The organism is Roseateles amylovorans, from assembly GCF_025398155.2.
Lineage (GTDB): Bacteria > Pseudomonadota > Gammaproteobacteria > Burkholderiales > Burkholderiaceae_C > Roseateles > Roseateles amylovorans.
This window is the reverse complement of sequence record NZ_CP104562.2, coordinates 5,173,578-5,231,248: the sequence shown is the minus strand read 5'-3', so window position 1 is coordinate 5,231,248 and position 57,671 is coordinate 5,173,578. Positions and strand designations below refer to the sequence as shown.

Here is a 57,671-nt window from a genome sequence, read left to right as displayed (position 1 = left end):
AGAGCGGGCAGGCCGTAATCCGGTTGATAGGTCTGGTTGGTGGCTTCGACGCTCGCCCGCAGGTGATAGCGCGCGCCGTCGCTCTTGGCCAGCCCCAGCTTCACGCCGTCCAGCCGATCCGGTACGTGGCGCCATTCGCTGGACTGCGAACGGGTGGCGGTGAGGCGTGCGGCCAGCTCGTTCTCGGACGACAGCACGCGGTTCAAGTCCACCGAGAACTCCCGCGCGTTCGCGGTGCCCGCGCCGATCAGCACCGATCCAAAGTTCTTCAACTGAGGTTGCCGCGTGGTGAGGTTGACGGTGCCGCCGGGTTCGCTGCGCACTCCCAGCGCCGCGCCAGGGCCGCGCAGCACGTCGACGCTCTCCACGAATGCCGGCGTGTAGGGATAGTTGGACAGCCGCACCCCGTCGCGGAACACGCGGTTGGAGCCGGTGCCGTTGTCCGACACCGCCCCCCGCAGCAGGAAGAACTGGGTGTGCGAGCCGTTGAAGCCGGAATCGGCCTGGGCGCCCGGCACATTGCGCAGCGCGTCCTGCAGCGAGGTGACCGCCTGGTCGCGCAGCAGGTCGGCCGGCACGCGGCTGATGGAGAAGGGCGTGTTCAGCGGGGCGGCCGTGGTGCCCAGGGCCAGACCGCTGGCGGACGCGCTGTCGCTGGTGCCGCTGATGCGGACCACCGGCAGCAAATTGGCGGAGGGCTCAGCGGTCTGCGCCTGGGCAAACGCCGGCAGCGCGGCGAGGATCAAGGTGAGCGTTATCGGTGGCATCATGTTTGGTACCGCGCGTGGCGGCCGTTGAGATCGTCAATCGGGGGTGTGCGGAGCCGCCCCTGGAGCGGTCGGCGCGCGGGGCATTCGAGCGGCGCGTCGGACACAGCGCCATCGCCACAGACCGGTGATGAACAGCACCGCCGGCAGCAGACCGCTCACCACCCACAGCGCCCGCAGACCCACGCCGCCGATGGAGCCGTCGTGTAGCGGGTGCAGCCAGTTGTTGATGACATCGGCGGTGCCGAACGCCTCGCGGTCACGGATGGCGATCAAGGCGGCGGTGTAGGGGTCGACATAGGCGTAGCTGTGCGGGAAGCGGAAGCTCGGATCGCTGGGCTGCTGCACCCGCACCAGGATCACGCCGGTGCCGGGGCCCGGCGACTCCACCCAGGCCAGTCGCGCCTGAGGAAAGGCGACACGTGCCGCGGCCAGGGCGCGCGACAGCGGCACCTGGATGCCGCTGGTGGCGGAGGCACGGACCTTCGGCGCCTGGGTCGGCATGCCGACGGTGCGGGCCAGCACCGCATTGCTCTCGTCCGGCAAGGACAGCATCACCCCGGTGACGACGAACATCAGCAGCAATGCAAGCCCGATCAGGCCCGTGAGCTTGTGGATGTCGCGCAGACGCCGCGTGCGCACCGCGTCCCGCTTGAAGTGAAGCGCCCGCGCCCAACTGCCCCGCGGCCACCAGGCCCACAGGCCGGACAGCAGCAGCACGGCCGTCACCAGACCCGCCCAGCCGTTGAAGGCGCGGCCTGCGCCACCGGCCAGGAGCTCCATGTGCAGGTCGTACAGCCACGTCATCAGGTAGCCGCCCCATTCGGCCTCACGCAGCACGGCGGTGCCATCGGGCGTCAGCCACACCATCACCCGCCGGCCATGGTGTCCGCCGCCGGGCGGTTGATAGCGCGCTGCGAGGGCACCGGGCGGTCCGCTAACCTCGAAGCGCCAGGCGCCCTGGCGGTCCGGCCACCTGGCATGCACCGTGGCGAGCGCACGGTCCCAGACTGGCGAGTCCCAGCCCGGTGCCGGACCGGTGGCGGCCACACGGATCTCCGGATGCAAGCCCGCATCCAGCCCTTCATAGAACACCAGCGCGGATCCGGTCAGGCCCAGCAGCACGAACAGCGCGCCGATGCTCAGGCCCAGCCAGAGATGGAGTTTGAGGACGAAGGCCCGCACGCGTGACATCGTCAGAACCTCGCCCGCAGCGACAGCTCGACGCTGCGCGGCGCGCCCAGGTAGACGTTGGTGGTCGGGTAGCCCGAGTACTCGCCGTAGAAGGCGTTCGTCAGATTGCGGCCACGCAACGTCAGCGTGGTGGCGCCCGACAGCGTCCAGGCCACGGCCGCGTCCAGCGTGGTGTGGCCGTCGACGTGGATCGTGTTGGCCGTGTCCGTGTAGAAGCCCGAGACGTGGTGGACGAAGCCGCTGATCGACAACGGCACCCCTGGCACCGCGTAGGTGAGGAACGCGTTGCCCGATGTGACCGGCGTGTTGATCGGCCGATTGCCGGTGCGCACGGCGCCGCCCGCTTCGATGAGCCGGTCGTACACCGCATCGACCATGCCCACGCCGGCGCCGACCGTCACGCTGCGGCTCAGGCTGGCCGCGGCGTTCAGCTCGGCGCCGCGGGACGACTGGCGGCCGCCTTGTACCGTCTGCGACGGATTGGCGGGGTCGCGGGTAAGGATGTCGTCCTGGCGGATGTCATAGACCGCACCGGTCAGCGACAGGCGGTGATCGGTGCTCGTCATCTTGAAGCCCGCTTCCGCCGAGCGACCGTGGGTGAGCTTGAAGCCGGCATTGACGATGGACTGGGTCAACATCGACGACACCGGCACCGCCCCCGATGTCACCTGCGCATAGACCGACGTGGACGTGCTCAGCGCATACGTGCTGCCCAGGCGCCACGAGAGTGGCCGATAACGCGGATGGGCGTTCTGCACCGTATGGGGCGTCGCATTGAAGTTGGTGACCCGGCGGTCCAGGTCGATGTCGTCACGGCGCAGGCCGGCCACCAGCAGCCATTGCGGCGTCAGGTTCAGGGCGTTCTCGACGAACAGCGAGCTCGTCTTCAGCTTGGAGTCGAAATTGACGTTGCCGGCGCTGTAGCTGCTGTCGGCGGTCGGAAAGCTGCCGACGACCGGCGCATATGGATCCACGGCCGCCAGCGCGCTCGCCGCCGAGGATTGGCGCAGGCTCGCAAAGTCGGTGTGGTTCACTTCCACGCCGGCGGTGAAGCGATTGCGCAGGCCGGCCAGCTCGCCGCTGCGGGACAGGGCGCCGCGCACATTCCAGAACTGGTGGTCGTGATAGAAGCGCTGCACCGTGCGGGAGAAGCTGCCGTTGGGGAAGGCGGCCGTCGGCGCGACAAAGGTCTGGGTGTCGCTCAGCACATAGGCGCGGTCGGCGGTGTAGGCCGTCAGGTCGGTGGCCAGCGCCCAGCCGTTGCCCAGTTGCCAGTCGATGCGGCCGCGCACCGTGGTCTCGTCGGCGCTGGAATAGGCGCCATCCGGGTTGTAGTTGCGATGGCGCAGCGCCTTGTCGACCACCAGGCCGTTGGCGCTGTGCACGATGCGGCTGGGATCCTTGGCCACGGCCGCCTGCACCAGCGGTACGCCCTGGTAGGTGCCGTCGTAGCGATCGGCGTAGTGGTCCACCGCCAGCAGCACGCTCAGGTCGGCGCTGGGCTTGAACAGCATGCTGCCCGTCAGTCCGCGGGATCGGGTCTGGTTGCGCTCGACGTCGTACAGGCTGTCGGATTGCAGCTGGCTGGCGTCCATCCGCAGGGCCAGCGTGTCGGACAGCTGCACATTGGCGCCGGCCGCAGCGGCGCGGGTGTTGAAGCTGCCGAGGCTGAGCAGCGCGTCGACATGGGTCCCGTCCAGCGTGGGCTTGCGGGTGACCTTGTTGATGGCGCCCGCCAGCGCGCCTTCGCCGAACAGCACCGACGCCGGACCCTTGATGACCTCGATGCGATCGAAGTGCCAGGTGTTGCTGTCGCGCTGCACGATGGTGGAGGTCGAGACCCGCACGCCGTCCTGCAGGATCGACACGGCATTGCCCGAGAAGCCCCGCATCATCACGGCCGCAGGATTGCCGGGCACGTTGCCGGCGATGGCGCCAGGGATGTCGGCAAAGGTCTCGCGCGCCGTGCGCAGGCCTCGGAACTGGAGGTCCTCCTGGGTGAGGGTCTGCACGGTGGCGGGCGTCTCACGGGCGGTCAGGCCCAGGCGGCTGGCGGCGGCGGGAGTCTCCTCCAGCTTGAGCCGATCCCGCACGCCGGAGACTTCGACGCGGTCAAGTTGGGCATTGCCAGACGACGGCTCGTCGGCGAATGCGGGGGTGCACAGCAGCATCAGCGCGGCGGTGATGGCGGTCGGGGTGAGGTTCATGGTCAACGGTCAGTCGTCGGGACGAGGTCGTGCCGGCACGCCAGCGACACCGACAGGGGCAACGGAATGGGAGGAGCCGCTGCGGCATCGGCCGCACGGCAGGTAATCAACATGGCAGTGATGACCTCGATGGCAGCGATGGCGCGCTCAGAAGCGCCAGTCCGCGCTCAGATAGGCGCTGCGGCCATCGGCGGGTGAATAGCCCGACGAGCCGCTGTCGTACCAGGCGTAGAGCGGGTGTCGGTCGGCCAGGTTCTTGATCTGCAGCTGCAGCGAGAGCTGGGGCGACACCTTGTACTGAACGCTGGTGTTGAGCACGAAGGACTGTCCCGCGCGGGGCTGGGTGTTGGTGCGCTCCAGGAAGTACGCGCCCTGGCCGTTGCCCCAGACCGAGAGCTTCACCCGATCTCCCAGTTGCTGATCCCAGCCGCCGCTGAAGAGATCGTGCGGCACGTTCTCGATCTCCTTGCCGGCGGTGAGCGGCGCGCTGGGATCCGGGGTGACGATGGTGGCCTTCTGGCGCGAGTAGGCCACCCAAGCCCGCGAGCGCGGGCCCAACTGGGCGCTGAGCTGCAGGTCCACCCCGCGGCGCAGGGTGCGGCCGACATTGCCGTTGCCACCGGCGTCGGGCAGGCCGTCCACGCCCAGCACGCGGGCCACCTCGCCGGTGGCGCGCTGCTCCCAATACGCCACGCGGCCTTCCAGCTGGCGCCAGGGTTGCCATTTCACGCCGCTTTCCCAACCGGTGTTGAGGGACGGGCGCAGGTTGCGTTCCTGGGTCTTGTAGGCATCGATGCCGCTGCCGATCTGGAAGGTGCGGCCCCAGTTGGCGTAGACGCTGGCCTCGGGGGTGAGGGCGTAGATCACGCTGAGCTTGGGCTGCTTGACCAGGCCGTAGTCATACATCTCGTAGGTCTTGCCGGCGAGCTGATCTCGAAGCTGCCCGTCCAGTCGTTCCAGGCGCAGGGCGGGGATGATGCTCAGCGCGGCGACCGGTCGAATCAGGGCTTGCAGGTAGACGCCCTGGCTGTCCTGATCGAAGTCCCAGTCGCGGAACTGTGAGCTGCGCACTCGGGCGACGGTTCGGTAGCGTTGCGACTCGTTGCGCTGCCATTGCGCTTCCACGCCGCCCTCCAGGACAAACTCATGGGCCCAGCTCACGGTGGGGCGCCAGCTGGCGCTGGCCAGCAGGCCGTGATGGCGCTCGTCGTTGTCGCGCTCCTGCTGCACGCCGGTCGCGGAGAAGCGGACGAAGCGCTGGTTCTCGAAGCGGTTGCGATAGGCCTTGAGCGTCCAGTGGCCGGCATCGCCCCAGCGGCCGTCCAGATGCAGCGCCAGTTGGGAGGTGGTGCGCTCGCTCTGGTCGGCCGCCGCATAGTCGGGCGACAGCCGCGGTGTCTGCTCGGCCTGCTCGCGGGTGAGGTAGCCGGATTCGAGCGCGTGGTTGTGGAAGTAGCGCGCACTGAGCCCGGCGCGCCAGCCCAGATCGTCGCGGGTGTAGAACCACTTGCCGGACAACGCCAGCTTGCGGGCGTCCGCGTGATTCCGATAGCCGTCCGATTCACGCCAACCGATGAAGTAGTTCTGGCTCCATTCGCCGGACTCCCAGCCCTTGGCCAGTTGGAGCTCCCGGGTGCCGTAGCTGCCCAGGGTGAGACTGGCCTGACCGTCGTTGCCGCCCTGGCGGGTCTGCACATCGGCATTGCCGGCGATGTTGTAGAGGCCGTAGCGCGCGTCGTTGGTGCCCCGCACGAGGGCGATGTGGTCCATCTCCAACGGGAAGACGGCGTCCAGGTAGGGCATGCCGCCGGCGTTGTCGTTGCTGGGGATGCCGTCGATCAGCAGCTTGACCGCGTTCACCCGGCCCTCGCCATTGAAGCCGCGAAAGCTGAAGCGGCCGGCATCCGTGCCTTGCTTGAATTGAGTGACCTGCACCCCAGGGGCACGGGTCAGCAGCTCCCAGCTGTAGTCCACATGCTGGTCCTCCAGCAGGCTGGCGCCGAGGAGGTCCACCGAGCTGAACACCCGTCGGACATCGAGCGGGCCGCTGCTGCGGCCCTCCAGGCGCACCGCGCCAAGGGTCAGGACGGCGTCCTGGGGCGGTGGGGTGTCGGTCGCCGAGGTGGGCGAGTTGGGGGTCTGAGCGTGGGCGCGGGTCAGGGGCGCGAAAGCCGCCAAGGCGGCCAAGGTGACGTGGGTCAGTGCGTGCGAGGGACGAAAGGACATGGTGATCGGAAGAGGAGGCAGGACCGGGCCGAAGATCGGGCCCAGGGGCGGACCGCGCTCAGCGGCGCGCCGGGGTGGTGGTGTCGATGCAGGGGCGAGGGCTCATGCCGGCCTCCGGAATGGACGCGGCAAGGCCATGTCGCGCGCGCAGGGCGCAGCGACAGGGACGTGCGTGCACGCACGTGGGATCGATGACATGGAGAGGCTCCTGAAGCCCGCCCGGGTGGCCGACAGTGGCCGTGGGCGATCGACGAATGCGCTGCCGACAGGCGCTCACGCGCCGTTGCGGCAGGGGTCGAGGGTCAGGCGTTCAGGGGAGGACCGCGCGGCTGGGCGGCGGCCCAGGCGAACAGGGTTCGCGGCGCAGTGAGGAAGAGCTTGGGGACCGCGTGGCCGAGCGAGAGCGCGATCACGCCGGACGACGCGGCAGGCGGCAGGCCGAGCGCGGTGGCATGCGAAGAACAGTAGGGGCAGTGCTTGACCGCATGGTCGGCGGTGCTGTCCGAATCGGACTTGCCGCTGGCCTCGGTCTTGAGGCCCAGCCCGTCATCGGCACGAATCAGCTTGGCGCCGGTGGCGGAGCAGATCTCGATCCAGCCCGCTGGGACATCGGGGCGGAAGGCGTGGGACAGCGTCGGCGCGAGCGCAGTCAGCAGGATCGCGAAACACGCGATCCAGGAGGCGAAGACGCTGAGGCGACGGCCGATGGGCATGCTCGGATTCTAGCCGTCGGTTGGTCGGGGGCCTCACGCCCCGTACTTCTCCGCTCGACCTCACTCACCGATGACAAGAACCATCTTGCCGCGGGTGCGACCGGACTCCGACCGTGCCAATGCCTCTCGGATCTCCGCCAAGGGCATGACGGACGTGACCTGAGCTTTCAGCTTTCCTGCCACCACAAGGTCTCGAATCGCTGCGAGTTGAGCGGCGTCCGACTTGCAGAACACCCGTGCCGCACGAACGCCGTACTCATCCGCCTCGTTTTTTGGAAACTCGACCGCAGTGACCAGAATGCCGCCCTTCTTCAGCGTTTGGAACGATCGTTGGAAGGTGTCTCCGCCGACCGTATCGAAGACGACATCCATGTCGTGGGCCACCTGCTCGAACGGTTGCGCGGTGTAGTCGATGAAGGCGTCGACGCCCAGGCTGCGGACATACGCCTCATTGCGCGCCGAAGCCATGGCGGTGACATGCGCGCCCTGGGCCTTGGCGATCTGCACAGCCAGGGAACCGACGCCCCCGGAACCGCTGGTCACCAGCAGGCGCTGCCCAGCCGAAAGGCCGCCAAGGTCGAACATGGCCTGCCAAGCGGTCAGCGCGCCGAGTGGGATGGCGGCTGCGTGAATGAAGTCCAGATGGGCCGGCATGCGCGCCAAGGTCGCTGTCTTGACGGCGGCGTACTCGGCGAACCCACCGCTGCCGATGATGCCGAAGACGGCGTCGCCTACGCTGAACGCCGACGTTCCGGGCCCCAGCGCCTCGATCGTCCCGGCGATCTCACCGCCGAGGCGAATCGGCAGCGACAGACCGAGCCGCTGGCCGAGTCCACCACGGATCTTCCAATCCACGGGGTTGACGCCTGCCGCATGAATCTTGACCAGCACCTCGCCGGACTGTGGTTCTGGACGATCCACGTCGGTGCAGTGCACCACCTGGTTGTCTCCGTACTCGTTGACAATGATTGCTTTCATCCTGGCGCTCCAAACCTTCGGCGACTGCCGATTTCGTGGGCTGGACGATAGCCAAGCGCAGGGAGGACGTGACGCCAGTCTGCATCGCGGAGATGCCATTCGATGCCCGAGAGTTTGTTCACCGTTCACCGAGCCATCAAGCCACGCGGCACGGAACTACCGATGCACACCCACGACGCTGGGCAACTGACCTTCGCTGCGTCCGGCATGGTGCAGGTGCATACGGACGATGGCCGATGGCTGGTGCCGCCGCAACTCGCGGTATGGGTGCCGGCGGGTGCCGCGCACCGAGTCGAAGCGCTGACCGATGCCGAACTGTGGATCGTGCATTGGCAGCAGGCTGCGGTATTGGAATGGGCGCCGCCTACGCTGCTGGATCGGCGTGCCTTCGCACTGCGCATCGGGCCGCTGTTGCGTGCCCTGCTGGAGGCCGCGTTCGCGACCGAACTCGCGCCTGACAAGACGGAGCTGGTGATCCGGCTCATGCTGCACGAGCTCACTGAAACGGCGGATGCGCCCACGTTTCTTCCGTGGCCCGTCAGTCCTGTCGGGCGACGCATGGCCGAGCTGGCCTTCGCAGACCCACGGAATCGACTGAGTTTCAGCGAGCTGGCCTCGCGCGCCGCCACCTCGGTGCGCAGCGCCAGCCGCGTGTTTCCGGCGGAGACCGGGTTGACCTTCAAGACCTGGCGGCAGCGGGCGCGCATCGTGCGCGCGATCGACCGGCTGGCCAGGGGCGAGCCGATTGCGCGGGTCTCTCAGGAATCCGGCTTCGCCAGCGCCGCCGCGTTCTCGTTTGCGTTTCGACAGGTGACGGCGATGGCGCCGACGGAGTTTCTGGCGCGGGCTGGGGCGATGGAGACAGGCTAGCGCCTCCGTCGCGTGTCAGGGCGGGCTGATGGGTCTGTTCTCCATGGCCGCTGCCCTCGGCGCCTCAGATCATCGTCGACCGATGCGCGGAGACGCCCGCCATCGCACCGTCCGCCACGGCCAGTGCCACGTTGCCGGCGGCACGCGCCGCGTCGCCACAGGCAAAGACATTGGGCACCGACGTTTGCTGCATGGAGTCCACTTGAATGAATGCCCCGGTGGGACCCTCCGCGAGTACGCAGCCCAATTGCGCCGCAATGGGACTGGCCATGTGCGTGCGCGGTTGGGTGAACAGGCCACGCATGGACATCCTTCGGCCGTCTTCCAGAATGATGTCTGCCACACCGTCGATGCGCACGATGCGCGTGGTTTCCACACGGGTTCCGCGGCGAGCGAAGTTAGCCAGATCGTCTTCGGATGGATGGAACGCGCCATTCAGGAACAGCGTGGGTGTACCCCAGTCGGACAGCATGATGGCGTGGTGGCGTGCCATCTCCGAACTTGCAATGATGCCGATCTGGCCCGCCTCCATTTCATGGCCGTGACAGTAAGGGCAATGGAAGACGCTGCGGCCCCAACGCTCCGCCAGACCCGCGACCGCAGGCAGCTCGTCGCGAACGCCGGTCGCGATCACCACGCGGTCGCTCAGCACCGTGCTGGTGCCGACACGCAGCGAGAACCGTCCGTCGTCGCACGGCCGTGCATCGTCGGCCATGCCGGACAGCCAGCGCACATTGGGATAGCGCAGCAACTGGTCGCGGGCGATGGACGCGAGTTCGCCCGGTGGGACGCCGTCTCGAGACAGGAAGCCGTGCGATGTGCCGCCCGCTTCGTCCACCCAGCGGTTTCTGCGTTGCCCCGCGTCGATCACGGTGACCTCGCGTCGAGCACGGGCCAATTGCAGGGCCGCAGACAGTCCTGCGTAGCTGCCGCCCACAACGGTGAATTCAGAGCGGATCATGATCGTCCTCGATGTGATGGGAGAAGAATGAATGCGAGCTGCCGCACGTTGGCCGGCGGCGTCCGAACTCTTTGGCCAACGCGGACAGCGTGATCTCACCCAGACGTGCCAGCAGAACGGCCTCCGCCTGCGCCATCGATTCACGCAGTGATTCGTTGACGACCTGGGCCACCAGACATTGCGGTTGGTCCTCGCGGAAGCCCAGCGAGATGAGCGCGGGTGACCCCAGCGCCATGTGCACGTCGCGCAAAGTGATGCGGTCAATCGGCGCGGACATGACCCATCCCCCGCCGTGGCCCTTCTCCGACAAGACAAACCCGGCCTCACGCAGCCCGGCCATCATGCGGCGAAGCACGACGGGGTTGGTGTCGATCGCGGAGGCCAGTGTGTCGGAGGTGAGCGGGGTGTCCACCTGCGCCAGATGCAGGAGGATGTGCAGGGCGTCGGAGAGCTGACTGCTTGGTTTCATGCAACAAGTGTAGTTGCATGAAGCGGTCAGGGTCTTTGAATTCCCCGGCGTCGGTGAGACGGCTCGGCAATGGCCGTGGTCTTCAGCTTCCGCATCCACTTCCACAGCTGCTGCCGCCACAGCTGCCACAGCTGCTTCCGCAGTCCCCGTCGACGCCTGCCGTGCCGCAGCCGCTTCCCGAGCCACCGCCGTCGCGCCCGTCGGTGCGCCGCGTCAGGTGACCGGCTTCCGTCGCTCCGATGAGGCGGAAGCCGAGCAGGGCGGCGGGTCGCAGCTCGTCGCGTGGCCATGCATGCGGATGCGGATGGCCCGCAGCATCCAGGTCGCGGTGAACAATCACCCGGTCACGACGCCGGTGATAGGCCCAGCCCTCCGGCGTTTGCAGCACGGCGTCGACACGAAAGAGGAGCGGCAGCTGGCCCTTGACCGGTGATCGCCGCTCGATGCGACAGGCACGGACCAGGCAGCGCGCCAGGGCCTCCCTGGTGTCCTCGCCGGGTGGGTGCTCGCGATGCGGGAGGATTCGACCGTATCGAGCCCGCTGCCAGTGGGCGAGGCCGAGGGCGTCGATGTCCAGCCAGAGGTGCCAAACGAGATCTGCGGCTCGAGACGGCAGTGCGCAGGGAAGGTGGCCTGCTGCCGCGCTGGCATCGAAGAACTGGACCAGCGCGTGAGCGGCGCACTGCCAGCCCTCGGTCCCGGGATGCCAGTTTGGGTGTTCCTGAGCCATGTGTCGAAGCCACGCCGCCTTGAGCTTCTCGGGAAGGGGCGGGGGCGGCATCGTCTGACTTCGTCGCGCAAGCCAGCGCAGTCGGGCTTCATGGGCGCGAAGGTGTCGCGCCCATCGGAGTCGGCGCAAGGGCCGAAGGAATCGGGTGAGAACGTCTTCGCGTTCTGTGTGGCGGCTGACGGTCGCGGAGGACGTGCCGCTCTTGTTCGTTTGATTTTCCCGGATGTTTGTCTCTTCTTGTTGTTGTGGTGCTTGGAAGTGTGTGTCGGGAATGTGACGATGCGATGACGGCACTGAGCCTCGCCAGACAACGAAGCTTGCCACTGCGGTGCCAGCTGCCGAGGCGTTTGCTGGCGTGGCGGAATCATGTGGGGAACGACGGGGGACGGGGCAACGATCGCGGACAGACACGCTCGACCCTCAACGGCCATCCTTTCAGGCTTTCGCAATGGGTATGAGACGGTCCACAGAATCAGCCGTGGCCTCTAACCGATTGCGACGTCGACCAGAAACCATTACGGCCTGGTTCGCAGCCAATGGTTGGCGAGTGGGGTGCCTGAAAGCATTCCCGCACGGTGATAGCAGTCCTGCGGAACCGTTGGGTCGACACCGAAGTCTGCGCCAAGCTTGTCATTGACGAGCCCGACAAATACGGCGGGCTGGATGTTCCAGCAATAGGCCAGCGCCGTCAGCACGGTCGGAAGTAGCGCATCCACGTCCGGATCGCTGGCACGGGCCTGCACGTGGCCGGCCGGGCCGAAGACCTGCAGCTCATCTTGACCGTCCTCTCCTCTCCAACGCATCTGCATGTGAAGCGACATGACGAGGAAGCGCACTCGACCTTCACGAGAGAGTTCTCCATACGGCCGCCCCGCCTGGTGGTCGGCTCCTGGATCGCACCATGGTTCAAAGCCCGGGATCTCCGACGCATCCATCGTGCGCGCAGGCCGGGTGGGGTAAAGGCGTTCCGGCTGCTTTCGCATGGTGACGCGTTCCGTGGAAGATGTTGCAGTCTACGAGGAACAACTGGACTTTCAGAGGCGGGCGTGGTCCGCAGTGACAGATGCTCGCATCGAGCTGGCCGCAGGAAACGGCGGACTTGCAATGGCGACACCGCGGTACCGCGAGATCGGGCGGTGGCGTGCTTCGGACATCCCTTGCTCTCGCTGAGCAATCATCTCCCGCTTCCATTCGGGGGAGGGAGCCGGTCGTCGCGCGGCGGTTCGGGCCGAGCTGAAGCCTCTCCAGGTGCAGCGGCATTCTCAGCTCTGATTCGCGAGACATCCGTGGGCCAGGGGGCGATGAGCGACGGCCTCAAAGCCACCCCGGCGCCTGGAGGTCGCGTTTACAGCGTCGAGACGGTGCCGCCATCAATGCGGTACTCGAAGCCAGCGGAGGATGCCGAGCGGGGCGACGCCAGGAACACGATCAGATCGGCAACTTCTTGAGGCGTGGCCGCCCTGCCGACTGGAATGCCTCCAAGGGCATCCATGATGATCTTCTTGCCTCCCTCGTCGTCGGTGCCGGCATCGGCGCCAACACGCCTCGCGAATACCTCGGACGCCTCGGTCATGATCCAGCCCGGCGCGACGCTCAATACGCGAACGCCCTTGGGCGTGATCTCACGTGACAGCGCCTTGCTGTATGTCGTCAGCGCCCCCTTGGCCGCAGCATATGCAGTCGTTGCATCGGGCAGCGGCAGAACACGCTGAATCGAGCTGACGTGAATGACCACGCCGGAGCCTTGCGCGAGCATCGACGGCACGAGCTCACGGTCCAGTCGCACGGCCGGTAGGAGGTTCAAACTCAGCTCGGAAAGCCAGTGGTCGTCGGTGAGTGCAGCGAAGCCGCCCGTGGGGGCATGGGACCCGCCAAGCACGTTGATCAGTAGGTCGACACCTCCCCACTTGTGGAGAACGGCGTCAGACAGGGTTTTCACGCCGTCAGCCGTTGTCAGGTCGGCCGGGATGTAGGACACACCTTCGACCGGCGCTGCCGGCGCCTTGCGAGCGGAAGTCGCCACGCGGGCGCCTGCATCCACCAGCGCACGGACAACCGCGGCGCCGAGGCCCGAGGTTCCGCCAGTGACCACGGCCCGCAGGCCGTTCAGTTGAAGATCGAAGCTCATACCGTGACCTCCATGTTTGCAATCAGACCGCGCTCAAGGCGGAAGAAGAACTTCATATCGAGCGGGCTGCCCTTGAAGTTGCCGGCCACGTGGGCCTTCACTGCGTGTACGCCTTCAATCAGCTCCAGCGAGAAGGGCTCGGTGGTGCAGGTGTACTTGGCATCGGCCGCCTTCTTCCACGCCCGGATCGCGTCGCGACCGGTGAAGACGTCGTCGTTGTCTTTCACGACGGCCTTTGGGGTGAAGCATTGCGCGACCTGGTCGGGACCCTGCCTGTCCGCCATGAAATACGCGGCGATAGGGTCAGGGAGCGTCAGTGATGAGGGCATGGTGTTCTTTCTGGTTGGGACGGATCGAAGGATGCGCCCGCATATCCATTTAGAGAATCTCTTAGAATTTGAATGGACTATGTAGAGAGGCGTACACAATGAGGGGGTCCGACTTTGCCGAGCTCAAAGCCTTCGTCGCCGTCGTGGAGAGGCATAGCTTTGCCCGCGCGGCGGAGCATCTGGGTTTGTCACCGTCTGCGTTGAGCCAGACCATCCGCCAACTGGAAAGCCGCATTGGTGCGCGCTTGTTGAATCGCACGACAAGAAGCGTCGCTCCGTCTGCCAGCGGGGAGCAGCTCTATTCGCGCGTGGCGCCGCTGTTCCGTGAAATGGAGAACGCGGTTGCCGAGGCAAGCGACGCGACCGGACAAATAAGTGGAACGTTACGGATCAACACCCTCGGAATAGCCGCAAGAACGCTCATTGCGCCAAGACTGAAGCGCTTCCATCGGGCGCACCCTGACGTGGTGCTGGATATCGTGGTGGACGACGCGCTGGCCGACATCGTGTCAGGCCGCTTCGACGCCGGGATACGGGTTGGAGGGCAGCTCAAGAAGGACATGATTGCCGTCCGTCTGTCACCAGACATGAAGATGATGGCCGTGGCTTCTCCGGACTACCTGGCCCGCCACGGCACGCCCAAAACGCCTACCGATTTGCATGACCACGCATGCATCAACTGGCGACTCCAGATGGATGGAAGGTTCTACCGGTGGGAGTTCGAAAAGCGCGGCAAGCGGCACGAGATCGCCGTCAACGGCCCTGTCGTCACCAACCATGCCGACATCGGCGTGGCGGCAGCGGTCAACGGACTAGGCATTGCCTATCACTTCGAGGTGGATCAGGTCGGCGAACTGCTCGAGCAGGGGCGCCTTGTACAGGTCCTGTCCGACTGGACGATTTCTCGTCCCGGCCTATTCCTGTATTACGCCAACCGGCAGCATCGCCCTGCGCTGCTGGGCTCGTTTATTGAATGCATGTTGGACCGGGAGCCGTTCGGCGATGCTTAATCTCCGCCGACGAAGAACGGCTAAGGGCGGCAATGTCCCGCCACTCCCATCCTGATCAAACGAAGCTTCGGCTCACCGACTGTGATCGTACCGGCCGGTGAGCAACACATCGGACAGGCCACGAATGACGACGAATGATGCACCCGCAAAGCTTGGCTTTCAGCGCTGGTGGCATGCGCCGGTCTCGAGACGGGATCGCCTGCTCGGCGTCACGGTCGGTGCAATCGGGTGTTTCTGGATTGCATGCCTTGGACGGGTCTTCATCGGCCCGTTGCCCATTGACCTCGGCGCACTTGCGGTTTGGTCGATATGGGGTGCTGCCGCAGGCGTTCTGCTTGGAACGCTCTTCCCCAAGGCTGTGAGGTGTGTCTGCCTTCCGTTTGCCATGTTCGGTGGTGGGAGCTGAGTTGGCCAACTTGGCCAACAGCCTGATGCTCGAGATCCCCAGGCACATCGGGGCGCGCATCCCTCACGGACATTTCGAGATGCAGTCCAACCCTGCCCACGCGCTGGCGGATTCGCATCGCTGAGGGGCATTGCGGCAGACAAGTCCATCGCTGACGTCAGGCTCAGACTTTGGCGAGGAACGCCGCTGCATCACCTGCTTCGCATTTCCAGTCGGCGAAGACCCCGACCAGGTTGCATTCCACGCAGCGGCAAGCAATGTAGTACCAACACACGTCATGGGTGCCTTCGTACACGGAGACGCCGGACACCAGCTCGAACACCTCGTTCTCGCACACGCACTCGTGCGCCTCAGGCACGGCATCGTCAACGTAGTCCGCACTGTCGCCCATCAGGTGATCCTGCCCGCAGTCGGTGCAGGTGCGGATGGCCACACCCGCCTCTTCATTCGTCTGCAGCGCGAAGGTCCGGCATCCGCAATCGCATTGGGACGAGGCAAACCTGAGGGCCTCATGGCGATTCGCCACGCTGTAGCTGCGCAGTTCGGCTTGGGTGTCGCCGGAAGTGGTCCCGTACCAGAACTCGCCCTTTTTCGTCAGTGCCATTGATGCTGCTCCATTCGTCAAAATGGGCTTCCCGGCAGGACTGACGCCGGCCTCGCCCCGTACGTCTGGATTCTGCCTTGCGGCCCGGAGCGTCAATCACGTGTTTCACCCCTGTGCCGCCGGCAACTGCACCGCAGCCCCTGCCTGCTCTTCGCTCCCCAGCGACCCCAGCGCGCGCCTCAACCCACTGGCGCTCGGAGACTCCAGATACAGGCACTTCTTCCCATGCCGCTTGCAGTGGTCCTTCACCCGCCAATACGCGTCATGGCTGATGCACCCCGTCTGGCAGATCACCAGATCCGCCGCGGCGAGGCTGGCGTCAAGCTTGGTGACTGCATCTTCCTCGCCGCCATCGTGATGCAGGAATCGCCCGCCGGTGCGCTCGATCAGTTGCCGGTAGATGGGCACCACGGCCGGGCGGCCACCCACGCACAGCACGGCGCGCTCATCCAGCGAGGGCAGTGATGGCTCAGCCGACGCGCTGTCCGGCGTCGGCAACTGCCGCTGCTGCGCCTCCATCGCCTCCAGCATCTGCTGCAGTTCCGCGGCCCGACGCTGCTCCCGTTCGGCCTGCTGTTGCGCGGCGAGCAATGTCCGCTCCAGCTGATGGATGCGCGCCTGCTGAGCCTCCAGATGCCGCGCCTGTTCATGCCGATGTCGCAAGCCAGGCACGCTGTCCTCCAGCTGTTGCAGTTCCTCGCGCAGTCCGGCGGCCAGCGTATCGCGGGCCAGGAGCTCGCCGCGCAATCGGAGGCATTCCGCCTGCGATTGCTCCAGTTGTTGCGCACGTTCCGCCAGCAGTCGCGTGCTGCGTGCCTGCGCTTGCGCCAGTTCGCGGCCCAGCACGGCATTCTCGTCCTGCAGCGCGTCCAGCCGCTCCAGATCGGCGCGGTTGGCGGCGCCGACCTGATGCTGCAGCATGTGGATGTCCCGCAGCACCTGTTCCTGCAGGGCGGCGTCGCATCGCGCATGGGTGAGCGCACCCCACAGCGCGCCCGCCACATCGTTGCCGTGCTGCGCCGCATCCCACCAGCGCGTCAGCGCCTCCGCCGTCTTGTGCTGCGACGCCTGACGCAAGGCCATCGCATAGCGCTGGTCCAGCTCCCGTTGCAGCATCTCGGAGATCGGCCCGCGCCGGCCGCATTCGTTGATGGCGCCGCAGTGCAGTTCGTAGTCGTTGCCCTGCGTCTGTCCGCCGAGCAGCTTGCCGAGTCGACGGCGCAGCAGCGGCATCGGCAGGCAGACGCCGATGACCGGGCACAAGGCCTGCGACGGCAGCTCCCAGAGCCGGCGGCGCCGAGAGCCTCGGGCGGTCGGCGTTTCCTCGCTGGCGGTCATGTCGCGCGTCAGCGCTTGCGCGAGCGGTCGGCCCGCGGCGGCGCGGGCGTCGTCGTCCGCGGCGTCAGCCCATCCGGCGGGCAGCGGCTGAGCGCCTTGTCCGATCTGGCCGATGGCGCCGGCCAGACCCGGCGGCGTGCCCGCATCGTCGGCCGCAGAGGGTTGCAGCAACACGTTGAACAGCGAAGTCTTGTCACACATGGCAGACGTCTCCTGACTGAGGTCGCGACGACCTATTGAAACGAAGCGGGTTGAAGCGCGAAGCGCACTGGGTACTCAACCCAGCTCGCCAGCCGCTGCTCGCCGCGGCGGGCGGGCAGGTAGGGACAGGACACCGCCACGCGGCGTGCGGCCTCGTCCAGCAGACGCCAGCCGCTGCCGTCGGCAATCAGCACTTCGGCGGCGTGGCCGTTCTCGTCCACTTTCACTCGCAGCCGCACCAGCCCTTGAATGCCGCGTTCCCGCAGCAGCGCCGGATAGTGGCGAGCCGTTTGACGCTCGCTGCACAGACGGTGTTCTGCAGTCAGCGCTGCTGGCGTGTCGACCGCGGCCGGCGAGGTCGTAATCGGCAAGTCGACCGGCGTGACGACGGCCGCAACCACGGCGACAGCGGGCGCAGAGATTGGCGTCGTCTCATGGACGCTGGGCGCAGCCGTCGACGAGTCGGTGCGAGACGGACTGGGCGGCGAGGGCGGTGCCACCGTGACCGTTTCGACGGTGACGGCGGGAATGGGCAGCGGTAGCACCGCCGGCAGTCTCGGTTGCGGCATGGGCGGCTGACCGGAGGGTGGCGTCGCCGTGGTGGAGGAGTCGGTCGCCGCCGGCAAGAGACGCGCGGTGATCGACGTGGGCGAGACCGCGTGAGGCAAGCGATCAGACCGTGCGGCGGCGATCGCCCAACCGAGCGCCAGATGCACGGCGACCGTGATCAGCCCCGCGGTCCAGCGCGAGCTCATGCGCGCAGCTCCCGTTGCGTCAACCCCATCGGCAGGACTGCGATGCCGTGCGCATCACGCAGCAAGCGCAGCCGGGTGTCGTAGAGCTGTTCCAGCAAGGGCAGGGTGGAGGGCAGTGCATCGCAATCCGCGATGAGTCGGCCGTTCTTCATCAGCCACAAGCGGTCGAAGTGGTTGAGCGCCAGATTGAGATCATGCAGAACGGCGATGAGCGCGTGGCCGCGTTGCTGAGCGAAGCGGGCCATCGCGTCCATCAGCGACAGGCTCAGGCCGGGATCCAAGGCGGCGAGCGGCTCGTCGACCAGCAGCAGTCCGTCGCGCTCATCCCAGGCCTGCGCAAAGACCCGCGCCAGTTGCACCCGCGCCTGCTCGCCGCCGGACAGGGTGTCGAATCGGCGACCGACCAGATGCGCCGCCTGCGCCTGCGCCAAGGCCTCGTGAACGATGTGATCCTGCTGAGCATCGCCTTGGCGCGCGACGCGGCCCAGCGCCACCACCAGTTCGACCGGCAGACCGAAGGCGACCCCGTGCTGCTGTGGCAGCACCGCGCGGCGGCGAGCCAGCGCCGCGGGCGTCCACTGATCCAACGGCCGATGATCCAGCGCGATGACGCCGCTGGCAGGGCGCGTCTCCCGCGCGATCAGCCGCAGCAGGCTGGACTTGCCGGCGCCGCTCGGGCCGAGCATCGCCACGCGCTCTCCGGCCGACACACGCAGCGTGATGGGACCCAGCGCCATCGTGCCCAGCGTCTGTCGAACCTCTTGCAGCAAGAGCAAGGCGGGCATCACGCGCTCCCCATCCGACGCACCGCCCCGCGCAGCAGGACCAGGAACCAGGGCGCGCCGATCAGCGCGCTGAAGACGCCGACCGGGATCTCGGCCGGCACCGCCAGGGTGCGCGCCAAGGTGTCGGCCACCAGCAGCAGCAGCGCGCCCGCGAGCATGGCGCAGGGCAGCATCCGGCGCACATCGGCGCCCACCAGTTGACGCGCCAGATGCGGCGCCATCAACCCGATGAAGCCGATGCTGCCGCACCAGGCCACCGCCAGGGCCGAGAGCAGCGCCACCACCAGCACGCTGTGCCGCCGCAGTCGGTCCACATCGATGCCGACATGCGCCGCTGCGGCCTCGCCCAGGGCGAGCGCATTCAGACGACCGGCCAGTCGCCAGGCCAGCGAACCCAGCAGCAGCAGGGCGGTGAGCATGATCACCGCCATCGTCCAGTTGGCGCCGGCCAGGGAGCCGAGGGTCCAGAAGTTGATGGCGCGCAGTTGTTCGTCATTGGCCAGGAAGCTGCACAGGCCGACGATCGCGAAGGTCATCGCCTGCAGCGCCAAGCCGCACAGCAGCAGCGCCGCGATCGAGCCCGGCGCCAGCCAGCGGGACAGACGTTGCAGCACCACGCACACGCCCAGTGCGCCGACAAATCCCACCACCGGCAGCAGCCACAGCCGCGCGGTGGGCGGCAAGGCCAGATGCAGGCCCGCGAACAGGGTGAGGGTCAAGGCCACGGCCGCGGCGGCCCCGCTGGTCACGCCGAGCAGGCTGGGCTCGGCCATCGGATTGCGGAACAGGGCCTGGCTGATGGCGCCGGCCAGACCCAGCGACGCGCCCACCGCCACCGTGAGCAGGATGCGCGGCAATCGCAGTTGCCACAGCACGTGCGCGCCGCCGGACTTCGGCGCCTCGCTCCACGGACCGTTCAGCCAATCGCTCAGGGCGATCGGCACCGCACCGAACTGCACCACCACCAGCACGGCCGCAATCAGTGCCACGCCCAGCCAGGTGGACCGTGATCCGGGAACTCGTGCGCGACCCGATGCGGGCGGCAACGCTGATCCGAGCGTGCTCATGGCGTGCCCGCGGCCGTGTGCGGCGCGCAACGGGCCATGCCGTCGCCGGCCGAACCCATGCGGTGGACGCCAGCCGCGTTCATCACGCCGTCTTGCCCGCGCCGGCGTGCAGCGCGGTGGCCAGTTTGGTGAGCGCCTGCGGGAGACGGGGCCCGAAGCCCAGCATCTCCATCGTTTCCAGGGCCACCACGCGACGCTGCCGGCCTGCGGGCGTCTGCGCCAGGCCTGGCAGGCGCAGCAGGCCGTCCGCACCACCGGAGGATTCCAGGCCCTGCGTGGTCGCCAGGATCACGTCGGGCGCGGCGGCAATGGCGGCCTCGGGCGAGAGCATCTTGTAGCCCTGCACGCCCTGCAGCGCATTCACCGCGCCGGCATACGCCAGCATGGCATCGGCGGCGGTCTCGGTGCCCGCGATGCGGGCCTGATTCGCCGCATTCGAAAGCACGAACAACACCCGCGGTGCGCGGTGAGCTGCGGCCAACCGGGTCACCGTCTGCTGACTGACCGCCCATTCCTTCTGCAGGCGCTGAATGAGCGCCGATGCCTGGGTGGGACGCCCAAGCAGCTCACCCAACCGTCGCGTGCGGTCGACGATGCCTTCGAAGCGATGATCCGCACGGAGCACATGCAGCGGCACCTTCGCCGTCTCGAGCTGGCGCAGCACCGTGGGTGGACCGGCCTCTTCGGTCGCCACGATCAGCGTCGGCGCCAGCGACAGCAAGCCCTCCGCCGCCAAGGTGCGCGCATAGCCGACATTCGGCAGTCGCGTGGCCGCGACGGGGAAGAGGGAGGTGCTGTCAACGCCGACCAGATCGGCCTCGGCGCCCAGTTCGTAGATCAACTCGGTCAGCGCGCCGCCCACGCTCACGATGCGTTGGGTTGCCGCATGTGCGCGTTGCGGGAGGCCGGCCAGCCCGAGCATCGGCAGCACGCCCGGCGCCACCGCCGAGCTCAGTGCAAGCAGGTGTCGGCGGGTCAGCATGGCACGGCCTCCGGCGTGCCCTCGACCAGGCTCTCCAGCAGGTTGCGCCAGTCGCAGCGCTCGGCCTGTCCGGGCTTGCGCTCGCCAAAGCACATCGCCAGGGTGCGGCCTTGCGCATCGAACAGCTCCAGCGAACAGACCAGGCCATCCACCGTGGGCTTGCGCACCAGCCAGGCGCTGGCGATGTGGTCTTCCCGCAGATGCAGATTGAAGCCTGGATCCAGCACATTGATCCACGGCCCCATCATGGCCACCTTGGCGATCGGTCCGCTGTGGATCTGGATCATTCCCGGATTGCCGACGAAGACCATGATGGCGATGCCCTGCTGCGCGGCCCGGCTGAGCAGCTCCTGGGCGCTGGACAAGGGCAGCGGCTGCGCAAAGCGCGGCTCCGCCAGCCGCAGGGCCTGGGTCCGGCTCAGTTGGTGGCGCTTGAGCAGGCCGAAGAACTCGTGCGTGTCGCGCAGCGACGCCCATTCATTGCGAAAGCGGGCGATGTCGATGAGGGTGTCGGGTCGCTCGGTCGGTTCCTCCCAGGCCGCATCTGCGACGAGGCCGGGATGTTGGTCGTCGGACAGGAAGTTCAGCACCAGCGCCTCATAGGCCGCCAGATCGCTGTCCGGTCGCAGGAAGACCTTGTGGATGGCCTGGCCGGCGGCATCGAAGAACTGCAGGCTGCGCTGCAGCGCGCCATCGGCCAGGCGCTCGGTCAGTGCGAAGCCGTGTCGCCAGTGGCTGTAGAACACCCGCAGATCGATCGCGCCGCCCAGCACCAGGCCCACCTGGCGCTGCGGTCCCTGCGCGCTCACCTCGCGATAGACGCCGACTTTCTCGTGCACGCAGGACTCGTTGCGGGTCAGGGCCATCACCGGGCCCAGTGGCTCCAGCGCGGCGATGAGGTCCTGCCAGTCGGCGCGCAGGCGGCGGGCGCGCAGCGGCGATTCGTCGTCCGAGAAATCGCCGACATGGGCGGCGAGCAACTCGCCTTCGGAGATGCGGAGGTCGGTGGCGATGTCGCGGTGACGCGCCCGTCGCTCCTCACGCGCCGAGGCGAAGGCTTGACGCAGTTGGGTGTAGCTGGCTTGCATGGAGGCTCCTGGCTGAATGAAAGGCGAGGTCAGAAATCAGCGCGCAGCGAGACCTGCAGCGCGCGGCCGGGCGCGGTGTAGCCGTCCAGCACATTGCTGTTGGCAGCGATGCCGCTGACGTCGCTCCAGCGCCAGTACTTCTTGTCGAAGAGGTTGGTGACAGCGGCCGACAGGCGCAGCGTCTTGTTGATGCGGTAGCCGCCGCCGACATCGATCACGTCGTACTTGCCCGGCGCGAAGTAGGTGGCGGTGCTGATGTCCGAGGCCTTCTTGCCGTTGCTGTGCAGCCAACTGCCTTGCAGCGACCAGTCGCCCACCTCATAGCTCACGCCCAGCGTGGCGCGCAGCGGCTGGATGGAATCCAGCGGCGTCTCCACGCCGTTTTCGATGCTGTGCCCGCGTGCCTTGGCCACGGCGGCCTTCACGCTCAGGCCCGAGGTGATGTCCCAGACGGCGCGCGCCTCCACACCCTTGATGCGGGCCTGGCTCAGGTTGACGTACTGGAAGACCAGCGGATTGGCGGGGGTGCCTGCGCCGCTGACCACCTCCTGGCTGATGAAGTCCCGGTAGCGGTTGTCGTAGGCACTGAGCTGCCAGCGCAGGCCGTCCGTCCATTTGCCGCGCAGGCCGATCTCCCAGCTGTTGGCATGTTCCGCCTTCAGGTTGGGATTGCCTTCGCTGCGGTAGCCCTGGGCGGGATTGGCAAAGCCGTTGTTGACCTGGTCCGGCGTCGGCGCCCGGAAGCCCTGGGCCCACTGCACATACGGCTGCAGGTTGGCCGAGACGCGCCACACCGCACCCAGGCGCGGCGTGACCGCGCTGTCGGACAGCGATGTCACCGCGCTGCTGTAGCCCGAGGCTTTGGGCGAGAGCTTGTAGCGCTCATACCGCAGCGCGGGAATGAGGCTGAGGTTGCCGACCTCGATCTCGTCCTGCAGGTAGGCCCCGGCCAGGTCGTAGTCGGTGTCGGGGAAGGGCTTGTTGGGGAAGGTCTCGCCGGCCGGTGGCACCGTGCCGTCGCGCAGGCCCTCGATCCGGTTGCGGCTCACGTCCAGCCCGTAGCTCAGTCGCTGGTTGGACAGCTGCGTCTGCGCCTGGGTGCTCAGGCCGATCAGGTGTTCCTTGTAATGGCCGATGCGGGTGCGGTCGGCCGCGGTGTTGCGATCCTCGTAGGCGACCTGCCGGGTCTCGCTGTCCTGCACATAGACCTGGGTGGTGACCTGCTGGATCCAGCTGGCATTGAGGTCCTCGTAGCGATGTTCCAGCGACAGGCGGGTGCGGTCCATCTTGTCGTGGGCGTCCAGGCCGAGCACGGCGGTGGAGGCTAGGCTGCCGGACGCCGGGGGCGCGGTCACCGCGCTCAGCACGTTGGTGTCGGTCTTGCGCTCGCGGTATTCCGCCGTGCCCATCAGACGGTGCTGGGCGTTGAGGCGGTAGCCGACCTTGGCCATCACGCTGTGGGTGTCGATGTCGGTCGGATTGGCCTTCGTGCGGTTGGCGTTGGCCGCGCCGTTGTCGCCGCGGGTCTCGGTCTCGTGACCGCGGCGCACCGAGGCCTGAACCAGGCTGCTCCAGTCACCGCTGCTGAAAGCGACGGCGGCGCTCGCGTCCTTGGAATCGTCCACCGTGCGCAGGCCGATGCGGCCGTAGCCGGCGAAGGTCTTGCCGTCCTTGAGCAGGTCCTCCGGCGACAGGGTGCGCAGCATCAGCGCGCCGGCCAGGCCGTCGCTGCCGTAGGAGGTGGAGGTCGGACCACGCAGCACCTCGGCGCTGGAGAGGCTGTCCAGATCGACGAAGTCGGCTCGGCCGCTGGCGAAAGCGCCGAAGGCAAAGCTCTGCGGCACGCGGATGCCGTCCACCATCATCAGCACCCGGTTGCCTTCCAGGCCGCGGATGTTGATGCCCTCGTTGCCGGCCCGGCCGGTGGAAGCGCCCGCTGCGGTGAAGCGTGGCGTCACCGCCTTGACGGCGAGGTCGACTTCATCGGCGAGCAGATCCTTGAGGTCGCGCGCATCGCGGCGGTCCAGTTCCCGACGCGGGATCACGGTGACGGTGTTCGGGACGGATGCCGCTGCCCGCTCGGTGCGCGTGGCGCTGACGGTGAGTTCACCGAGCTGGGCGGGTGTTGGTGTCGGTGTTGCGCTCGCACTGCTGGCGGATGCGGTCACCGCAGCGGTGGCGGACGTGCCCGTGACCGACTGGCCTTGGGCATGCGCCGAGGGCATCAGCGCCAACGGCGCGGCGAACGGAAAGGCGAGCGACAGTGCGAGCGCGACGGGTGTCTGGCGCAGAGACATGGTGCGGAGGTCCTGAAGGATCTCGCACGGGCTGGCGCTTCGCGGGCTGGTGCGGGTGGCCGGTGGTTGACGGGCCGATGGGCGTGAAAAGGTGGGGTGGTCGGGTCTGGAGACGGGTCGATGACGACAGCGCTGGGCGCTCTGGCGGCGGCGGTGGCGCCCGCAGGGAGCGGTGGCGGGCCCTTAGCGCCGGGCCCTCATTTGGTCAGGATCAGCTTGCCGAGCGAGGTCAGCCGCAGCCGGTAGAGCTGACCGGCGTGCTCGATCTCGACCTCTCGCTCATTCCCCAGCAACGTCTGGCTGCTCACGCGCCGACGCTGGGGCAGGGGTGCCGCTTCATGACGCGACGAACCTGACACGGTGGCGCGCGCGCTGAGATCCAGCGTGGCGGCCGGCAGGGCCTCGGTGTGGTTGGGGTGGTAAGTCATGTCCACATCTTAGATGAGAACGATTCGCAATATCAACCGAAACCTGAAAATTCTTCTGATCGCCCGGTCGAAACGGGGATCGCCCTGGACGCGACGCCCGGCTGGGTCGCCAAACTGCGGCTACGAACAGTTCGCATGCAGAGCGCGCGGGTCAGGTCTTGTCCCCACGGCGGCTGGGGAAAGACGAGAATTCGCGCATTCCGGAATTTCCGCTGAGGAGAAGAACATGAAGGGCGATGCCAAGGTCATCGAATATCTGAACGCGCAGCTGAAGAACGAGCTCACCGCGATCAACCAGTATTTCCTGCACTACCGCATGCTCAAGAGCTGGGGCTTCGAGCGCCTGGCCAAGCATGAGTACGCCGAGTCCATCGAGGAAATGAAGCATGCCGACAAGCTGATGGATCGCATCCTGATGCTGGAAGGCCTGCCCAACCTGCAGGACCTGGGCAAGCTCTACATCGGCGAGAACGCGGTGGAAGTGCAGCACTGCGACCTGAAGATCGAGATGGGCTCCCACCCGCTGCTCAAGGAAGCCATCGCCTACTGCGAGAGCGTGCGTGACTATGTTTCGCGCGAAGTGCTGGAAGAAATCCTCAGCGACACCGAGGAACACATCGACCACCTGGAAACCCAGATCGACCTGATCGCCCAGGTGGGCGAGCAGAACTGGCTGCAGAGCCAGATGGGCGAAGCCAGCTGATCGACCCGGCGCCGCGGCGCCGTCGCCACACCGTCTCGGCCCAACGCCGTGGCGATTGGCAGAGACCGCGCCCCGCCCGCCCCGGCATCCCCTGACGGATCCCGGGGCTTTTTTACGGGCTTCAATTGAGAGGAATTCTTGTTTGCGTTAGCATCTGGGCCATTCCACCGGTTCTGGATCCCGCCCCCGGGTTCCGTGGACTGATCCCCGGGCCCGTCGAGCTTTCGCACCATGATCGTCTGCCTCTGCCACCGAGTTTCCGACCGTGACATCCGTCGCAGCGTCGCCGAGGGCGTGCACAACTTCGACGTGCTGCAGGACGACACCAAGGTCGCCGCCGCCTGCGGCAGCTGCCACGACTGCGCCCGCGAGGTGTTCGACGAGGCCCTGCAAGCCTGCGCCGCCGCGCACGGTGCGAGCTGCGGCGGCCCGTCGCGCGTCATTCCGATCGCGCGAATGATCGAAGCGGCCTGAGCGGCCGCTGATCTCTTCCTCCCGACCCGGTTCCCGCATGTCGACTGCCGACTGATCCGCTCTCCGTGGATTCGCGGTGGCAGCGCGATCCTTCTGTGAAGCCATTGCCGAAGCACCGCAGGAAAGCCCGCGACGGGTCACAGCGGCATTTCCTGGCTACTTGAGCGCTTGTCGCTCCGATGGCTTTCCAATCGCCCAGAAAAAAACCGCAGCCCGGGTGACCGGTGCTGCGGTTTCTTCCTGCGTGGTGGATGGCGAAAGTGCGACGAGGGTGTCGTCGCAGGTCCGTCGGGGAGCAAGCCTTGTTCGACTCCCTCAGGCTTCGTTGCCGGGACCGGACCGCCTCGACCCGAAGGCCCGATCCGCCAATCCCGGCGATCCAACGCACGCAGCCGCCCCGGAGGGCGGCGATCGGCAGAGAGACCCCGCGCGAGGCGGCGTCTCCCTGACGCGAGATCCTTACTTGGCGGCCGAGGCCGTGGCCGCCGGCTTCTCAGCGGCGGACTTCTCGGTCTTCTCAGCCTTGTGGTGCTTGGCCTTGTGCTTGGCCGTCTTGTGCTCGGCCGTGCCTTCGGTCTTGACGGTGGCCTGGGTCTCTGCCTTGGCCTCAACCTTCGGCGCGGTCGCAGCGGCGGGCGCGGCGGTCGTCGTCGGGGCGGCCGGGGTCTGGGCCATCACGGCGCCGGCGATCAGCAGGGCGGGGATCAGGGCCAGGGTCTTAGCGGTCTTGAAGGCTTGCATCTGGTTTCTCCAGCAGGTTGAACAAGGTGAGGAGACAACGAGACCCGACGACACTTTGTTGACACCGACATCGCGGCTTTGCATTGCGTTACGTTCACCGCACGGCTGAGCGCACGTGGCAGGTCTTGCCCCCATGGCGGGGCGATCGGCTTGATGCAAGATCGCGGTCGAGCCTGGGTGGCAGCGGCGCGCCGCTGCAATGCCGCTGCTGCACCGGGTGTGCGCGTGTGCTGCCGATCACTCGCAGGCGCGCACGCGCGCGGCCCCCGTGGGACGCGCGATGTCCGCCATGGCCTCGGGCCGCACTTCTCTCATTTGTCCCTGGAGATTTCCATGTCCCACTCCTTCGACTGGACCCGCGGCTACGCCAGCCGTCGCAGCCCGGTGTTTGCGCGCAACATCGTCTCGACCTCCCATCCGCTGGCGGCCCAGGCCGGTCTGCGCATCCTGGCGCAAGGCGGCAATGCGGTGGATGCCGCCATTGCCACCGCCGCCTGCATGACGCTGGTGGAGCCTTGCAGCAATGGCTTGGGCTCGGATGCGTTCGCGATCGTGTGGGACGGCAAATCCCTCCAGGGCCTGAACGCCTCCGGCACCGCGCCGCAGGCCTGGACCCCGGATTACTTCGATCGCAAGTACGGCGCCGGCCGCGACATGCCCAAGCGCGGCTGGGACGCGGTGACCGTCCCCGGCGCGGTGGCGGGCTGGGTGGCCTTGAGCGAGCGCTATGGCCGGCTGCCGTTCGCCGACCTGATGGCGCCCGCCATCGAGATCGCCGAGCGCGGCTACGCGGTGCCGCTGCTCGTGCAGAGCAAATGGCGCATGGCATCCGAGGTCACCGACCTCGTGTCTCAACCCGGCTTTGCGCAGGCCTTCCTGCCGCGCGGCCGCGCGCCCGAGGTGGGTGAGCTGTTCCAGTTCAAGGAAGCCGCCCGCACCCTGCGGTTGATCGCCGAGACGCGCGGCGAAGCCTTCTATCGCGGCGAAGTGGCCGCTGCCACCGAGGCGTCTGCCCGTGAGACCGGCGGTGCGATCACCGCTGCCGACTTCGCCGCCTACCGTCCCGAATGGGTCGACACGCTCTCGATGGACTATGCGGGCCACACCCTGCATGAGATCCCGCCCAACGGTCAGGGCATCGCAGCCCTGATTGCATTGGGCATCCTGAAGAACTTCGATGTGGCGTCGCTGCCGGTGGACAGCACCGCGTCGCAGCATCTGCAGATCGAGGCCATGAAGCTCGCGTTCGCCGATGTCTATCGCTATGTCGGCGATCCACGCACGATGCAGGTCCAGACGTCGGAACTGCTGGATCCGGCCTATCTCGCCGGCCGTGCCCGCCTGATCGACATGACCCGCGCCCAGGACTTCCAGGCCGGCAACCCGGTCAAGGGCGGCACCATCTACCTGACCGCAGCCGACGAGAGCGGCATGATGGTCAGCTTCATCCAGAGCAACTACATGGGCTTCGGTTCCGGGCTGGTCGTGCCCGGTTACGGCGTGTCGCTGCAGAACCGCGGTCACTGCTTCACCCGCGAGCCCGGTCATGCCAACGTGGTGGCGCCCGGTAAGCGGCCGTTCCACACCATCATCCCGGCCTTCCTGATGAAGGATGGCCAGCCGCAGATGAGCTACGGCGTGATGGGCGGCAACATGCAGCCACAGGGCCACATGCAGACGCTGGTCCGCATGCTCGACTACGGCCAGCATCCGCAGGCGGCCTGCGATGCGCCGCGCTGGCGCTTCAATGATGGGCTGTCGATCAATGTGGAGGCGTCGATGGCGCCCGACACCATCGACGGTTTGCGCGCACTCGGCCACCAGATCGGCGACATCCACGACAGCTACCAGGACTTCGGCGCCGGCCAGTTCATCTGGCGCCTGGGCGATCCGTCGGTGGACGGCTATGTGGCCGCGAGCGACCCACGCCGGGACGGTGCCGCGGCGGGCTGGTGAACGTCGACGGGAGCGACACGCGCGAAAGAGGCCGCAGGGCGAGCGGCTAGCGGCGAGAAGCGAGAAGCGAGACCGCCTGACGCCGCCCGATACGGTGCCCCACCATGCCAGCCAGTCGCTCGGGCGGGCGTGACCAAGTGCCGGCTCCGACGGTCCGCGCGCGGCCCGATGTGTCCTTCCTCACTTGCGGGCGGCGAAGTGCCGCTGCTAGCATCGACGCTCTTTCCTTCCTCCCCGGAAGCCACGCACCGCCAGCCCTCGCGGGCCTGCCGATCATGACCAAGCTGCTCGACCGCACCCGATCCATCGCCCAGGCGTTGGCGTGCGTTCGCGCGCCGGGTCGGGTGGTGCGACGACCGTAGGGTCGTCTCTCGCCGAAGGGCCCGCAGACGGCCCCGGCGATGTCCGTCACCTGCTCGTTTTTCCGCGATCACCGCCCGCGTGCGGGGATTGCCCGGTCCAGATCCGGCTCATGAAGCCGATCCCGGGCCGCTTCCGGAGCTCTCCCATGCTGCCCAAGAGGCAAATCCCGTTGGTCGACCGGCTGCTCGACCGGCTGCTTGATCTGTTGCGTCTGCCCGCCGGCGACCTGCTGCGCGACCTCGTTTACCGGCGCCTGTGGTCGTCCATCCTGATCAGCTCGCTGGGCGGGCAGATCACCTTGCTGGCGCTGCCCTTGACCGCTGCGATCCTGCTGCATGCCTCGCCCACCCAGATGGGTTGGCTCACCGCGATGGAGATCCTGCCCTTCGTGCTGTTCTCGCTGCCGTCGGGGGTGTGGCTGGACCGGGTGCGCAAGCTGCCGGTCTACATCGTGGGCGAGGTCACCCTGGCGGTGGCCGTCGGAAGCGTGCCGGTGGCGGCGTGGATGGGCTGGTTGGGCATGCCCTGGCTGTATTTCGTCGGCTTCCTGCTGGGAACGGTCTACACCGTGGCCGGCAGTGCGGCCCAGATCGTGCTGACGCAGGTGGTCAGCCGCGACCGGCTGGTCGAGGCCCATGCGAAGAATGCGCTCGCCTCCTCCGGCGCGGAAGTGGCCGGGCCTGGTGTGGCGGGTGCGCTGATCAAGCTGGTCGGCGCGCCGCTGGCGCTGGCGGTGGATGCGCTGCTGCTGCTCAGTTCGGCGCTGATCCTGCGTGGCGTGAAGGTGCGTGAGCATCTGATCCGGCGTGAGGGTGCGGACTTCTGGCGCGACCTGAAGGCGGGCGTGGCCTTTGTGCGCGGCGAGCGCATGCTGGTCAGCCTGGCCTGCGCGGTGGGCGGCTGGCAGATGTTCAACCAGGCGGCGCAGGTGGTGCAGATCCTGTTTGCAACCCGCGTGCTTGGCCTGTCGGCGCAGAGCGTGGGTCTGTCCTACATCGCGCTGGGCGCGGGCACGGTGCTGGCGAGCGTCTTCGGCCATCGGATCAGCCGACGGCTCGGCCCGGGGCCGTGCCTGATCTCCGGGTTTGGCATCTGCGGCATCGGCTGGACGGTGCTGGCCTTTGCGCCGGCCAATGTCTGGGGGGTGGCGGCGTTCGGCTTCGCGCTGTTCGCCTTCGGCGTGGGCGCGGTGTTCATCTTCATCAACTTTCTGTCGCTGCGCCAGGCGGTGACGCCCGGCCCGTTGCTCGGGCGCATGACCAGCACCATGCGCTGGCTGATCCTGATCCCGGCAGGCCCCGGCGCGCTGGTGGGCGGCTGGTTGGGGGAACATGTTCATCTGCGCGCAGCGCTGCTGTTCGCCGGCGTCGGCGCGCTGCTGCTGACGGCGTTGGCCTGGCGCATGCGGTCCATCCGCACGGTGAAGGAGTTGCCCCGCATCGTCGAGGAAGAAGCGGCGCTCGGGGCCGAAGCTCAGCCTGGGCTGAACCTGCAGACGGTGAGCGGCAACTGATCGGCCCCCATCCCGTCTTCTACGATGCGCCCCATGAATCACAACGATCCCGTGCTGATCCAGGTCCCCGAGATCCTGGCCACCGACCATCTGCTGCTCATGGCGCCGCAAACGGTGGACGGCGACGGCGTGCTGCTGAACTTCACCGTCAATGCCTCGCTGGAGCATCTGCGCCCCTGGATGCCGTGGGCCCAGGAGCGGCCCACCGTCGAGCAGTCCGAGGCCATCGTGCGGCGGATGAAGGCGCAGTTCCTCACCCGGGAGCATCTGGCCTACTTCCTGTACGAGCGGGATGCCGACGGGCTGCGCGGGTCGCTCATCGGCGGGGCCGGCTTGGTGCGGCTGGACTGGTTGCTGCGCCGCTTCGAGATCGGCTATTGGCTCGCGCCCACCGCCACCGGCCGCGGGCTGGCCAGCCAGGCGGTGCAGGCCTTGAGCCGGCTGGCCTTCGGTGCGCTGCGGGCGCGGCGGGTGGAGATCCGGACCGATGCCCGCAATCACGCCAGCCGCGCGGTGGCTCTGCGCTGCGGCTTTCAGTTGGAAGGCGTGCTGCGCAATGACGCGCTGGGCGTCGATGGCCTGCCCACCGACACCTGCATCTTTGGCCTGATCGATGTCGCGGACCTGCGCGATCCCTCTGCGGATCGCATGGCGGCGGCGGAGTCGGCCGCCGCGGGCCTCAAGTCGTCGGGCTGAAGCGATCCACGGCATCCGTGATGATGCCGTCCACGCCATTGGAGATCAGCCACTGCGCGCTGGCGGCGTCATTGACGGTGTAGACCAGCGCCTTCATGCCGGCCTGATGCAGGTGCTCGACCAAGGGCTGGTCCATCAGCGCGTAATGCGTGATCACCGCACGGCACTCCAGCGACTGGGCCCGCTCGAACCAGCCGGTCTCCAGCGCCTCCAGCAGCAGCCCGCGCGGCACCGAGGCGGCGGTCTCGCGCGCGCCGCGCAGCGCCTCGGGCTGGAAACTGCTGAACAGCAGCGAGTCCGGCGCGGACTCGCCCCACAGCCGCAGCACCTCGCGGCCGACGACCTCGCCGGTGCGGAACTCGTCACCCGGCGTCGGCTTGATCTCGATGTTCAGGGCGTGCTGGTTCACCCGCACGTAGGCGGCGATTGCCTCCAGGCTGGGCGGGGGCTCGCCCGCATAGGGGCGGCTGTGCCAGCGACCGGCGTCCAGTCGGGACAACTCGGACCAGGGCAGGTCGGCCGCGCGGCCACGGCCGGAGGTGGTCCGATCCAGCGTGGCATCGTGCAGCAGGAAGGGAATGCCGTCGGCGGACAGCTTCACATCGCACTCGAACGCGCGATAGCCGTGCCGCGCACCTTCGCGGAAGGCCGCCAAGGTGTTTTCCGGCGCCAACTTGCCGGCGCCGCGATGGGCGACCCAGAAGGGCAGGGACCAGGGCCAGGAATGGCTTTCCATCGTGTCGCTCCTTCAATCTTCTTGATCCGGATGATCTCTTCGACGGACTCGATCGTTGGGTCGTTTGGTCGTTTGGTCGTTTGATCGTTTGATCGCTTGATCTCGTCGATCATGTCGATCGATTCGATCGGTCCTCACGGTCGGCGCGGCAACCGGTGTCGGCCCGCCGCGCCCATCCTGGCGCACGCCGGCTCAGGCGTCCAGTCGTTGGCCGGATTCCGCATCAAACCAGTGCAGCCGCTCCACCGGTGCCTTCAGCAACAGGGTCGCGCCCGGCTGGGGCGGCAGGTCGGTGCCGTCGATGCGCAAGGTGAAGGGTTCGCCGCCTTCACCGCCCAGTCGACCGTAGACCAGGCGTTCCGCGCCCAGCATCTCCACCATCTCCACCCACAGCGGCCATGCCGTGGTGGGCAAGTGGCTCTCGGCCGCATGACGGCGATCGTCATGCGACATCGCATGCTCCGGCCGCAGTCCTAGGGTGACCGCCCCTTGGCGCGGCGCCGGGCCGGGCAGGGGCAGGCTGGCGCGACCGATGCGGAACTGTCCGCCCTCGACCTGGCCCTTCAGCAGGTTCATCGCCGGCGATCCGATGAAGCTGGCGACAAAGGTGGTGGCCGGGCGGCCATAGACCTCTTCCGGGGTGCCGAACTGCTCCATTCGACCGGCGTTCATCACGATGATGCGCTGGGCCAGCGTCATCGCCTCGACCTGGTCATGGGTCACGAACAGCGAGGTCACGCCCAGTTCCCGATGCAGCTTCTGGATCTCCAGCCGGGTCTGTACACGCAGCTTGGCATCGAGGTTGGAGAGCGGCTCATCGAACAGGAACACCTGAGGGTCCCGCACGATGGCGCGGCCCATGGCCACACGCTGGCGCTGGCCGCCGGACAGCTCGCGCGGCTTGCGCTGCAGCAGATGGCCCAGCTCCAGGATGCGCGCGGCCTTGTCCACCCGGGTGCGGATGTCCTCGGCGGAGAGCTTGCGGATCTTCAGGCCGTAGGCCATGTTGTCGAACACGCTCATGTGGGGATAGAGCGCATAGTTCTGGAACACCATGGCGATGTCGCGGTCGGCGGGCTCGACCTGGTTGACCACCCGGTCGGCGATCGCGATCTCGCCGTCGCTGATCTCTTCCAGGCCCGCGACCATGCGCAGCAGGGTGGACTTGCCGCAGCCCGACGGGCCGACGATGACGACGAATTCGCCATCCGCGACCTCGGCGCTCACGCCGTGGATCACCGGATTGGCCTTGGCGCCGTGGCCGTAACGCTTGACGACGTTGCGCAGGGAGATGCTTGCCATCGTGAGTCTTGTGCTTGTTGTCTCGTGAGTCGGATGTCGGAGGCGCCGACCGGTTGCCGCAGGGCGGGCCATGCCGCCGCAGCGGCGGAGGTCGGTGGGTGCCTCGGCGCTTATTTCTCGGTGTCCACCAGGCCCTTGACGAACCATCGCTGCATCAGGACCACCACCAGCGCCGGCGGAATCATCGCCAGCAAGGCGGTGGCCATGATGATGTTCCAGTCGTTGGCGGCGTCGCCGCCGCTGATCATGCGCTTGATGCCGATGACGACGGGATACATGTTCTCATCCGTCGTGACCAGCAGCGGCCAGAGGTACTGGTTCCAGCCATAGATGAACTGGATGACGAACAGCGCCGCGATGCTGGTGACCGACAGCGGCATCAGCACATCCCGGAAAAAGCGCAGCGGCCCGGCGCCATCGATGCGGGCCGCCTCGACCAGTTCATCAGGCACGGTCAGGAAGAACTGTCGGAAGAGGAAGGTCGCGGTCGCCGAGGCGATCAGCGGCACGGTCAGCCCGGCATAGGTGTTGAGCATTTTCAGGTCGGCGACCACCTGGTAGGTGGGCCCGATGCGCACCTCCACCGGCAGCATCAGGGTCACGAAGATGGCCCAGAAGAAGAAATTGCGCAGCGGGAACCGGAAGTACACGATGGCAAAGGCCGACAGCAGCGAGATCGCGATCTTGCCCACCGCGATCACCAGCGCGCAGACCAGGCTGATCCACATCATCTGACCCACGGGGGCCTTCGAGCCCGCGCCGCTGCTGCCGAACAGCGCGGCGCTGTAGTTGTCGATCAGGTGGGAACCGGGCGTCATCGGCATCGGGGCCTGGACGATCTCGGCGGCGGTGTGGGTGGAGGCGACGAAGGCCACATACAGCGGGAAGGCGACGATCAGCACGCCCAGCACCAGGATCAGGTGCGAGAGCATCGTCAGGAGGGGGCGGCGCTCGACCATGTCAGTAATTCACTTTCCGTTCGACAAAGCGGAACTGCACCACCGTCAGCACCACCACGATCGCCATCAACACCACGCTCTGTGCGGCCGATCCGCCCAGATCCAGCGCCTTGAAGCCGTCGTAATACACCTTGTAGACCAGGATGGCGGTGTCCTTGCCGGGGCCGCCGTGGGTGGCCGCATCGATGATGCCGAAGGTGTCGAAGAAGGCATACACCACGTTGATCACCAGCAGGAAGAAGCTGGTGGGCGACAGCAGCGGGAAGGTGATCGTCCAGAAGCGGCGCCAGGGACTGGCCCCGTCGATCGCGGCGGCCTCGATCAGCGATTTCGGGATGGACTGCAGACCGGCCAGGAAGAACAGGAAGTTGTAGGAGACCTGCTTCCAGACGGCGGCCAGCACCACCAGCGTCATCGCATCGTTGGCATCGAGCAGGTGGTTCCAGGGAATGCCCAGCGCTTGAAGCGCATAGGCCACCACGCCGATCGACGGCGCGAACATGAACAGCCACAGCACGCCCGCGATCGCCGGGGCTACCGCATAAGGCCAGATCAGCAGGGTCTTGTAGAGGCCGGCGCCCCGCATCACCCGGTTGGCCATGGTGGCCAGCAGCAGCGAGACCGACAGCCCGAGCACCGCCACCAGCAGCGAGAACACGGCGGTGGTCTTGAAGGACGCCAGGTAGCCGGGATCGTTGAAGAGCTGGCGGAAATTCTCCAGCCCCACCCATTCGGTCGACAGGCCGAAGGCGTCCTGCTGCTGCAGGCTCTGCAGCAGCGCCTGGGCGGCCGGCCAGAAGAAGAAGGCGCTGATGACCAGCGCCTGCGGAGCCAGCAGCAGCCAGGGCAGCCAGCCGGATCGAAAGACCACGCGTTTTTGTTGCGACATCCGGGGTGTCCGTCGGGAAAGTCGATCTTGGGGAAATCCGGGAGGGCGATCTGCGCAGGCGGTCCGCATAGGCGGTCCGCACTGGCGATCGGCGCACCCGATCAATACAAGCGATCGAGCACAGGCATCTGGAACTGGTCAGCCATGCATCAGAACGGCCGGCAGGAGGGCGTCATCGGCATGCAGGGTGCGCAGGGGCGGGCGGGTGGTCGATCCCCTGCGCTGTCTTCCAGCCGACGGCCAACGCCTTGGGAGCATGTGCCTCGTCAGCGCCGATGGGAAGCCCCTTGATTGCCTGACATCGGGTCGGGGCCCGGAGCCTGAGCGAACGGGCGTTCACCCGTGGCCTTCGGTCCGTGGGCCCGCCGGCCCAGGCTCACAGCTTGGCGGACTTCTGGAAGCGCTCCAGCAGTTCGTTGCCGCGGGAGATGGCGGTGTCCAGGCCGTCCTTGGGCGTCTTGCGACCGGCCCAGACCTGCTCCATCTCTTCATCGACGATGGTGCGGATCTGCGCGAAGTTGCCCAGCCGCACGCCGCGCGACTTGTCGGTCGTCTTGCGGATCATCTGCTGCACGGCCACGTCGGTGCCGGGATTGGCCTTGTAGAAGCCGCTCTTCTCGGTCAGCTCATAGGCGGCCTTGGTGACCGGCAGGTAGCCGGTGCGCTTGTGGCTTTCGGAGGCGACCTCGGTACGCGACAGGTACTGGAAGAACGCGGCCACGCCCTTGTACTCGGCGGACTTCTTGCCGGACATCACCCACAGGCTGGCGCCGCCGATGACGGTGTTCTGCGGCGCGCCGGGCACGTCGGGGTAGTAGGGCAGCGGCGCGGTGCCGGCGGCGAACTTGGCGCTCTTCTTGATGTTGGCGTAGAGGCCGGACGAGCCGGTCATCATGGCGCACTCGCCGGAGACGAAGGTGGCATCGGCGCTGTTGCCGCGGCCCTTGTAGACGAACAGGCCCTGCTTGGCCATGTTGGCCAGGTTCTCGATGTGGCGCACATGCAGCGGCGAGTTGAAGGCCAGCCGCGTGTCCAGGCCGCCGAAGCCGTTGTTCTTGGTCGCGTACTCCACGTTGTGCCAGGCGGAGAAGCTCTCCAGTTGCGTCCAGCTGACCCAGCTCGTGGTGAACGGGCACTTGTGGCCGGCGGCCTTGAGCTTGGCCGCGGCGGCAGCGACTTCCGGCCAGGACGACGGCGGCTTGTTGGGATCCAGTCCCGCGGCCTTGAAGGCGTCCTTGTTGTAGTGGAAGACGGTGGTCGAGCTGTTGAACGGGAAGCTCAGCATCTGGCCGTTCGGCGCGGTGTAGTAGCCGGCGACGGCAGGCACATAGGCGGCGTTGTCGAACTTCGCGCCGGCTTGCTGCATCACCTGGCCGACCGGCACGATGGCGCCCTTGCTGGCCATCATGGTGGCGGTGCCGACCTCGAAGACCTGCAGGATGTGCGGGGCGTTGCCGGCACGGAAGGCGGCGATCGCGCCGGCCATCGATTCGTCGTAGCTGCCCTTGTAGGTCGGGACGATCTTGTAGTCGGTCTGGCTGGCGTTGAAGTCCTTGGCCAGGTCGTTGACCCAGTCGCCGAGGGCGCCGCCCATCGAGTGCCACCATTGGATCTCGGTCTGGGCGAGGGCGGCGGTGGGGCTGGCGGCCAGCAGCGCGGCCAGGGAAGCAGCAAGCAGTGAAGTCTTCATGGGTCTCCGTTGCTCCGGAAAAAGTGTTGTTCGGGCGGCGCGGCAAGGGTTTCTACCGGGCCCGGATGAGCTTATCCGGGCATTGTGACATTGGGTGACCACGGTCACGTGCTGCCTGCGCACTCGCCAGTCACCGGGATTTCATGCGGGGCGTCCCACGCAGGCGCTGCACCGGGTGTCGCCGACCAGGCGATGCCGCGCTTGCCTAGAGTCCCTCGCCGGGGCCCGCCCTCTTTCGCTGGGGTAGGATTCCGCCCATTGCCCTGTCCGGGGCCGGCCGCGACCGCGGCCATTCGCGAACGCCTGTTCCGATCCTCGTGTCCAGCGGGGCCGGGGACCACAAGTCCGAGGCGCTGTCCCGGGCGCGGCCTCATGCTTTTCTCCAGCCAGGCATCGGTGTTCCTTCGGAGCGCCGGACGCCGCAACCCAGGGTGCGCAGGCACCTGGCCGCCATGAATGCACCGCATCTGCTGATGCCCGTCGACCCCGCGATGGCCGGCGAAATGATCCCGACCCTCGCGCACGCGCCCCGGCTGCGCGAGATTCCGTACAACTACACCTCCTTCTCCGATCGCGAAATCGTCCTTCGCCTGCTCGGCGCCCGTGCCTGGGAGCTGCTGAACCAGTTGCGCGGCGAGCGCCAGACCGGCCGCTCCGCCCGCATGCTCTATGAGGTGCTGGGCGACATCTGGGTGGTGCAGCGCAATCCCTATCTGCAGGACGACCTGCTCGACAACCCGCGCCGCCGCGAAGCGCTGATCGGTGCGCTGCGCCATCGGCTCAAGGAGGTGCAGCGTCGTCGCCATCCCGAGGACGATGCCCAGCGCGACGCCTGGGTCGGTGAACTGCTGACTGCCGCCGAAGCGGCGGTGGCCGCCTTCGCGCATCAATTCGAGCAGGTGGCCGAGCTGCGCAAGCGTGCCAGCAAGGTCTTTGCCCGCCACACTGCCAAGGACAACATCAAGTACGACGGTCTGTCTCGGGTGGCCCACGTCACCGATGCGACCGATTGGCGGGTCGAATACCCGTTCGTGGTGCTGACGCCCGACACCGAGGCCGAGATGGCCGCGCTGGTGGCCGGCTGCTTCGAACTCGGGCTCACCGTCATTCCGCGCGGCGGCGGCACCGGCTATACCGGTGGCGCGGTGCCGCTGGTGTGGAACACCGCCGTCATCAACACCGAGAAGCTCGAGGCCATGCGCGGCGTCGAGATGATGCAGCTGCCCGGCATGGACCGGGAGGTGCCGACGATCTGGACCGAGGCCGGCGTGGTGACGCAGCGGGTGTCGGATCTGGCGGAGCTGCACGGCTTTGTCTTCGCCGTGGATCCGACCTCGGCGGAAGCCTCGTGCATCGGTGGCAACATCGCCATGAATGCCGGCGGCAAGAAGGCGGTGCTGTGGGGCACCGCGCTGGACAACCTGGCTTCCTGGCGCATGGTCACGCCGGAAGCGAAGTGGCTGGAGGTGGTGCGGATCAACCACAACATGGGCAAGATCCATGATGTGGAGACGGCCAGCTTCGAGCTGCGCTATTTCGACGCCACCGGCCGGGTGCTGGAGCGCACCGAACGGCTGGACATTCCGGGCCGCACCTTCCGCAAGGAAGGCCTGGGCAAGGATGTGACCGACAAGTTCCTGGCCGGCCTGCCCGGCGTGCAGAAGGAAGGTTGCGACGGCCTGATCACCAGCGCGCGCTGGATCGTGCACCGCATGCCGGCGCATGTGCGCACCGTCTGCCTGGAGTTCTTCGGCAATCCGAAGGAATGCGTGCCGTCGATCGTCGACATCAAGGACTTCATGTTCGGCGAGATGAAGAAGCCCGGCGGCGCGATCCTGGCCGGCCTGGAGCATCTGGACGACCGCTATCTGAAGGCGGTGGGCTATGCCACCAAGAGCAAGCGCGGCGGGCTGCCGAAGATGGTGCTGATCGGCGACATCGTCGGCGACGATGCGGACGAAGTCGCCCGCGCCACCAGCGAGGTGGTGCGGCTGGCCAACGGTCGCTCGGGCGAGGGCTTCGTCGCGGTCAGTGCCGACGCGCGCAAGAAGTTCTGGCTGGACCGCAAACGCACGGCGGCCATCTCCAAGCACACCAATGCGTTCAAGGTGAACGAGGACGTGGTGATTCCGCTGCCGCGCATGGGCGAATACACCCTGGGCATCGAGCGGATCAACATCGAGCTGTCGCTGCGCAACAAGCTGGCGCTGGTCGATGCGCTGCGGGACTTCTTCGCCACCGGCAACCTGCCCCTGGGCAAGAGCGACGATGCCGGCGAGATTCCCAGCGCCGAGCTGCTGGAAGACCGGGTGCAGCAGGCGCTCGCGCTGCTGGACGAGGTCGGTGCCCAATGGCGCGAGTGGATGCAGGCGCTGGACATTGATCGCGCCGCCGAGGGCGAGCGCAGCTACTTCGAGCAACTGCAGGACTACACCCTGCGCGCGAGCTGGAAGAAGCAGATCCTCAAGCCGCTGCAGGATGTGTTCGCCGGCGCGGCCTTCACCCAGATCCTGGCCGAATGCAAGCGCATCCACAAGGAGGTGCTGCGCGGTCGGGTGTGGGTGGCGCTGCACATGCATGCGGGCGACGGCAACGTCCACACCAACATCCCGGTGAACTCGGACAACTACGAGATGCTGCAGACCGCGCATGAAGCGGTGGCGCGGATCATGAAGCTGGCGCGGTCGCTGGACGGCGTGATCTCGGGTGAGCACGGCATCGGCATCACCAAACTGGAGTTCCTCACCGACGACGAACTCGCCGGCTTTGCCGGCTACAAGCAGCGGGTCGATCCGCAAGGGCGCTTCAACAAGGGCAAGCTGCTGCGTCCGGCCACCAGCGGCCAGTCCACCTTCGCCGACCTGACCAATGCCTACACGCCCAGCTTCGGGCTGATGGGGCATGAGTCGCTGATCATGCAGCAGAGCGACATCGGCGCGATCAGCGAGTCCATCAAGGACTGCCTGCGCTGCGGCAAGTGCAAGCCGGTCTGCGCCACCCATGTGCCGCGCGCCAACCTGCTCTACAGCCCGCGCAACAAGATCCTGGCGACCTCGCTGCTGGTGGAGGCCTTCCTCTACGAGGAGCAGACCCGCCGTGGCGTCTCGATCAAGCACTGGGAGGAGTTCGAGGACGTGGCCGATCACTGCACGGTGTGCCACAAGTGCCTGAATCCCTGCCCGGTGAAGATCGACTTCGGCGATGTGACCATGAACATGCGCAACCTGTTGCGCAAGATGGGCAAGAAGAGCTTCCGCCCCGGCAATGCAGCGGCGATGTTCATGCTGAACGCGACGAATCCCGAGACGATCAAGATCGCCCGGGCGGCGATGGTCGGTGTGGGCTTCAAGGCGCAGCGCATGGCCAACCGCCTGCTCAAGCGGGTGGCCCGCAAGCAGACCGCGGCGCCGCCGGCCACGGTGGGCACTGCGCCGGTGAAAGAGCAGGTCATCCACTTCATTAACAAGAAGTTGCCCGGCGGCCTGCCGAAGAAGACCGCCCGCGCCTTGCTCGACATCGAGGACAAGGACTACGTGCCCATCATCCGCAACCCGGCCTCGACCAGCGCCGACGCGGAGGCGGTGTTCTATTTCCCGGGCTGCGGATCGGAGCGGCTGTTCAGCCAGGTGGGTCTGGCCACCCAGGCGATGCTCTGGCATGCGGGCGTGCAGACGGTGCTGCCGCCGGGCTACCTGTGCTGCGGCTATCCGCAGCGCGGATCGGGGCAGTTCGACAAGGCCGAGAAGATCATCACCGACAACCGGGTGCTGTTCCACCGCGTGGCCAACACGCTGAACTACCTGGACATCAAGACGGTGGTGGTGTCCTGCGGCACCTGCTATGACCAGCTGCAGGGCTACAAGTTCGAGGACATCTTCCCCGGCTGCCGGATCATCGACATCCACGAATACCTGCTGGAGAAGGGCGTCACCCTGGCCAGCAAGCAGGCCTATCTTTATCACGACCCCTGCCACTCGCCGATGAAGCTGCAAGAGCCGATGAAGACGGTGAAGGCGCTGGTGGGTCCGGAGGTGGTGAAGAGCGAGCGCTGCTGCGGCGAGAGCGGCACCCTGGGCGTGACCCGTCCGGACATCTCCACCCAGGTCCGCTTCCGCAAGGAAGAAGAGTTGCGCAAGGCCGAGACGCAATTGCGTGACACCGGCAAGGTGGGCGCGCAAGAGAACCTGAAGATCCTCACCAGTTGCCCGTCCTGCCTGCAGGGCCTGAGCCGTTACGGCGGGGATCTGCAGAACGGCCTGCTGGAGGCGGACTACATCGTCGTCGAGATGGCCCGCCAGATCCTGGGCGAGAACTGGATGCCGGAGTACGTGGCCAAGGCCAACAACGGTGGGATTGAGCGGGTGTTGGTGTAGGGGACTGCCCGCACGGCGTCCGCAAAGCGCGGCACGGCGCTTTCGCGCCGTTTCAGGGAGAGACGCTTTGGGCGGGCCGTTGAGGCCGAATGCTTAGGCCGAATGCTCAGGCCGAACGCTCAGGCCGAGCGTTGCGGCCGAATGTTCGCGCCGATGTCTACGTCGAATGTCTACGCGAGATGAACGACGGCGGGAGGCGCTTCCTCTACTGTCGGCGGCAGGGCTTCGCCGCGCAACGCGGCGATGTGTTCGATGACGCCGGGCACTTCGGCCGCACACCGGAGCAGCAACGCGGTGGGGGTACTCACCGCGCTCTGCGCTGACTCCCATTTGGCGAAGGAACTTTCGCCAGCGCCAAAAAGCCGTGAGGCTGCGCGTTGCGTGAGATCGTGCCGCGCCCGCAACGCTTGGAGAAAGGCGGCATCCACTGAGGTGATCACATCGCGGTCCTGCGCCGCTTGCATGACGGACCTGTTGTGCGCCGTCTGACGGCGGTTGGTCAGAGACTGGTCGCACCGGTCGCAAAGGAAGTGCTGCAGCCCCTCGATTTGGATGTTCCTTCGGCCAGAACGAACAAAGGTGTCGTAGGGCTGTTCAACCATTTGGCCGTCCTCGCAGAACGGGCATTTCATGCTTGTCATATAGGGTCTACCTCCTGCGACTGTTCAAGATGAAAAAGGGGTCGCCTTTCGGCGACCCCTTGCTTGATCGGTGAGTCTTGTGACGTCTTGCGTGTGCTGTCAGCGTGTGTAAGGACTGTGCCAGCAAGTTTCTGGAGAGGTGGGGCTGATTGCCCGGCAGCGGGCCGGATGGCCCGCCGTTCTCAGAACTTGTAGCTCGCGCCCAGCAGGTACTCCCGTCCCGTCACGTGATAGACCACCGGGCTGTTGCGGGCGCGGCTGATGAACTGGTCGTTCGCCTCGTTGGTCAGGTTGACGCCTTCCAGCGTGACCGTCAGCCGGTCGTTGACCTTGTAGGAGACCGACGCATCCACGTTGAGCGTCTCGTTCTTGCCTTCGACATCGTTGTTGTTCTGCCCCGGCACACGGGTCAGGAACGAGGAACGCTGCGAGGCCGAGACCCGTGCGCTGAACCGGTTGTCGTCGTAATAGAGCGTGGCATTCCACGACCGCGGCGACATGTTCAGCAGGTCGTCGACGATCACGCTGTTGCTGGTCGGCGAGACCAGGTAGGTGATCTTCGACTTTACGTAGGTGTAGTTCAGCACCGTGCCGAAGTTCTTGCCCCAGGTCGGCAGGAAGCTGAACGGCTGCTGGTAGTTCAGCTCGATGCCGCGCAGCTTGCCCCCCGGGGTGTTGATCGGCGTCGTGGTCTGGAAGACTTCCTCGCCGGTGAAGTTCGACGGCAGCAGCGACAGCGGCAACCCGGTCTGGTTGAACGGGATGTTGTTGCGCAGGCTCTGGATGTAGGTGTCGATGTTCTTCTGGAACAGGCCCACACCGATGAAGGCATTGCGTGCGAAGTACCACTCGGCGCTGCCGTCGAAGGTCTTGGCACGGAAGGGCTTGAGGAAGGGGTTGCCGGTGGTGATCGACAGCGTGCCGGTGGTGCTGATCGTGCCGCCCGGATTCAGGTTGCCCAGTTGCGGACGGGCCATCACCCTCGCCGCAGCAAAGCGCAGGATGAAGTCGCGCGTCACATTGGCCGAGACATTGAGTGACGGCAGCCAGTCCTTGTAGCGCTGGCTGATGGTGACCTCGGTCCCGCCGCCGCTGGCCAGGTAGCCGGTCGCGGCCTGTTCGGTCTCGACGTAGCGCACGCCCAGGTTGCCCTGGATCGGCAGGCCGAACAAACGGGTCTCGAAATCGGCCTGCACGAAGCCGCCCTTGTCCCGCTCGGTGACCTTGCGGTTGTTACCGCGGGCATTGCCGTTGGTGGTGGAGGACAGGGTGAAGTCACCCGGGCCGCCCGCCGGACCGCTCTTGATGCAGTTGCAGTAGATGTCGTAGGCCGCGGCAATCGCGTTCAGGTCGGGAATGACCCAGGACGTCGGCGTGCCGGCCGGCAGGTTCAGGCCGCCGCCAAAGCCGGTCAACATCGTCGTCAGGCTGCCGGTGCCGGCGGCGGGCGCGAAGATGGTGTCGTTCTGGTTGACCCGGCGATATTCATAGGTGTCGAACTTGTACTGCTTGTAGTCGACGCCGCCCTTGAGGGTCAGCCCGTTCGGAATCGCCTCCCAGGCCAGGTCCAGATGGGCGATGTCGTTGCGGTTGGTCGCGCCCTGCGGCCGGATGCGGATCTCGCTGGTCGTCGTGTTGGTGACGCTGCCGGGCTGGGTGCCCGAGCTCACCTGCGGCACGCCGACAATGCCCAACGCGCCGCCGGACTGCGCCGGATCGAACGGATAGCCGATCACCGGCAGCCGATCATTGCCGCGGAAGTCCAGGGTGTAGCCGTTGACGTTGAGCGCATCCAGCGTGGTCGTGGTCTGCACCGGATTGCGGAAGGCCGAGTTGGCACGCCCCACCTTCGCATTGAGCTTGAGGTGCTCACCGAACTCCTGCTCCAGGGTCAGGCTGGGCTGGGTGAAGGTGGTCGACAGCTTGTCGAAGCGCGACTCCGCCCGCACATCGACGCCGTTGTACTTGCCGTAGAGCAGTGCGCCATTGGGCGCGTACTCGGCCTCGACCACGCTGGTCTGCGGCTTGCCGCCCTGGCTCGCGGTGCGGCTGAAGGAGATGGCCTCCAGGAAGTCCTCCCGGCGCGTGGCCTTGAGCTTCGAATAGAGCAGGTCGAAGCTGACCAGCGTGCTGTCGGTCGGACGCACCTGGATCGAGCTGGTCAGGCCCAACCGGTCCTGGTCGTGGCTGAGACGGCCATAACGCGGCAGGCGGGGATGGAAGTTGTTGGCGCTGCTGGCCTCGGCATAGTCGGCATTGGTGGCCGCATTGCCGGGCAGGCGCGGCACGCCCTGCGCCGCCGGACCGCAGTTGGCCGCGGTGGTGGTGGGATTGGCCGGCGTGACACCGGTCGGCGAGCACCAGCCGCCGGAAGACGGGCCGTTGTCCCAGCGCACGCTGGAGAACCCCTCTTCGAACAGTCGGCGCTTCGAATAGGCGCCCGACAGCAGCACACCCACGCGCTTGTCGGCGAAGACATCGCTGATCAGGAAGGCCATCCGGGGATCGGTCTCCTTGGCCAGGTCGTTGTAGCGCGCCTTCACCGAACCGGTGATGACCCGTTTGTTGAAATCGAACGGGCGCGCGGCCTGCAGGTCGACCGTCGCGCCGAGCGAGCCCTCGTCCACCTCGGCCGAGCTGCTCTTGCGCACGGTGATGGTGTTGAAGAGTTCGGAGGCGAAGACATTGAAGTCGAAGCCGCGCGACCGGTTGGCGCCGCCGGAGCTGTCGGTGCCGCCGGTGGTGGCCAGGGCTTCGATGCCGTTGATGCGCACCCGGGTGAAGTCCGCGCCCAGACCCCGCACGGTGATGTTGCGGCCTTCACCTGCATCGCGGTCGATCACGACGCCCGGCACGCGCTGCAGCGATTCAGCCAGGTTGGTGTCGGGAAACTTGGCGATGTCCTCGGCCTTGACCACGTCCACGATGCCGCGGTCGCTGCGCTTGGCATTGAGCGCGCTTTCCAGCGAGGCGCGGATGCCGGTGATGACCACCGTGTCCAGCGCCTGCGAGTTCGGATCCTTGGCGGCCGATCCCGAGGCTGCGGGCGCAGAGGCTGCCGCCGCAGGGGTGGGCGGCGTGCTCTGGGCCCAGGCGGGAAGGGCCAGCGTCGCCGTGCCGAGCAGGCAGGCGGCCAGTTGGGCCACGTGCGTCAGCCGTGAGGGTGGCGCGTGGCGTCGCTGCAGGGCCTCCAGGTCACGGAGGCGCGCGCTGCGGCGACGGGGCGGGGTGGACGGGGACGTCCCGAGGCGGGTCCCAAGGCGTTGGGGCATGACTTTGTCTCCACAGGTTCTTCTCGACCGTCGGCGCGGGATCATGGCCCGTCGCTCTGGCGGCGCGTCTTCAGTCACGGGCGCACGGAGGGCGCCACCGGTAAGCGGGGGCGGACGTCGCTGCAGTGCGGTCGTCCGTCGGTCGTACTGCTGGGGAAAAGCGGGTACTGCATCGGTGCCGGGCGGGGCCGGTCACCGGAACGTGCGGCTCAGAGGTAGTCGTCGCGCCGCGGGGAGAACTGGTCCAGCAGGGTGCTGTCCGGCTCCAGCGCGACCACGCCATGGCGGTGCAGCCGCGGGGCGATGAAGGCATCGCCCACCTTCAGCACGCGCTTCACGCCGGCCACCTCGCAAGCGAACGAACCGCTGATCACGAAGGCGATCTGGTCGTGGGCGTCATGCGCATGGGGCGTGCCGACCGCACCCTGGTCAAACTGCACCAGCACCGACATCAGCTCCGGCGTGTGGCCGACGATCTTGCGGCGGATGCCGTCGCCCAGATCGGTCCAGGGCGTCGCCGCATGGTCGAAGTAGGGATCGATCGGATTGGCGGCGCCGCTGTCGGTGGCAGGCTCGGTCGGCTGGGTCTGTGCGTTCATGTCTCGTGCCGCTCCAGGCGGTCTTCAACCGTTGTTGCGAGCAACTATAGCGACACAAGAAAAAAATGAAACAGCGGTTCACTAGATAGAAACCATAGTTCCGGGAAAGTCCGAAGACCCGTTAGGCTTGCAGCGAAATCTGCTTTTCGAGCGCCTTTCAGATCGCCTGTGAGGTCGCCATACAGATCGCTTTTTGACCTGCACAGAACATCGCCGAGGACGACCATGGACATTCGCCAACCCATCCACAGCGAGCATGCCCGCACGCTCGACACCGAGGGCCTGCGACGGCACTTCCTGGTGGAGGACCTGTTCCAGCCGGACCAGGCCACGCTGACCTACAGCCAGATCGATCGCATCATCGTCGGCGGCATCATGCCGGTCAGCCGGCCGGTGAGTTTCGCTCCGGAATTGGGACGCCACACCGGGACCGACTACTTTCTTCAGCGCCGCGAACTGGGGCTGATCAACATCGGCGGCGCTGCCCGCGTGCTGGTGGACGATCAGCAATTCGAGGTGGGGCCGCGTGAAGCGCTCTATGTCGGCCAGGGCGCCAAGATCCTGGAATTCAAGAGCGTGGACCCGGCGCAACCGGCCAAGCTCTATTTCAACTGCGCACCGGCGCACACCGCCTACCCGCACCGCAAGGTGACGCTGGCCGAGGCCTCGCCGGAAACCCTGGGCTCGCCCGAGACCAGCAACCGCCGCACCATCCACAAGTTCCTGGTGCCCGATGTGCTGCCCACCTGCCAGCTGCTGATGGGCATGACCCAGCTCGAGCCCGGCAGCCTGTGGAACACCATGCCGTGCCATCAGCATGACCGCCGCATGGAGGTCTACTTCTACTTCGACATGAACGAGAACGCGGTGGTCTTCCACATGCTGGGCGAGCCCACCCAGACGCGGCACCTGGTGGTGCGCAACGAGCAGGCCGTCATCAGCCCGAGCTGGTCGATCCATTCCGGCGTGGGCACCCAGGCCTACACCTTCATCTGGGGCATGGTCGGCGAGAACCAGGTCTTCAAGGACATGGACCATGTGCCCATGACCACGCTGCGTTGACAAGGGGCTGCGACATGATCCTGGATCAATTCCAGCTGGACGGCCGCGTGGCCATCGTCTCCGGTTGCAACACCGGATTGGGGCAGGGGATGGCGGTCGCGCTGGCCCAGGCCGGCGCCGACGTGGTCGGCGTGAATGTGTCCGACCCGGTCGAGACCCGGGCCGAGGTGGAACGCCTGGGCCGCCGCTTTCTCGACCTGCGCGCCAACCTGGGCGACATCAGCTGCATCGAAGGCCTGGTGGCGCAAGCGAAGTCGCTCACTGGTCGCATCGACATCCTGGTCAACAACGCCGGCATCATCCGGCGTGAAGATGCGATCCGCTTCAGCGAGAAGGACTGGGACGACGTCATCGACCTCAACCTCAAGACGGTGTTCTTCTTCTCGCAGGCGGTGGCCCGGCAATACCTGGCCCAGGGCGGCGGCGGCAAGATCATCAATGTGGCGTCGATGCTGTCGTTCCAGGGCGGCGTGCGGGTGCCGTCCTACACCGCGAGCAAGAGCGGCGTGGTGGGCATCACCCGGCTGATGGCCAATGAATGGGCCTCGCACGGCATCAATGTGAATGCGATCGCCCCGGGCTACATGGCCACCAACAACACTGCTGCGCTGCGTCAGGACGAGAACCGCAATGCGGCGATCCTGGAGCGCATTCCGGCTGGCCGTTGGGGGGTACCCGACGACCTGGCGGGACCGGTGGTGTTCCTGGCGTCCAAGGCGTCCGATTATGTGAATGGCTACACCGTCGCGGTCGACGGCGGGTGGCTGGCCCGATAGGCTCAACCTACGCGCTGCGTGCGCCCCGGCCACAACGGCCGTGAGAGTGCCGGGTCCACACGTCCCCCAGACGGTGGGGGTGCCGGTGCCTCGCGCAAGGGGGCGAGCCCGGAGGACCGGCCCGGGGCTCAGCTTGGCCAACGCCAACGTGCGCGGAGTTTGCTCGATCGTCACCGACGGAGACACGGTGCATGTATGAGAACAAGAAGCTGGGCTTCATGTTCGTCCTGCCTTTCGTGCTGGGCGTGCTGTTGTTCAAGCTCTTTCCCTTCGTGATGAGCTTCGCGCTCAGCTTCACGCAGTACGACCTGATCGATCCGCCGCAGTTCGTCGGACTTCAGAACTACGAGGAACTGGCGACGGCGGATCCGCTGTTCCGCAAGTCGCTGGGCGTGACCCTGCTGTTCGCGCTGCTGGCCGTGCCGCTGCGGGTGGGCTTTGCCCTGCTCATTGCGCATGTACTGAACTTCAAGCTGCGCGGCATCAACTTCTTCCGCGCCGCGTTCTACATCCCTTCCATCCTCGGCGGCTCGATCGCGGTGGCGGTGCTGTGGCGCTTCGTCTTCGCCAAGAACGGGCTGGTGAACCTGGTGCTGATGAAGCTGGGGATGGAGCCGATCGCCTGGCTGGCCGATGAGCATTACTCGATGTGGACCATCGTGCTGCTGTTCACCTGGCAATTCGGCTCGGCGATGGTGATCTTCCTGGCCGCCCTCCAGAACGTCTCGGTCTCGCTCTACGAAGCCGCCGAATGCGACGGCGCCAGCAAGGCGCAGCAGTTCTGGAAGATCACGGTGCCGCTGATCACGCCGGTGATCTTCTTCAACATGATCATGCAGATGGTCCATGCGTTCCAGGAGTTCAACGGCCCCTACATGATCACCGAGGGCGGGCCGCTGCACTCGACCTATGTGCTGGCGCTCTACATCTACGACCAGAGCTTCCGGTTCTTCAACCTGGGCTACGGCGCGGCGCTGTCCTGGGTGCTATTCGCGCTGGTGGGCGGCCTGGCGGCCTTCTCCTTCTGGAGCTCGAAGTACTGGGTGTTCTATTCCGGCGAGAAGGAGCAGAAGCGATGAGCCGCGCCGATATCCGTACCGACGCGATCGATGCCGTTCCCGCCCATGGCGCGGCCCGTCCGCCCGAACCCCTGGTGCTGGGTCGAGACCGCGGCAATCCCTGGCTGCGCTATGTGGCGCTGATCGCCGTCGCAATCGTGATGCTGTATCCGCTGCTGTGGCTGGTGGGCGCCTCGTTCAAGAGCAATGCGGAGATCTTCACCTCCGCCGGCTTCTGGCCGGACCGGCTGGACTTCAGCGCCTATGCCAAGGGCTGGAAGACCAGCACCGAATACACCTTCGCCACCTACTTCCTGAACAGCTTCCTGATCACCATCCCGCGCATCATCGTGACGGTGATCTCCTGCGTGCTGGTCGCCTATGCGTTTGCGCGCTTCGAGTTCTGGGGCAAGAAGCTGCTGTTCAGCATCATGATCGCCACCATGATGCTGCCGCTGATCGTGCTGCGGCTGCCGCAGTACCTTGTGTTCCGCGAGATCGGCTGGCTGGACTCCTACCTGCCGCTGATCGTGCCGTCCGCCTTCGCCACCGACACCTTCTTCGTGTTCATGCTGGTGCAGTTCCTGCGCGGCATTCCGCGCGACATGGAAGAGGCCGCGCAGATCGACGGCTGCAACTCGCTGCAACTGCTCTGGCACATCATCGTGCCGATGCTCAAGCCGGCCATCATCTCGGTGATCGTCTTCCAGTTCATCTGGACGATGAACGACTTCATGGGGCCGCTGATCTACCTGGCCTCGGTCGAGAAATACCCGGTGTCGCTCGCATTGAAGATGAGCATCGGCGCGACCGAGGAGGTCGAGTGGGCCAATGTGATTGCCATCTCGGTGGTGGCCCTGATCCCGTCGGTGCTGGTGTTCTTCGCGGCCCAGCGGCACTTCATCGAAGGGGCCACGTCGTCGGGCGTGAAGGGATGAGCCCGACCGCACCGAAGCCGCTGCCAGCGGTTGTGACCCACAGGACCTCCGGGAGGCGCGTCGCCCGCACTGCGCGGCGCACCAGACCTGCAAAAGCCAGCTCCAGGACGGCTTGAAAAACAAAGCGAGACAGCGATGGCAAGACTCAATCTGAGCAAGGTCGAGAAGACCTATCCGAATGGATTCAAGGCGGTCCATGGGGTGGACCTGGACATCAAGGATGGCGAGTTCATGGTGTTCGTCGGGCCGAGCGGCTGCGCCAAGTCCACGCTGCTGCGGATGATCGCGGGGCTGGAGAGCATCTCCGGCGGCGAGCTGCGGATCGGCGACCGGGTGGTGAATGCGCTGCCGCCCAAGCAGCGGGGCATCGCGATGGTGTTCCAGAACTATGCGCTGTATCCCCACATGAAGGTCTACGAGAACCTGGCCTTCGGCTTGAAGCTGGCGGGCACACCCAAGCAGGAGCTGGACCAGCGGGTACGGCATGCGGCGCGCTTGCTGGAGATGGAGCATCTGCTGGACCGCTATCCGAAGCAGCTGTCGGGCGGCCAGGCACAGCGGGTGGCCGTCGGCCGCGCGATCGTCAAGAAGCCGGAGGTGTTCCTGTTCGATGAGCCGCTGTCCAACCTCGATGCCAAGCTGCGTGCCGCCATGCGGGTGCGCCTGACCGAGTTGCACCGCACGCTGCGCGACGGTCAGCAGCCCGCCACCACCATCTATGTCACCCATGATCAGGTCGAGGCCATGACCATGGGCGAGCGCATCTGCGTGCTCAAGGAAGGCGTGATCCAGCAGGTCGACACGCCGACCGCGCTGTATGACCGGCCGGCCAACAGCTTCGTGGCCAGCTTCATCGGCTCGCCGGAAATGAATCTGTTGGAGGCCCGGGTGCAGGCCACCGACAGCGGCCTGGCGCTGCGGGTCGGTGGCGCGCGGCTGAGCCTGCCGGCGGAGAAGGCCGGTCCGCTCGCCACCGCCCAGACGCTGGTGGATGGCGCCCTGCAGTTCGGGTTGCGTCCCGAGCACATCGGCGTGCATCCACGGCCGCAGGGCGACACCCAGCCCGTTGCCACCCGCCTGCGTTTCGCGGAGCACATGGGTTCCGAGCTCTATCTGCATGTGGAGATCGGCGATGCGCGGCTCACCGCGCGGATTCCCGCCGAACATGCGGGCGTGTTGCAGGGCCTGGACCGCGGCGATGCGGTGACCCTGCATCTGCAGATGTCGGCCTGCCATCTGTTCGATGCCAAGACCGGCATCAACCTGCTGACATGAGCGCACGTCGTCGCTATCTGCTCGGCGCGGCGGCGCTGGGGGCCGCCTCGGTGGCGCCCTCGCTGCTGCTGCGCGCGGAGGAACGCGAGCCGGTGCTGCGCTTCGCGTGGTGGGGCGGCGCGGGCCGGCACGAGGCCACGCTCAAGGCGCTGGCGCTGTTCGAGCGCCGCCACGGGGTGCGGGTGAAGGCCGAATACATGGGCTTCAACGGCTATCTGGAGCGGCTGACCACCCAGATCGCCGGGGGCTCCGAGCCCGATGTTATGCAGATCAACTGGGCCTGGACGGCGATGTTCAGCAAGCGCGGCAACGGCTTTGCGGACCTGCGTCGCTTCGCCGGGCTGCTGGATCTCTCGCAGTTTGAGGCCGAGGACCTGGCCTATGGCGACGTGGCGGGCAAGCTCAATGCCTTGCCGGTCTCCTTCAGCGCGCGGGTCATGCTCTGGAACCAGTCGGCCTTCGAGCGCGCCGGCCTGGCGGTGCCGCGCACCTGGGACGAGCTCTTTGCCAGCGGCGCCGTCTTTCGACGGGTACTGGGCGAGAACGCCTATCCGCTGGATGGGGAGCTCTACGACATGATGCTGCTGGCCCAGGCCTGGGTGCAGCAGCGCCACGGCACGCCCTATGTGGATCCGACGCAGCCCCGCGTGGCAATGTCGCCCGCCGCCGCGCTCGATTGGGTCCGCATCTATCGGCGGCTGGTGGATGAGCATGTCGCCACGCCGCTGCCCTTGCGGGCCAGCCTGGGCGGCGCCGAGAAGCCGACCGAGCAGCAACCGGATTGGGTCGTCGGCCGTTGGGCCGGCAACTACACCTGGGATTCGGTCATCGGCCTGCGTTCATCGACCTTGGACAAGCAGCAGCGCCTGGTGCTGGGCGACTTCCCGACGCTGCCCGGAGCGCTGGACAGCGGCATGTTCGGTCGACCCACGGTGATGTATGCGGTCAGCCGCCATGCGGAAAAGAACGGTCGCGCGGAGATCGCCGCCCGCCTGGTCAACTTCCTGCTGACCGATCCGGAAGCGGCGGCGCTGCTGGGCCGCACCCGCGGCCTGCCCTCGGCCCGCGGCCCGTTCGAGCAGCTGCGCGACCAGCAACGGGTGCCGCCGCTGGAGTTGGCCGCACATGACCAGATCCAGGCGCAGCGCGTCGCCGGTCGCCTCAAGCGGCCGGCCCCGATGTTCGAGCATGCCCGACTGCACAAGTTCATGCGGGAGGTCTTCGAGACCGTGGCCTACCGCAAGACCAGTGATGAAGACGCTGCCCGCCGCCTGGTGACCGAAGGTCAGGCGCTGCTGCAGCGGATCAAGTGAACCCTCTCTGAAGGCCCCGCGTCTGAAAGCGACCATGAAAGCCAACGAACGACAACTCCGCTTCGTCACCCGTGAAGATCCGGACACCGGCGCCCGGGTGACCCGGCTCACACCGACCGACGTCACCTGCCACCGCAACTACTTCTATCAGAAGTGCTTCACCAACGATGGCAGCCAACTGATCTTCGGCGCCGAGTTCGGTCCGGGTTCCAGCTGGAACTATCACCTGCTGGACCTCAAGAGCCAGACCGCGGTGCAGCTCACCGACCAGCCGGGCGAGAACACCTTCGGCGGCTTTCTCAGCCCCGACGACCGCCACCTGTACTTCGTGCGGGCCGAGCGGGCGCTGATCCGACTGTCGATGCGCGACCTGACGGAAGAGACGGTCTATCGCGTGCCGGAGGGCTGGGTCGGCTACGGCACCTGGGTGGCCAACAGCGCCTGCACCCGCATGGTGGGCATCGAGATCGATGCGCGGGACTGGTTCCCGCTCAGCGACTGGCAGAAATTCCACCAGATGTTCCATGCCAAGCCGCGCTGCCGGCTGATCCGCATCGACCTGGCCACCGGCGAGCGCGAAGTCATCCTGGAGCAGAAGGGCTGGCTGGGCCATCCGCAATACCGTCCCAACGACGACCAGACCGTGGCCTATTGCCACGAAGGTCCGCATGACCTGGTGGACGCGCGCATGTGGTTCATCAATGAGGACGGCACCAATATCCGTTGCGGCCGCCGCCATGATCCGGGCGAGAGCTGCACCCATGAGTTCTGGGTGCCGGACGGCTCGGCCATGATCTATGTCTCCTACCTGAAGGGACAGCGCGATCGCTGGATCTGCTCGCTGGACCCGGTCACCTTGGCGTCCCGACGACTCACCCGCATGCCGCCATGCTCGCACCTGATGAGCAACCAGGACGGCACGCTGTTGATCGGCGATGGCTGCGATTCGCCGGCCGATGTGGCGGATGCCGGCGCGCACCAGATCAAGACCGATCCCTACCTGCACCTGTTCGATCTCAAGGCCGGCACCGAGCGGCGCGTGGCTCGCCATGACAGCAGCTGGAAGGTCTACAAGGGCAATCGACAGGTCACCCATCCGCATCCGTCGTTCACCCCGGATGAGCGCCAGGTGCTGTTCAGCGCCGATGCGGAAGGTGAGCCGGCGCTCTACCTGGCCGATCTCTGATGCGTGCGGCGCATCGGGCGTGGGCGCTGGCCATGATGGCGGCGTCGATTGGTGGTGGCGTGTCGATGGCGATGGCGCAGACGCCCGCGTCGGCAGGCGCGCCAGCGTCTGCGACCTCTTCGGCGGCGGTCGCGTCGGCGGCGGTGTCGGCACCGCCGACATCTCCGTCGTCATCCAGGCCGCAACTTGACGCGACCCAGGCCGTGCAGTTGGATACGGCCGACTATCTTGGCGATTGGCAGCCCGAGCCCTTGGGCGATCCCGCGCGGTGGAAGCCGGATGCGGTGATTGCTGCCGATGGCAGCGGCACCCATCTGACCGTGCAGGCGGCGCTGGATGCGCTGCCGTCGCGGGGGACCGATGCCCGCCGCCGCTATCTGCTGGTCAAGCCGGGCACCTACCGCGAGGTCGTGTGCGTGCGCAACAAGGCGCCGTTCACGCTGTACGGCGTGGGGGAGCCCTCTGCCGTGGTGATCGTCGAAGGGCGCTACAACGCCTTGCCCAAGGCAAAGGACGCGGCGGCGCAGCCGTGCATCCCGGCGACCGGCAGCGAGATCCACGGCACTGCGGGCAGCACCAGCGTGGCCTTGTTCAGTGATGACGTGCAACTGACGGGGCTCACCATCGCCAACGATGCGATGGACCGTGTCCGCGATGGGCAGGGCTATCCCGCAGGTGTGGCCGAGAGCGGCGGCGCCCAGGCGGTGGCGCTCATGACCGCCGGCGATCGGATCCAGATGGAGAACGTCCGACTGCTGGGCCATCAGGACACCTTCTTCGCCGAACTGGGCAACGGCGGGCGCGCCACCCGGGTGCTGGTCCGTCGCAGCGAGATCCGCGGCGATGTGGATTTCATCTTCGGTGGCGCCACCCTGGTGATCGACGACAGCCTGATCGTCAGCCGCGCTGGCCGTCGGTCGCCCGGGCATGGCGGCCATGTGCTGGCGCCCAGCACGCGTGAGTGGCAGCCGCATGGCTTCCTGGTGCGGCGCAGCCGGCTGCTGGCCGAGCCGGGCGTCACCGCAGGCAGCATCAGCCTGGGCCGTGCCTGGGACCATGGCGTGGCCGCCGGCACCTGGCGTCGCACCCGGGAGGTGCCCAACGGTCAGGCGCTGATCCGCGACAGCCTGCTGGGGCCGCATCTGACGGGATGGTCCGCGTCCACCTCACGTCGGCCGTTTGCGACGCAGGGCGAGACCGCCAACCGGTTCAGCGAATACCGCAACACCGCGTTGCCGTCTGCCGCCTATCAGGCGCTGCCCGACGGTGACGGCTGGGCCTCGGTCGAGGGCGGCACCCAAGGCGGCGCGGCTGCCCGTCCCGAGCACGTGCTGGCGATCCGCAGCCGCGCCGATCTGGACGCCGCCTTCGCCTTGGGCGATACGCCGAAGATCCTGGCGCTGATGACGCGCATCGATCTGGCCGCGGACGCGTCGGGTCGCCGGCTCACGGCGGCCGACTTTCGCGATCCCGCCTTCGATTTCGACGCCTTCGTCCGCGACTACGATCCGGCGCGCTGGGGCCGCCGCGCCCCGTCCGGACCACAGGAAGACGCCCGGCGCGCGTCGGCCAAGCGGCAGGCGGCCCAGGTGGTCGCCCGGGTGCCGTCCCGCACCACGCTGATCGGCGTGACGCCGGACGCCGGCTTCGAGGGCGGCATGCTGCTGCTGGAGAAGGTTGAGCAGGTCATCCTGCGCGGGCTGCGCTTTGCCGATGCCTACGACCATTTCCCCGCCTGGGACCCGGAGGACAACGGCCATGGCGAGTGGAACTCGGACTACGACACCGTTTCCCTGCGCCAGGCGCGTCGCGTGTGGATCGACCACTGCGCCTTCGATGACGGCGACCGGCCCGATCAGCGGGAGGCCGTCGCCCTGGGGCAGCGCATCCAGCGCCATGACGGCTTGCTGGACATCACCCGGCAATCGGACCTGGTGACCGTGTCGTGGAACCTGTTTCGCCGGCACGACAAGACCCTGCTGATCGGCGGCGGCGACCGTCACCTGGAAGATGCCGGCCATCTTCGAGTGACGCTGCATCACAACCTGTGGGAGCAGGTGAAGGAACGGACGCCGCGGGTGCGATTCGGACAGGTCCATGTGGCCAACAACCTGTTCATCGCCCGCAGCGATGTGCCCTATGCCCACGGCTATTCACTGGGCGTCGGCCTGCGCTCCCAACTGCTGAGCGAGGCCAATGCCTGGGAGGCCGATGCCGGCATCGGCGCGGACCGTCTGGTGCGGCAGCTCAAGGGGGAGCGTTTCGAGGATCGCGGCTCCTGGCTGAACGGCGCGCCGGTGGATCTGGTCAGCGCATGGCGAACCGCCAATCCGCGGGCCGCACTGGTGGGCACCGTTGACTGGACGCCGCCCTACCGGCTGTCCCTGGACCCGGTCTCCGAAGTGGCTTCACGGGTCCGCGCGGGTGCGGGCACGGGGCGGCTGTGGTGAAATTCCTCCCTTGACGTCGCGGCGGCCTCTGGCGGCCGCGCCATACTTCTTCCGCACTTCCCGCATACCCGAGAACACCAGCGCATGGACGACGAATCGATCGATGGCAAACAGCAGCCGGAATCCGTGGCGGCGGTGCTCAAGGTGTTTGCCATCCTGCAGGCGCTGTCGGAGCGCAGCGATACCGGGATTTCGGAGCTGTCGGTGCGACTGGCCATGCCCAAGGCCACCGTCTACCGCTTCCTGCAGACGATGAAGACGCTGGGCTATGTGCGCCAGGAAGCCGACAGCGAACGCTACGGCCTGGCCATGAAGACCTTCGAGCTGGGCGCCAAGGCCCTGCAGTACCCCGACCTGGTCGAGCTGTCCAAGCATCACATGCAGATGCTGGCCGACGTGACCGGCGAGACGGTGCACCTGGGCACCTTGATCGACAGCGAGATCATCTATGTGCACAAGGTCGATTCGCGGCACATGCTGGGCATGTATTCGCGGGTAGGCCGTCGCGCGCCGCTGCACTGCACGGCGATCGGCAAGGTGCTGCTGGCCTGGGAGCATCCGGACCGCCGACAGCGCATCCTGGCCGATGCGGAGCTGCGGCGCTTCCGCGACAAGACCATCACCGATCTTGCCGAGTTCGAGATCGAGCTCCAGCGCGTCAAGGCGCAGGGCTTCGGCGAGGACCGCGAAGAGTTCGACGACCACATCCGCTGCCTCGGTGTGCCGATCTTCGATCGCCTGGGCCATCCGGTGGCCGGCATGAGCATCAGCTTCCCGACCTTCCGCTATGACGAGGCCAAGGCGCCGGAAGTCGTTGCCGCGCTGCAGGCGGCCAGCCGCGATATCTCCGAACGGCTGGGCTGCTTCAATTTCCCGCTGGACGCGCGTCCCGCGTGAACGTCGCAGGCAGGGGATCGCTCGGGGACGGGTGATCACGGGCCCTGAGCCGCCCAACACGATGCCGAACGGCGCGTGCGCATGCCAGAATGTTGTCGTACAACTTCCGTGCGTCATGGTGCGTGTGTCCGACCTGCCCGGTGAGCGGGCGTCGTCACTTCCTCGCCCATTCCAGATCCCGGCGATGTCCGCGATCCCTGATCCCTGATCCCTCTGAGTCCTCTGAGTCCTCTGAGTCCTCTGAGTCCTTTGCGTCCCGTCAGCCCTGTGCGTCCTTTGAGTCCTTTGAGTCCTGCTGTCCTGCCATGAGCGTGTCTCCTGCCCCCCGTCGTCCCCGCAGTCTGGCCCTCGGCCTGGTCGAGGCCCTGGGCGAGCGCATCCGCACCGGTCTGCTCGCGGCCGGCGACAAGCTGCCCACCGAGGCGGCGATCATGGCGGAGTTCGATGTCAGCCGGACCGTCGTGCGGGAGGCCATCTCCAAGCTGCAGGCGTCCGGGCTGGTGGAGACGCGGCATGGCATCGGCACCTTCGTGCTGGGGCTGGGGGAGGGCGGCACGTTCCGGATTTCATCCGACCAGATGGCCACGCTCCATGATGTGGTGTCGGTGCTGGAACTGCGCATCGGCCTGGAGACCGAGGCGGCGGCGCTGGCCGCCCAGCGCCGGTCCGAGGCCCAGCTGCGGCAGATGCGCGAGGCGCTGGCGGCCTTCGCCGCTGCGGCAGAAGCCGGGCGGGATGCGGTGGCGGCGGACTTCCAGTTCCATCTCGAGATCGCCCGCGCCACCGGCAATCCGCACTTCGAGCAGTTGATGAGCACGCTGGGCGCGCCCAGCATTCCGCGGGCGCGGCTGTCCAGCCTCGCCGCGGCGGGCGACGACGATCCCGCTGCGCAGCGGGACTATCTGCGCCGGGTCAATGCCGAGCATGAAAGCATCCTCGATGCGATCGCCGCAGGCGACAGCGAAGCCGCGCGCGCGGCGATGCGCACCCATCTGGCCAACAGCCGCGAGCGGCGCCGTCGCGCCGCATTGGCGCTGCAAGGCCGGGAAACGGCCTGATCCGTTTCCACCGGCCTTGACGTGCGGTGCTGCCGTTGAGCCATGACGCTCGGTGCCGCCCCTTCGACGGTGGTCCGCGTGGCGTTCAGCCTGACTTGAGAGTGAATCGCCTGAAGTGCTGCAAACCCAACGGGAGAAGGGCGCACTCACCGTGTCCCACATGACACGGTTCCCGCATGCACATTGACTCGATCAAACCTCGCATCAGCGCTCAGCGC

48 protein-coding genes (1 of these 48 only partly in view) are annotated in these 57,671 nt (G+C 66.9%); 18 read left to right on the top strand and 30 right to left on the bottom strand.

Features of this window, described 5'->3' with window-relative positions; genetic code table 11:
• From N4261_RS21650 to N4261_RS21625, 6 genes are all read right to left on the bottom strand, one after another.
• Positions 1-770: the 5' end (the start) of a TonB-dependent receptor gene (locus N4261_RS21650; RefSeq protein WP_261757323.1), read on the bottom strand. Its footprint begins 1,330 nt before the window's first position; 770 of the gene's 2,100 nt are visible here — the first part of the coding sequence; its start codon is at positions 768-770; its stop codon lies beyond the left edge, outside the window.
• A 33-nt stretch (positions 771-803) separates the two neighbouring features.
• Positions 804-1,952 (bottom strand): PepSY-associated TM helix domain-containing protein, encoded by a 1,149-nt coding sequence (locus N4261_RS21645; RefSeq protein ID WP_261757322.1) that lies wholly within the window; start codon positions 1,950-1,952, stop codon positions 804-806.
• A gap of 11 nt (positions 1,953-1,963) precedes the next feature.
• Positions 1,964-4,168, bottom strand: coding sequence for a TonB-dependent receptor (locus tag N4261_RS21640; protein ID WP_261757321.1), 2,205 nt, complete (start codon positions 4,166-4,168; stop codon positions 1,964-1,966).
• Between the two features lie 147 nt (positions 4,169-4,315).
• Positions 4,316-6,394, bottom strand: coding sequence for a TonB-dependent receptor (locus N4261_RS21635; RefSeq protein WP_261757320.1), 2,079 nt, complete (start codon positions 6,392-6,394; stop codon positions 4,316-4,318).
• A 302-nt stretch (positions 6,395-6,696) separates the two neighbouring features.
• Entirely contained in the window at positions 6,697-7,107 is a 411-nt protein-coding gene (locus N4261_RS21630) for a DUF2946 domain-containing protein (RefSeq protein WP_261757319.1), read from the bottom strand.
• A 60-nt stretch (positions 7,108-7,167) separates the two neighbouring features.
• Complete coding sequence (locus N4261_RS21625) at positions 7,168-7,998, bottom strand: NADP-dependent oxidoreductase (protein WP_261757318.1); 831 nt, start codon at positions 7,996-7,998, stop codon at positions 7,168-7,170.
• 249 nt (positions 7,999-8,247) lie between these two features.
• Here N4261_RS21625 and N4261_RS21620 point away from each other — a divergent pair, with 249 nt between their 5' ends.
• Positions 8,248-8,955, top strand: a complete 708-nt coding sequence (locus N4261_RS21620) for a helix-turn-helix domain-containing protein (RefSeq protein ID WP_261757317.1) — start codon at positions 8,248-8,250, stop codon at positions 8,953-8,955.
• A 64-nt stretch (positions 8,956-9,019) separates the two neighbouring features.
• On the opposite strand, the gene N4261_RS21615 is transcribed toward N4261_RS21620, so the two are convergent.
• The 6 genes from N4261_RS21615 to N4261_RS21590 form a co-directional block, all read right to left on the bottom strand.
• Positions 9,020-9,916 carry an NAD(P)/FAD-dependent oxidoreductase gene (locus N4261_RS21615; RefSeq protein WP_261757316.1) on the bottom strand — a complete coding sequence of 299 codons (897 nt, stop codon included), beginning with the start codon at positions 9,914-9,916 and terminating at the stop codon, positions 9,020-9,022.
• A complete protein-coding gene (locus N4261_RS21610; RefSeq protein ID WP_261757315.1) occupies positions 9,903-10,385 on the bottom strand; it encodes an Rrf2 family transcriptional regulator in 483 nt (160 codons plus the stop codon). The genes N4261_RS21615 and N4261_RS21610 overlap by 14 nt, the downstream gene beginning before the upstream one ends.
• Positions 10,386-10,467: 82 nt before the next feature.
• On the bottom strand, positions 10,468-11,166 hold the full coding sequence (locus tag N4261_RS21605; RefSeq protein ID WP_261757314.1) for a UCP032817 domain-containing protein: 699 nt from the start codon (positions 11,164-11,166) through the stop codon (positions 10,468-10,470).
• A gap of 464 nt (positions 11,167-11,630) precedes the next feature.
• Positions 11,631-12,098 (bottom strand): hypothetical protein, encoded by a 468-nt coding sequence (locus N4261_RS21600; protein ID WP_261757313.1) that lies wholly within the window; start codon positions 12,096-12,098, stop codon positions 11,631-11,633.
• Between the two features lie 362 nt (positions 12,099-12,460).
• Positions 12,461-13,243 (bottom strand): SDR family oxidoreductase, encoded by a 783-nt coding sequence (locus N4261_RS21595; RefSeq protein ID WP_261757312.1) that lies wholly within the window; start codon positions 13,241-13,243, stop codon positions 12,461-12,463.
• Positions 13,240-13,572, bottom strand: coding sequence for a nuclear transport factor 2 family protein (locus N4261_RS21590; RefSeq protein WP_261757311.1), 333 nt, complete (start codon positions 13,570-13,572; stop codon positions 13,240-13,242). The genes N4261_RS21595 and N4261_RS21590 overlap by 4 nt, the downstream gene beginning before the upstream one ends.
• 98 nt (positions 13,573-13,670) lie before the next feature.
• On the opposite strand from N4261_RS21590, the gene N4261_RS21585 reads away from it, so the two are divergent.
• The gene (locus N4261_RS21585) at positions 13,671-14,582 is read left to right on the top strand and encodes a LysR family transcriptional regulator (protein WP_261757310.1); all 912 of its coding nucleotides are present in this window, start codon (positions 13,671-13,673) and stop codon (positions 14,580-14,582) included.
• Positions 14,583-15,151: 569 nt separating this feature from the next.
• Here the strand turns inward: N4261_RS21585 and N4261_RS21580 are convergent.
• The 9 genes from N4261_RS21580 to hemP form a co-directional block, all read right to left on the bottom strand.
• Positions 15,152-15,592: a hypothetical protein gene (locus tag N4261_RS21580; RefSeq protein ID WP_261757309.1), complete on the bottom strand. Its 441-nt coding sequence runs from the start codon at positions 15,590-15,592 to the stop codon at positions 15,152-15,154.
• 105 nt (positions 15,593-15,697) lie between these two features.
• Complete coding sequence (locus tag N4261_RS21575) at positions 15,698-17,131, bottom strand: DUF2325 domain-containing protein (protein WP_261757308.1); 1,434 nt, start codon at positions 17,129-17,131, stop codon at positions 15,698-15,700.
• Positions 17,132-17,163: 32 nt separating this feature from the next.
• Entirely contained in the window at positions 17,164-17,886 is a 723-nt protein-coding gene (locus tag N4261_RS21570) for an energy transducer TonB (RefSeq protein WP_261757307.1), read from the bottom strand.
• Entirely contained in the window at positions 17,883-18,671 is a 789-nt protein-coding gene (locus N4261_RS21565; RefSeq protein ID WP_261757306.1) for an ATP-binding cassette domain-containing protein, read from the bottom strand. Before N4261_RS21565 ends, N4261_RS21570 begins: the two co-directional genes overlap by 4 nt.
• A complete protein-coding gene (locus tag N4261_RS21560; RefSeq protein WP_261757305.1) occupies positions 18,671-19,660 on the bottom strand; it encodes a FecCD family ABC transporter permease in 990 nt (329 codons plus the stop codon). Before N4261_RS21560 ends, N4261_RS21565 begins: the two co-directional genes overlap by 1 nt.
• A gap of 160 nt (positions 19,661-19,820) precedes the next feature.
• On the bottom strand, positions 19,821-20,720 hold the full coding sequence (locus N4261_RS21555) for a heme/hemin ABC transporter substrate-binding protein (RefSeq protein WP_261757304.1): 900 nt from the start codon (positions 20,718-20,720) through the stop codon (positions 19,821-19,823).
• Positions 20,714-21,808 carry a hemin-degrading factor gene (locus tag N4261_RS21550; protein ID WP_261757303.1) on the bottom strand — a complete coding sequence of 365 codons (1,095 nt, stop codon included), beginning with the start codon at positions 21,806-21,808 and terminating at the stop codon, positions 20,714-20,716. Before N4261_RS21550 ends, N4261_RS21555 begins: the two co-directional genes overlap by 7 nt.
• Positions 21,809-21,837: 29 nt before the next feature.
• Positions 21,838-24,105 (bottom strand): TonB-dependent hemoglobin/transferrin/lactoferrin family receptor, encoded by a 2,268-nt coding sequence (locus N4261_RS21545; protein ID WP_261757302.1) that lies wholly within the window; start codon positions 24,103-24,105, stop codon positions 21,838-21,840.
• 197 nt (positions 24,106-24,302) lie between these two features.
• Positions 24,303-24,533, bottom strand: a complete 231-nt coding sequence (hemP, locus tag N4261_RS21540; protein WP_261757301.1) for a hemin uptake protein HemP — start codon at positions 24,531-24,533, stop codon at positions 24,303-24,305.
• 226 nt (positions 24,534-24,759) lie between these two features.
• Here hemP and bfr point away from each other — a divergent pair, with 226 nt between their 5' ends.
• Together bfr and N4261_RS21530 are read left to right on the top strand one after the other, a co-directional pair.
• Positions 24,760-25,236 (top strand): bacterioferritin, encoded by a 477-nt coding sequence (gene bfr / locus N4261_RS21535; protein WP_261757300.1) that lies wholly within the window; start codon positions 24,760-24,762, stop codon positions 25,234-25,236.
• Positions 25,237-25,467: 231 nt separating this feature from the next.
• Positions 25,468-25,710: a (2Fe-2S)-binding protein gene (locus N4261_RS21530; RefSeq protein ID WP_261757299.1), complete on the top strand. Its 243-nt coding sequence runs from the start codon at positions 25,468-25,470 to the stop codon at positions 25,708-25,710.
• A gap of 459 nt (positions 25,711-26,169) precedes the next feature.
• On the opposite strand, the gene N4261_RS21525 is transcribed toward N4261_RS21530, so the two are convergent.
• Positions 26,170-26,451: a hypothetical protein gene (locus N4261_RS21525; protein ID WP_261757298.1), complete on the bottom strand. Its 282-nt coding sequence runs from the start codon at positions 26,449-26,451 to the stop codon at positions 26,170-26,172.
• 333 nt (positions 26,452-26,784) lie between these two features.
• On the opposite strand from N4261_RS21525, the gene N4261_RS21520 reads away from it, so the two are divergent.
• The 3 genes from N4261_RS21520 to N4261_RS21510 all read left to right on the top strand — a co-directional run bounded on the left by N4261_RS21520 (position 26,785) and on the right by N4261_RS21510 (position 30,979).
• Positions 26,785-28,407: a gamma-glutamyltransferase family protein gene (locus tag N4261_RS21520; protein WP_261757297.1), complete on the top strand. Its 1,623-nt coding sequence runs from the start codon at positions 26,785-26,787 to the stop codon at positions 28,405-28,407.
• 508 nt (positions 28,408-28,915) lie between these two features.
• Positions 28,916-30,283 carry an MFS transporter gene (locus N4261_RS21515; RefSeq protein WP_261757296.1) on the top strand — a complete coding sequence of 456 codons (1,368 nt, stop codon included), beginning with the start codon at positions 28,916-28,918 and terminating at the stop codon, positions 30,281-30,283.
• 33 nt (positions 30,284-30,316) lie between these two features.
• Entirely contained in the window at positions 30,317-30,979 is a 663-nt protein-coding gene (locus N4261_RS21510; RefSeq protein WP_261757294.1) for a GNAT family N-acetyltransferase, read from the top strand.
• Here the strand turns inward: N4261_RS21510 and ugpQ are convergent.
• The 5 genes from ugpQ to ugpB all read right to left on the bottom strand — a co-directional run bounded on the left by ugpQ (position 30,963) and on the right by ugpB (position 36,555).
• A complete protein-coding gene (gene ugpQ / locus N4261_RS21505) occupies positions 30,963-31,715 on the bottom strand; it encodes a glycerophosphodiester phosphodiesterase (RefSeq protein ID WP_261757293.1) in 753 nt (250 codons plus the stop codon). The two genes, N4261_RS21510 and ugpQ, sit on opposite strands and share 17 nt — an antisense overlap.
• 192 nt (positions 31,716-31,907) lie before the next feature.
• Positions 31,908-33,017 (bottom strand): sn-glycerol-3-phosphate import ATP-binding protein UgpC, encoded by a 1,110-nt coding sequence (locus N4261_RS21500; protein ID WP_261757292.1) that lies wholly within the window; start codon positions 33,015-33,017, stop codon positions 31,908-31,910.
• A gap of 110 nt (positions 33,018-33,127) precedes the next feature.
• A complete protein-coding gene (gene ugpE / locus N4261_RS21495) occupies positions 33,128-33,976 on the bottom strand; it encodes a sn-glycerol-3-phosphate ABC transporter permease UgpE (RefSeq protein ID WP_261757291.1) in 849 nt (282 codons plus the stop codon).
• Between the two features lies 1 nt (position 33,977).
• Positions 33,978-34,865: a sn-glycerol-3-phosphate ABC transporter permease UgpA gene (gene ugpA, locus N4261_RS21490; RefSeq protein WP_261757290.1), complete on the bottom strand. Its 888-nt coding sequence runs from the start codon at positions 34,863-34,865 to the stop codon at positions 33,978-33,980.
• A gap of 376 nt (positions 34,866-35,241) precedes the next feature.
• On the bottom strand, positions 35,242-36,555 hold the full coding sequence (gene ugpB, locus N4261_RS21485; RefSeq protein ID WP_261757289.1) for a sn-glycerol-3-phosphate ABC transporter substrate-binding protein UgpB: 1,314 nt from the start codon (positions 36,553-36,555) through the stop codon (positions 35,242-35,244).
• Positions 36,556-37,007: 452 nt separating this feature from the next.
• Between ugpB and N4261_RS21480 the strand changes: the two genes are divergently transcribed.
• A complete protein-coding gene (locus N4261_RS21480; protein WP_435531963.1) occupies positions 37,008-40,928 on the top strand; it encodes a DUF3683 domain-containing protein in 3,921 nt (1,306 codons plus the stop codon).
• A gap of 170 nt (positions 40,929-41,098) precedes the next feature.
• On the opposite strand, the gene N4261_RS21475 is transcribed toward N4261_RS21480, so the two are convergent.
• The 3 genes from N4261_RS21475 to N4261_RS21465 form a co-directional block, all read right to left on the bottom strand.
• Positions 41,099-41,569 carry a type II TA system antitoxin MqsA family protein gene (locus tag N4261_RS21475; RefSeq protein WP_261757288.1) on the bottom strand — a complete coding sequence of 157 codons (471 nt, stop codon included), beginning with the start codon at positions 41,567-41,569 and terminating at the stop codon, positions 41,099-41,101.
• A gap of 182 nt (positions 41,570-41,751) precedes the next feature.
• On the bottom strand, positions 41,752-44,841 hold the full coding sequence (locus N4261_RS21470; protein ID WP_261757287.1) for a TonB-dependent receptor: 3,090 nt from the start codon (positions 44,839-44,841) through the stop codon (positions 41,752-41,754).
• 209 nt (positions 44,842-45,050) lie between these two features.
• Positions 45,051-45,440, bottom strand: coding sequence for a cupin domain-containing protein (locus N4261_RS21465; protein WP_261757286.1), 390 nt, complete (start codon positions 45,438-45,440; stop codon positions 45,051-45,053).
• A 225-nt stretch (positions 45,441-45,665) separates the two neighbouring features.
• On the opposite strand from N4261_RS21465, the gene kduI reads away from it, so the two are divergent.
• The 10 genes from kduI (at position 45,666) to N4261_RS21415 (ending at position 57,453) form a co-directional block, all read left to right on the top strand.
• Complete coding sequence (gene kduI / locus N4261_RS21460; RefSeq protein WP_261757285.1) at positions 45,666-46,502, top strand: 5-dehydro-4-deoxy-D-glucuronate isomerase; 837 nt, start codon at positions 45,666-45,668, stop codon at positions 46,500-46,502.
• Positions 46,503-46,516: 14 nt separating this feature from the next.
• Positions 46,517-47,278 carry a 2-dehydro-3-deoxy-D-gluconate 5-dehydrogenase KduD gene (kduD, locus tag N4261_RS21455; protein ID WP_261757284.1) on the top strand — a complete coding sequence of 254 codons (762 nt, stop codon included), beginning with the start codon at positions 46,517-46,519 and terminating at the stop codon, positions 47,276-47,278.
• Positions 47,279-47,469: 191 nt separating this feature from the next.
• Positions 47,470-48,357 (top strand): carbohydrate ABC transporter permease, encoded by an 888-nt coding sequence (locus N4261_RS21450; protein ID WP_261757283.1) that lies wholly within the window; start codon positions 47,470-47,472, stop codon positions 48,355-48,357.
• Positions 48,354-49,274 carry a carbohydrate ABC transporter permease gene (locus tag N4261_RS21445; protein ID WP_261757282.1) on the top strand — a complete coding sequence of 307 codons (921 nt, stop codon included), beginning with the start codon at positions 48,354-48,356 and terminating at the stop codon, positions 49,272-49,274. The genes N4261_RS21450 and N4261_RS21445 overlap by 4 nt, the downstream gene beginning before the upstream one ends.
• A gap of 135 nt (positions 49,275-49,409) precedes the next feature.
• A complete protein-coding gene (locus N4261_RS21440) occupies positions 49,410-50,549 on the top strand; it encodes an ABC transporter ATP-binding protein (RefSeq protein WP_261757281.1) in 1,140 nt (379 codons plus the stop codon).
• Entirely contained in the window at positions 50,546-51,862 is a 1,317-nt protein-coding gene (locus N4261_RS21435; RefSeq protein ID WP_261757280.1) for an ABC transporter substrate-binding protein, read from the top strand. The genes N4261_RS21440 and N4261_RS21435 overlap by 4 nt, the downstream gene beginning before the upstream one ends.
• Positions 51,863-51,896: 34 nt before the next feature.
• Positions 51,897-53,048, top strand: a complete 1,152-nt coding sequence (locus N4261_RS21430) for an oligogalacturonate lyase family protein (protein ID WP_261757279.1) — start codon at positions 51,897-51,899, stop codon at positions 53,046-53,048.
• Entirely contained in the window at positions 53,048-55,498 is a 2,451-nt protein-coding gene (locus N4261_RS21425; RefSeq protein WP_261757278.1) for a pectinesterase family protein, read from the top strand. The genes N4261_RS21430 and N4261_RS21425 overlap by 1 nt, the downstream gene beginning before the upstream one ends.
• Before the next feature lie 84 nt (positions 55,499-55,582).
• Positions 55,583-56,395: a DNA-binding transcriptional regulator KdgR gene (kdgR, locus tag N4261_RS21420; RefSeq protein WP_261757277.1), complete on the top strand. Its 813-nt coding sequence runs from the start codon at positions 55,583-55,585 to the stop codon at positions 56,393-56,395.
• Positions 56,396-56,700: 305 nt separating this feature from the next.
• Complete coding sequence (locus N4261_RS21415; protein WP_261757276.1) at positions 56,701-57,453, top strand: FadR/GntR family transcriptional regulator; 753 nt, start codon at positions 56,701-56,703, stop codon at positions 57,451-57,453.
• Positions 57,454-57,671 lie beyond the last annotated feature (218 nt).

Bases quoted from the DNA above. Each gene is read 5' to 3' on its own strand.
- N4261_RS21640 (WP_261757321.1), bottom strand. From the start codon at position 4,168: ATGAACCTCACCCCGACCGCCATCACCGCCGCGCTGATGCTGCTGTGC.
- N4261_RS21635 (WP_261757320.1), bottom strand. From the start codon at position 6,394: ATGTCCTTTCGTCCCTCGCACGCACTGACCCACGTCACCTTGGCCGCC.
- N4261_RS21630 (WP_261757319.1), bottom strand. From the start codon at position 7,107: ATGCCCATCGGCCGTCGCCTCAGCGTCTTCGCCTCCTGGATCGCGTGT.
- N4261_RS21620 (WP_261757317.1), top strand. From the start codon at position 8,248: ATGCACACCCACGACGCTGGGCAACTGACCTTCGCTGCGTCCGGCATG.
- N4261_RS21615 (WP_261757316.1), bottom strand. From the start codon at position 9,916: ATGATCCGCTCTGAATTCACCGTTGTGGGCGGCAGCTACGCAGGACTG.
- N4261_RS21610 (WP_261757315.1), bottom strand. From the start codon at position 10,385: ATGAAACCAAGCAGTCAGCTCTCCGACGCCCTGCACATCCTCCTGCAT.
- N4261_RS21605 (WP_261757314.1), bottom strand. From the start codon at position 11,166: ATGCCGCCCCCGCCCCTTCCCGAGAAGCTCAAGGCGGCGTGGCTTCGA.
- N4261_RS21600 (WP_261757313.1), bottom strand. From the start codon at position 12,098: ATGCGAAAGCAGCCGGAACGCCTTTACCCCACCCGGCCTGCGCGCACG.
- N4261_RS21595 (WP_261757312.1), bottom strand. From the start codon at position 13,243: ATGAGCTTCGATCTTCAACTGAACGGCCTGCGGGCCGTGGTCACTGGC.
- N4261_RS21590 (WP_261757311.1), bottom strand. From the start codon at position 13,572: ATGCCCTCATCACTGACGCTCCCTGACCCTATCGCCGCGTATTTCATG.
- N4261_RS21585 (WP_261757310.1), top strand. From the start codon at position 13,671: ATGAGGGGGTCCGACTTTGCCGAGCTCAAAGCCTTCGTCGCCGTCGTG.
- N4261_RS21580 (WP_261757309.1), bottom strand. From the start codon at position 15,592: ATGGCACTGACGAAAAAGGGCGAGTTCTGGTACGGGACCACTTCCGGC.
- N4261_RS21575 (WP_261757308.1), bottom strand. From the start codon at position 17,131: ATGTGTGACAAGACTTCGCTGTTCAACGTGTTGCTGCAACCCTCTGCG.
- N4261_RS21570 (WP_261757307.1), bottom strand. From the start codon at position 17,886: ATGAGCTCGCGCTGGACCGCGGGGCTGATCACGGTCGCCGTGCATCTG.
- N4261_RS21565 (WP_261757306.1), bottom strand. From the start codon at position 18,671: ATGCCCGCCTTGCTCTTGCTGCAAGAGGTTCGACAGACGCTGGGCACG.
- N4261_RS21555 (WP_261757304.1), bottom strand. From the start codon at position 20,720: ATGCTGACCCGCCGACACCTGCTTGCACTGAGCTCGGCGGTGGCGCCG.
- N4261_RS21550 (WP_261757303.1), bottom strand. From the start codon at position 21,808: ATGCAAGCCAGCTACACCCAACTGCGTCAAGCCTTCGCCTCGGCGCGT.
- N4261_RS21545 (WP_261757302.1), bottom strand. From the start codon at position 24,105: ATGTCTCTGCGCCAGACACCCGTCGCGCTCGCACTGTCGCTCGCCTTT.
- hemP (WP_261757301.1), bottom strand. From the start codon at position 24,533: ATGACTTACCACCCCAACCACACCGAGGCCCTGCCGGCCGCCACGCTG.
- bfr (WP_261757300.1), top strand. From the start codon at position 24,760: ATGAAGGGCGATGCCAAGGTCATCGAATATCTGAACGCGCAGCTGAAG.
- N4261_RS21530 (WP_261757299.1), top strand. From the start codon at position 25,468: ATGATCGTCTGCCTCTGCCACCGAGTTTCCGACCGTGACATCCGTCGC.
- N4261_RS21525 (WP_261757298.1), bottom strand. From the start codon at position 26,451: ATGCAAGCCTTCAAGACCGCTAAGACCCTGGCCCTGATCCCCGCCCTG.
- N4261_RS21520 (WP_261757297.1), top strand. From the start codon at position 26,785: ATGTCCCACTCCTTCGACTGGACCCGCGGCTACGCCAGCCGTCGCAGC.
- N4261_RS21515 (WP_261757296.1), top strand. From the start codon at position 28,916: ATGCTGCCCAAGAGGCAAATCCCGTTGGTCGACCGGCTGCTCGACCGG.
- N4261_RS21510 (WP_261757294.1), top strand. From the start codon at position 30,317: ATGAATCACAACGATCCCGTGCTGATCCAGGTCCCCGAGATCCTGGCC.
- ugpQ (WP_261757293.1), bottom strand. From the start codon at position 31,715: ATGGAAAGCCATTCCTGGCCCTGGTCCCTGCCCTTCTGGGTCGCCCAT.
- N4261_RS21500 (WP_261757292.1), bottom strand. From the start codon at position 33,017: ATGGCAAGCATCTCCCTGCGCAACGTCGTCAAGCGTTACGGCCACGGC.
- ugpE (WP_261757291.1), bottom strand. From the start codon at position 33,976: ATGGTCGAGCGCCGCCCCCTCCTGACGATGCTCTCGCACCTGATCCTG.
- ugpA (WP_261757290.1), bottom strand. From the start codon at position 34,865: ATGTCGCAACAAAAACGCGTGGTCTTTCGATCCGGCTGGCTGCCCTGG.
- ugpB (WP_261757289.1), bottom strand. From the start codon at position 36,555: ATGAAGACTTCACTGCTTGCTGCTTCCCTGGCCGCGCTGCTGGCCGCC.
- N4261_RS21480 (WP_435531963.1), top strand. From the start codon at position 37,008: ATGAATGCACCGCATCTGCTGATGCCCGTCGACCCCGCGATGGCCGGC.
- N4261_RS21475 (WP_261757288.1), bottom strand. From the start codon at position 41,569: ATGACAAGCATGAAATGCCCGTTCTGCGAGGACGGCCAAATGGTTGAA.
- N4261_RS21470 (WP_261757287.1), bottom strand. From the start codon at position 44,841: ATGCCCCAACGCCTTGGGACCCGCCTCGGGACGTCCCCGTCCACCCCG.
- N4261_RS21465 (WP_261757286.1), bottom strand. From the start codon at position 45,440: ATGAACGCACAGACCCAGCCGACCGAGCCTGCCACCGACAGCGGCGCC.
- kduI (WP_261757285.1), top strand. From the start codon at position 45,666: ATGGACATTCGCCAACCCATCCACAGCGAGCATGCCCGCACGCTCGAC.
- kduD (WP_261757284.1), top strand. From the start codon at position 46,517: ATGATCCTGGATCAATTCCAGCTGGACGGCCGCGTGGCCATCGTCTCC.
- N4261_RS21450 (WP_261757283.1), top strand. From the start codon at position 47,470: ATGTATGAGAACAAGAAGCTGGGCTTCATGTTCGTCCTGCCTTTCGTG.
- N4261_RS21445 (WP_261757282.1), top strand. From the start codon at position 48,354: ATGAGCCGCGCCGATATCCGTACCGACGCGATCGATGCCGTTCCCGCC.
- N4261_RS21440 (WP_261757281.1), top strand. From the start codon at position 49,410: ATGGCAAGACTCAATCTGAGCAAGGTCGAGAAGACCTATCCGAATGGA.
- N4261_RS21435 (WP_261757280.1), top strand. From the start codon at position 50,546: ATGAGCGCACGTCGTCGCTATCTGCTCGGCGCGGCGGCGCTGGGGGCC.
- N4261_RS21430 (WP_261757279.1), top strand. From the start codon at position 51,897: ATGAAAGCCAACGAACGACAACTCCGCTTCGTCACCCGTGAAGATCCG.
- N4261_RS21425 (WP_261757278.1), top strand. From the start codon at position 53,048: ATGCGTGCGGCGCATCGGGCGTGGGCGCTGGCCATGATGGCGGCGTCG.
- kdgR (WP_261757277.1), top strand. From the start codon at position 55,583: ATGGACGACGAATCGATCGATGGCAAACAGCAGCCGGAATCCGTGGCG.
- N4261_RS21415 (WP_261757276.1), top strand. From the start codon at position 56,701: ATGAGCGTGTCTCCTGCCCCCCGTCGTCCCCGCAGTCTGGCCCTCGGC.